This is a genomic window from Nannocystis punicea, assembly GCF_026965555.1.
GTDB classification, from domain to species: Bacteria; Myxococcota_A; Polyangia; order Nannocystales; family Nannocystaceae; genus Nannocystis; species Nannocystis punicea.
Window position 1 is genome coordinate 9,617,239 of the sequence record NZ_CP114040.1, and the last position, 57,671, is coordinate 9,674,909.

44 protein-coding genes (2 of these 44 only partly in view) are annotated in these 57,671 nt (G+C 72.3%); 22 read left to right on the forward strand and 22 right to left on the reverse strand.

The annotated features are described in order from the left end of the window. Positions 1–640 carry the 3' portion of a hypothetical protein gene (locus O0S08_RS36735; RefSeq protein ID WP_269034124.1) on the forward strand. The gene continues 5 nt to the left of window position 1, outside the view, so 640 of the gene's 645 nt are visible here — the last part of the coding sequence; its start codon lies beyond the left edge, outside the window; it ends in the stop codon at positions 638–640. 110 nt (positions 641–750) lie between these two features. Here the strand turns inward: O0S08_RS36735 and O0S08_RS36740 are convergent, their stop codons facing one another. Next, positions 751–3,297 (reverse strand): ATP-binding cassette domain-containing protein, encoded by a 2,547-nt coding sequence (locus O0S08_RS36740; RefSeq protein WP_269034125.1) that lies wholly within the window; start codon positions 3,295–3,297, stop codon positions 751–753. A gap of 178 nt (positions 3,298–3,475) precedes the next feature. On the opposite strand from O0S08_RS36740, the gene O0S08_RS36745 reads away from it, so the two are divergent. Continuing rightward, positions 3,476–4,006, forward strand: coding sequence for a hypothetical protein (locus O0S08_RS36745; protein ID WP_269034126.1), 531 nt, complete (start codon positions 3,476–3,478; stop codon positions 4,004–4,006). Positions 4,007–4,259: 253 nt separating this feature from the next. Here O0S08_RS36745 and O0S08_RS36750 read toward each other — a convergent pair whose 3' ends face one another. The 3 genes from O0S08_RS36750 to O0S08_RS36760 all read right to left on the reverse strand — a co-directional run bounded on the left by O0S08_RS36750 (position 4,260) and on the right by O0S08_RS36760 (position 11,124). Further along, a complete protein-coding gene (locus O0S08_RS36750) occupies positions 4,260–4,862 on the reverse strand; it encodes a glutathione S-transferase family protein (RefSeq protein WP_269034127.1) in 603 nt (200 codons plus the stop codon). A gap of 18 nt (positions 4,863–4,880) precedes the next feature. Beyond that, on the reverse strand, positions 4,881–9,983 hold the full coding sequence (locus tag O0S08_RS36755) for an AAA family ATPase (RefSeq protein WP_269034128.1): 5,103 nt from the start codon (positions 9,981–9,983) through the stop codon (positions 4,881–4,883). A 397-nt stretch (positions 9,984–10,380) separates the two neighbouring features. After that, entirely contained in the window at positions 10,381–11,124 is a 744-nt protein-coding gene (locus O0S08_RS36760) for an SDR family oxidoreductase (protein WP_269034129.1), read from the reverse strand. Between the two features lie 74 nt (positions 11,125–11,198). Between O0S08_RS36760 and O0S08_RS36765 the strand changes: the two genes are divergently transcribed. Together O0S08_RS36765 and O0S08_RS36770 are read left to right on the forward strand one after the other, a co-directional pair. Continuing rightward, positions 11,199–12,095, forward strand: a complete 897-nt coding sequence (locus O0S08_RS36765) for an AraC family transcriptional regulator (RefSeq protein WP_269034130.1) — start codon at positions 11,199–11,201, stop codon at positions 12,093–12,095. A 658-nt stretch (positions 12,096–12,753) separates the two neighbouring features. Then, a complete protein-coding gene (locus tag O0S08_RS36770) occupies positions 12,754–13,185 on the forward strand; it encodes a hypothetical protein (RefSeq protein ID WP_269034131.1) in 432 nt (143 codons plus the stop codon). Between the two features lie 133 nt (positions 13,186–13,318). Here the strand turns inward: O0S08_RS36770 and O0S08_RS36775 are convergent, their stop codons facing one another. The 3 genes from O0S08_RS36775 to O0S08_RS36785 all read right to left on the reverse strand — a co-directional run bounded on the left by O0S08_RS36775 (position 13,319) and on the right by O0S08_RS36785 (position 18,600). Continuing rightward, on the reverse strand, positions 13,319–14,812 hold the full coding sequence (locus O0S08_RS36775) for an FHA and sigma-54 interaction domain-containing protein (RefSeq protein WP_269034132.1): 1,494 nt from the start codon (positions 14,810–14,812) through the stop codon (positions 13,319–13,321). Between the two features lie 112 nt (positions 14,813–14,924). Continuing rightward, a complete protein-coding gene (locus O0S08_RS36780) occupies positions 14,925–17,627 on the reverse strand; it encodes a serine/threonine-protein kinase (RefSeq protein WP_269034133.1) in 2,703 nt (900 codons plus the stop codon). Between the two features lie 7 nt (positions 17,628–17,634). Continuing rightward, a complete protein-coding gene (locus tag O0S08_RS36785; protein WP_269034134.1) occupies positions 17,635–18,600 on the reverse strand; it encodes an ADYC domain-containing protein in 966 nt (321 codons plus the stop codon). Positions 18,601–19,318: 718 nt separating this feature from the next. Here O0S08_RS36785 and O0S08_RS36790 point away from each other — a divergent pair. Together O0S08_RS36790 and O0S08_RS36795 are read left to right on the forward strand one after the other, a co-directional pair. Continuing rightward, positions 19,319–20,095: a DUF4184 family protein gene (locus tag O0S08_RS36790; RefSeq protein ID WP_269034135.1), complete on the forward strand. Its 777-nt coding sequence runs from the start codon at positions 19,319–19,321 to the stop codon at positions 20,093–20,095. Positions 20,096–20,244: 149 nt separating this feature from the next. Then, the gene (locus O0S08_RS36795; RefSeq protein WP_269034136.1) at positions 20,245–20,544 is read left to right on the forward strand and encodes a hypothetical protein; all 300 of its coding nucleotides are present in this window, start codon (positions 20,245–20,247) and stop codon (positions 20,542–20,544) included. Between the two features lie 415 nt (positions 20,545–20,959). Here O0S08_RS36795 and O0S08_RS36800 read toward each other — a convergent pair whose 3' ends face one another. Further along, positions 20,960–21,643 carry a TetR/AcrR family transcriptional regulator gene (locus tag O0S08_RS36800; RefSeq protein WP_269034137.1) on the reverse strand — a complete coding sequence of 228 codons (684 nt, stop codon included), beginning with the start codon at positions 21,641–21,643 and terminating at the stop codon, positions 20,960–20,962. Between the two features lie 102 nt (positions 21,644–21,745). Between O0S08_RS36800 and O0S08_RS36805 the strand changes: the two genes are divergently transcribed. From O0S08_RS36805 to O0S08_RS36840, 8 genes are all read left to right on the forward strand, one after another. Beyond that, positions 21,746–22,594, forward strand: a complete 849-nt coding sequence (locus tag O0S08_RS36805; RefSeq protein ID WP_269034138.1) for an NAD(P)H-binding protein — start codon at positions 21,746–21,748, stop codon at positions 22,592–22,594. Positions 22,595–22,999: 405 nt separating this feature from the next. Further along, positions 23,000–23,629 (forward strand): TetR/AcrR family transcriptional regulator, encoded by a 630-nt coding sequence (locus tag O0S08_RS36810; RefSeq protein WP_269034139.1) that lies wholly within the window; start codon positions 23,000–23,002, stop codon positions 23,627–23,629. After that, a complete protein-coding gene (locus O0S08_RS36815) occupies positions 23,626–25,314 on the forward strand; it encodes a CocE/NonD family hydrolase (protein WP_269034140.1) in 1,689 nt (562 codons plus the stop codon). The genes O0S08_RS36810 and O0S08_RS36815 overlap by 4 nt, the downstream gene beginning before the upstream one ends. A gap of 365 nt (positions 25,315–25,679) precedes the next feature. After that, the gene (locus O0S08_RS36820) at positions 25,680–26,792 is read left to right on the forward strand and encodes an MYXO-CTERM sorting domain-containing protein (RefSeq protein WP_269034141.1); all 1,113 of its coding nucleotides are present in this window, start codon (positions 25,680–25,682) and stop codon (positions 26,790–26,792) included. Positions 26,793–26,868: 76 nt separating this feature from the next. Continuing rightward, on the forward strand, positions 26,869–28,395 hold the full coding sequence (locus tag O0S08_RS36825; RefSeq protein ID WP_269034142.1) for an RCC1 domain-containing protein: 1,527 nt from the start codon (positions 26,869–26,871) through the stop codon (positions 28,393–28,395). Next, positions 28,392–28,907 carry a hypothetical protein gene (locus tag O0S08_RS36830; RefSeq protein ID WP_269034143.1) on the forward strand — a complete coding sequence of 172 codons (516 nt, stop codon included), beginning with the start codon at positions 28,392–28,394 and terminating at the stop codon, positions 28,905–28,907. The genes O0S08_RS36825 and O0S08_RS36830 overlap by 4 nt, the downstream gene beginning before the upstream one ends. Positions 28,908–29,170: 263 nt before the next feature. Then, a complete protein-coding gene (locus O0S08_RS36835) occupies positions 29,171–30,169 on the forward strand; it encodes an SPM autocatalytic domain-containing protein (protein ID WP_269034144.1) in 999 nt (332 codons plus the stop codon). Between the two features lie 174 nt (positions 30,170–30,343). Beyond that, positions 30,344–30,472 (forward strand): hypothetical protein, encoded by a 129-nt coding sequence (locus tag O0S08_RS36840; protein WP_269034145.1) that lies wholly within the window; start codon positions 30,344–30,346, stop codon positions 30,470–30,472. A gap of 106 nt (positions 30,473–30,578) precedes the next feature. On the opposite strand, the gene O0S08_RS36845 is transcribed toward O0S08_RS36840, so the two are convergent. The 4 genes from O0S08_RS36845 to O0S08_RS36860 form a co-directional block, all read right to left on the reverse strand. Continuing rightward, complete coding sequence (locus O0S08_RS36845) at positions 30,579–31,325, reverse strand: hypothetical protein (protein WP_269034146.1); 747 nt, start codon at positions 31,323–31,325, stop codon at positions 30,579–30,581. 473 nt (positions 31,326–31,798) lie between these two features. Further along, a complete protein-coding gene (locus O0S08_RS36850; protein WP_269034147.1) occupies positions 31,799–32,731 on the reverse strand; it encodes a hypothetical protein in 933 nt (310 codons plus the stop codon). 5 nt (positions 32,732–32,736) lie between these two features. Beyond that, the gene (locus O0S08_RS36855) at positions 32,737–33,837 is read right to left on the reverse strand and encodes an RNA polymerase sigma factor (protein WP_269034148.1); all 1,101 of its coding nucleotides are present in this window, start codon (positions 33,835–33,837) and stop codon (positions 32,737–32,739) included. A 39-nt stretch (positions 33,838–33,876) separates the two neighbouring features. Next, complete coding sequence (locus O0S08_RS36860; protein ID WP_269034149.1) at positions 33,877–35,133, reverse strand: hypothetical protein; 1,257 nt, start codon at positions 35,131–35,133, stop codon at positions 33,877–33,879. Positions 35,134–35,454: 321 nt separating this feature from the next. Here O0S08_RS36860 and O0S08_RS36865 point away from each other — a divergent pair, with 321 nt between their 5' ends. Then, positions 35,455–37,185 carry a hypothetical protein gene (locus O0S08_RS36865; RefSeq protein WP_269034150.1) on the forward strand — a complete coding sequence of 577 codons (1,731 nt, stop codon included), beginning with the start codon at positions 35,455–35,457 and terminating at the stop codon, positions 37,183–37,185. Positions 37,186–37,244: 59 nt separating this feature from the next. On the opposite strand, the gene O0S08_RS36870 is transcribed toward O0S08_RS36865, so the two are convergent. Together O0S08_RS36870 and O0S08_RS36875 are read right to left on the reverse strand one after the other, a co-directional pair. Further along, entirely contained in the window at positions 37,245–39,173 is a 1,929-nt protein-coding gene (locus O0S08_RS36870) for an IgGFc-binding protein (protein ID WP_269034151.1), read from the reverse strand. 664 nt (positions 39,174–39,837) lie between these two features. Then, positions 39,838–40,497, reverse strand: coding sequence for an RNA polymerase sigma factor (locus tag O0S08_RS36875; RefSeq protein WP_269034152.1), 660 nt, complete (start codon positions 40,495–40,497; stop codon positions 39,838–39,840). Between the two features lie 414 nt (positions 40,498–40,911). On the opposite strand from O0S08_RS36875, the gene O0S08_RS36880 reads away from it, so the two are divergent. From O0S08_RS36880 to O0S08_RS36895, 4 genes are all read left to right on the forward strand, one after another. Continuing rightward, positions 40,912–41,628: a hypothetical protein gene (locus O0S08_RS36880; RefSeq protein ID WP_269034153.1), complete on the forward strand. Its 717-nt coding sequence runs from the start codon at positions 40,912–40,914 to the stop codon at positions 41,626–41,628. A 150-nt stretch (positions 41,629–41,778) separates the two neighbouring features. Further along, complete coding sequence (locus tag O0S08_RS36885; protein WP_269034154.1) at positions 41,779–42,753, forward strand: hypothetical protein; 975 nt, start codon at positions 41,779–41,781, stop codon at positions 42,751–42,753. A 282-nt stretch (positions 42,754–43,035) separates the two neighbouring features. Next, on the forward strand, positions 43,036–45,345 hold the full coding sequence (locus O0S08_RS36890; RefSeq protein WP_269034155.1) for a tetratricopeptide repeat protein: 2,310 nt from the start codon (positions 43,036–43,038) through the stop codon (positions 45,343–45,345). 533 nt (positions 45,346–45,878) lie between these two features. Further along, entirely contained in the window at positions 45,879–46,172 is a 294-nt protein-coding gene (locus O0S08_RS36895) for a hypothetical protein (RefSeq protein ID WP_269034156.1), read from the forward strand. Between the two features lie 194 nt (positions 46,173–46,366). On the opposite strand, the gene O0S08_RS36900 is transcribed toward O0S08_RS36895, so the two are convergent. Then, positions 46,367–47,056: a class I SAM-dependent methyltransferase gene (locus O0S08_RS36900; protein WP_269034157.1), complete on the reverse strand. Its 690-nt coding sequence runs from the start codon at positions 47,054–47,056 to the stop codon at positions 46,367–46,369. Positions 47,057–47,149: 93 nt separating this feature from the next. On the opposite strand from O0S08_RS36900, the gene O0S08_RS36905 reads away from it, so the two are divergent. Both O0S08_RS36905 and O0S08_RS36910 read left to right on the forward strand, forming a co-directional pair. Next, positions 47,150–48,058 (forward strand): LysR family transcriptional regulator, encoded by a 909-nt coding sequence (locus O0S08_RS36905; RefSeq protein ID WP_371879573.1) that lies wholly within the window; start codon positions 47,150–47,152, stop codon positions 48,056–48,058. A gap of 161 nt (positions 48,059–48,219) precedes the next feature. Continuing rightward, positions 48,220–50,229 (forward strand): hypothetical protein, encoded by a 2,010-nt coding sequence (locus tag O0S08_RS36910; protein WP_269034159.1) that lies wholly within the window; start codon positions 48,220–48,222, stop codon positions 50,227–50,229. Positions 50,230–50,403: 174 nt separating this feature from the next. Here O0S08_RS36910 and O0S08_RS36915 read toward each other — a convergent pair whose 3' ends face one another. Next, positions 50,404–51,315 (reverse strand): SEL1-like repeat protein, encoded by a 912-nt coding sequence (locus O0S08_RS36915; protein WP_269034160.1) that lies wholly within the window; start codon positions 51,313–51,315, stop codon positions 50,404–50,406. Positions 51,316–51,753: 438 nt separating this feature from the next. Beyond that, positions 51,754–52,236, reverse strand: a complete 483-nt coding sequence (locus O0S08_RS36920; protein ID WP_269034161.1) for a hypothetical protein — start codon at positions 52,234–52,236, stop codon at positions 51,754–51,756. Positions 52,237–52,671: 435 nt separating this feature from the next. Here O0S08_RS36920 and O0S08_RS36925 point away from each other — a divergent pair, with 435 nt between their 5' ends. Beyond that, positions 52,672–54,522 (forward strand): nucleotide-binding protein, encoded by a 1,851-nt coding sequence (locus O0S08_RS36925; RefSeq protein WP_269034162.1) that lies wholly within the window; start codon positions 52,672–52,674, stop codon positions 54,520–54,522. 108 nt (positions 54,523–54,630) lie between these two features. Here O0S08_RS36925 and O0S08_RS36930 read toward each other — a convergent pair whose 3' ends face one another. From O0S08_RS36930 to O0S08_RS36950, 5 genes are all read right to left on the reverse strand, one after another. Continuing rightward, a complete protein-coding gene (locus tag O0S08_RS36930) occupies positions 54,631–55,056 on the reverse strand; it encodes a VOC family protein (RefSeq protein WP_269034163.1) in 426 nt (141 codons plus the stop codon). After that, positions 55,053–55,760: a TetR/AcrR family transcriptional regulator gene (locus O0S08_RS36935; RefSeq protein ID WP_269034164.1), complete on the reverse strand. Its 708-nt coding sequence runs from the start codon at positions 55,758–55,760 to the stop codon at positions 55,053–55,055. Before O0S08_RS36935 ends, O0S08_RS36930 begins: the two co-directional genes overlap by 4 nt. Before the next feature lie 27 nt (positions 55,761–55,787). Further along, positions 55,788–56,831 carry an aldo/keto reductase gene (locus O0S08_RS36940; RefSeq protein WP_269034165.1) on the reverse strand — a complete coding sequence of 348 codons (1,044 nt, stop codon included), beginning with the start codon at positions 56,829–56,831 and terminating at the stop codon, positions 55,788–55,790. Between the two features lie 135 nt (positions 56,832–56,966). After that, complete coding sequence (locus tag O0S08_RS36945) at positions 56,967–57,149, reverse strand: hypothetical protein (protein ID WP_269034166.1); 183 nt, start codon at positions 57,147–57,149, stop codon at positions 56,967–56,969. 81 nt (positions 57,150–57,230) lie between these two features. Continuing rightward, a protein-coding gene (locus O0S08_RS36950) for a hypothetical protein (protein ID WP_269034167.1) crosses the window boundary here: on the reverse strand, positions 57,231–57,671 show its 3' portion. Its footprint extends 894 nt past the window's final position; only the last 441 of its 1,335 coding nucleotides appear in the window; its start codon lies off the right edge, out of view — the gene reads right to left on this strand; it ends in the stop codon at positions 57,231–57,233.

Genomic DNA, 57,671 nt, shown 5'->3' on the forward strand with positions numbered 1-57,671 from the left:
TACCACTTTGATCTTCGCCGGTCTCGTGGCGGTCAGCCTGAGCCCGGCGGCTTGCAAGCGGAACAGTGATTCTCGCGGCCCGGACGGATGCGGTGGCCTGTGCGGCAAGGGCACTCACTGCGAAGCCGGTGTCTGCGTGGTCGACAGCTCGCAGGAGACACCCACCACGCAAGTGGTCGAGACCAACGAGATCCCGATGCGGCCGCAGATCACGTCGTGGGGCGAGTGTACCCACGAGCGCGACGAGCTGCCGAAGAAGTTCCACGCCGTCGACGACTCGGAGATCCCGCAGTTCGACATCGAACGCCCGCGCGTGCTCGATTGGAGCGAGGGCGAGGAGCAGCTCAATGAGCAGGTGCTGAGCGCCCATATGCGGGAGGTCGAGTACGGGATCAACGAGTGTCTGGGCATCGCCGCCTGCTATAACGGCGGCAGCCTCAAGGGCGGTCGCCTCGACATGGTCGTCAGCCTGCTCGGAAAGACAGGCCGCGTCGACGCCGTGACCGTGACCGCCTCGAAGCACCTGCAGGTCTTCGGCATCGTCCCGTGCGTCCGCAAGGCCGTGTTCGACCACGAGTTCCCGCGCTACAACGGCCCGCAGATGACGGTGAAGTACAACATCGAGATCGGCGAGGAGTAGCGCCCGGCGGGCGTCGTCCCCTGTCTCGAGGGACATGGCCGTCGGGACATGCCGCGACGGACATGTCCCGAAGGGCGTTGCTCGCTCGGGACGGCCCGCGGCGCCTCGATCTACTTCTCGGCCGCGTCACGGCGGCGCAGCATCCACGCGGTCAGCAGCAGGCACACCAGCGTGTACGCGGCGAGGACCGCCCACACCAGGCCGATGTGCTCGGGCGTGGGGCTGTAGTCGACGGACGCGTAGACCTCGCAGGTCAGCGGCTCGCCGGGGAACTCGCAGCGGGTCATGTCGCGCGGCTCGAGCAGCGCCGCGATCGCTCCCATCGACTCCATGCCCCAGCGGGCGCCGGTCAAATACGACAACGGGGCCAGGATCGCCGGTAGCGGCATCAGAGCCAGCGCGAACACCAATTGGGGGATCAGCGCCAGCGGCACCGTGCTCATCGCCTTGTCGGAGCTCGACACCCACGTCGAGATCAAGAGCCCGAGGCCGACCCCCGACAGCGACGTGAGGAACACCGACAGCAACATCCCGCCCCACAGGCCGAGCGGCGGCTGGCGCGTCAGGTCGAGCAGCCCGTACTCCCTCAGCGCCACGTAGTCGGCGGAGAAGTCGACGCGCAGCAGCAGGAGCAGCATCAGCACCAGGCTCTGCACCAGGCACAGGCCGGCGAGCACGCCGAACTTCGACAGCAGGTATGCGGGGATCCGCAGGCTCGCCAGGCGCTCTCGGCGGTAGATCTCGGCCTCCTTCGTGATCTCGCGGACCGAGTTGATCACCCCGAACCACACTGCCACGACGCTGAGCAAGAACAGCAGGAGCCGCCCATTGGTCGAGGTCGACGATTGCAGCGCCGTCGGCCGCGCCGCGAGCAGCAGCACCGCCCCGATCACCGGCGCCTGCAGCAGCAAGATCAGCAGGTTCTTGCGGTCGTTCACGATCAGCTTCACGTAGCGGTCCGCCAGCACCCGCGTCTGGTACCCCCATGAAGCGTCGTCGGCCGGCGGCGGGCGGACCGGCGTGCTCGTCGCCTTCACCGGCTCTTCGCCGGCGATGCGGAAGTGGCCCGGCGCGATCGCGTGCAGCCGGACCCCCGACACCTCGCTCTCGGTCTGCCGCTCGTACACGTAGACCCGGTACTCGTCGGAGCGGCGGAACCGGATCTCCCACAGCTCGGCCATCGTCGGCGCGCGCTTGCTCTGCGCGTTGTGCTCGTGCCAGACGCGGTACTCGACGGCCAGCTCGCCGCCCCGCATCACCTCCGGCGGGCCGACCCGCCCGCCGAGCTTGGTGTAGATGTCGGCGAAGTCGCCGCTGGTGACCTCGAACATCGCCAGCGCCCCCGCGGGCGGCCCGTAGTAGACCAGCCGGCCGCCGGCCATGAAGGCGACCAGGTCGCACTGGGTGATGTTGGCGGTCGCGTGCGTCACCAGCACCACGGTGCGGCCCGAGTCGGCGATGTACCGCAGGGTGTACATCATCTTCTTCTCGAGCCCGGGGTCGAGGCCGCTGGTCGGTTCGTCGAGGAAGAACAGGTTCGGGTCGGCGAGCAGCTCCGAGGCGATCGAGATCCGCTTGCGCTGCCCGCCGGACAGCTCCGTGATCGACTGCTTGCGCGCCTCGACCATCTCGACCTCCTCGAGCACGCGGACGATCCGCGCCTCGAGCTCGGCCGGCGACGTGTCGATCGGCAGGCGCAGCCGCGCGGTGTAGCGGAGCGCGTCCTCGACGGTGAGGTTGCGGTGCAGGATGTCGTCCTGCGGCACGTAGCCGATCCCGCCGCGGTAGAAGTGATAGCTGTCGTAGAGGTCGTCCGCGCCGACCCGCACCTGCCCGGCGTCGGGCCGGCGCACGCCGGCGAGGGCCGCCATCAGCGTGCTCTTGCCGGCGCCCGAGGCACCGACCAGCGCGACGAACTCTCGCGGCTCGATCACGAGCGACACGCGGTCGAGGATCGCCTTGCCCTGCGGCGTCACGCGCACCAGCTCGCGCGCGTCGATCCGCATCGCCCCCTTCTGCTCGAACTGATCGAGCGACTTGCCGGTGTAGATCAGCTTGAACGGGCCGATCTGCAGCACGTCGCCCTGCTTGAGGTCGTGGACGTGGACCCGGAGGCCGTTGACGAAGGTCCCGTTGGCGCTGCCGTGATCGGTCAGCTCGTGGCCCTTGTCGAATGCGCGGATGGTCGCGTGCCGGCGCGACACCTGCAGGCTCGGGAGCACCAGGTCGCAGCCTTCGCGGCCGATCGTCACCGCCGGTCGCGCGAGGTCGCAGCGCTGCACCGACGCCTCGGGCTGGGCCTGGGCCCGCTTGCCGATGTCCTGATAGGTGAGGCTGACGAAGTTGCCGGTCACCGGATCGCCGATGCGGATCACGTCGCCGTCGTTGAACACGTGCGATTTGACGCGCCGCCCGCGGAACAGCAGCCCGTTGCCGCCGCCGAGATCGACGATCCGGTGGCCCTGCATGTGGGGCTCGACCCGCGCGTGATGCAGCGCGACGCAGGCCGATTGGATCACCACGTCGTTGTCCTGCCTGCGCCCGATCCGCAGCGGACCCATGCCCAGGCGCACGTCCTGGAGCTTGCGGCCCGCCAACTCGATCGTCAGGTAGGTCGTCGCCGAGCGGACGACGACCGTATCCTCGGGCCCGTGCACGCCGGCATCGTACCTGGTGAAGCCGGCCGCAGGGACTTTCGTCGCCGCTCCGACCGGCCGAGGCGGCGGATCCGAGCGCGGGCTGCGCGAACGGATGCCTGCTCAAGCGGACAGGTTGCGGTCCGCGCCCGCCGCGGGCGATCTGCGGCTGCGCCGATCGTGTTAGGCTGCCCGGGAGATGATCCTGGCCATCCCTCGCACCTCTTCTCTTGGGCCCCTGCGTCTGCTGCACCTGACCGGGGCGGTGGCGCTGACCCTCGCCGGCGCCGCCTGCGACGTCGACGAGATGGAGGTGTCGAGCGACAAGTCCGGCGCCTACAAGGTGGAGCCCGGCGGCCGCGGGACGAAGGTCCTGACCGCCTCGGACGGCTCGACGGTGACGATCCAGCGCGACGGCACGGTCACCAAGCCCGACGGCAGCAAGGTCCAGATCAAGAAGGACGGCACGATCGTCATGCCGGACGGCAAGCAGGTCCGCGTGTTCCCCGACGGCTCGCGCTCGACGCTGTCGGTCGAGCGCACCCAGTTCACCGCCGACGGGTCGATGGTCGTCGTCGCCGACGACGGCAGCCGCACGACGATCGCCCCCAACGGCACCGTCACGCGCGAGCTCCCGGGCGGCGCCCGCTCGTCGATGACGATCGAGAAGCCGACGCCCCCGCCCGCCCCGGGCGCGACCCCGGCCCCGAGCAAGGCCGCCTCGCCCTGATCGAGGGCGCGAGCGCGCGCGTGCGCGAGTTCGGCTGCGGTCGGGCCGCGCCGGAGGCCACGATGGCCGCGAGGACGGGGGCGCAGGGAGCGTGGGCCGCTCTCACCATTCCCTTTCGGACATGTCGGTACGGACATATCGATGGTATCCCCGCCCAGGGAATGATGCACGCGGCGGCGACGCGGCGATCGTCGCCCCTATCATCATTCCGAATGTCGCTCGTCCGAATGGCGAGTGATCGCCTCGTGAATCGTCAGTCGGCGGCGCGCTGGAACGCCGGCCGCTCGCGCAGGCGGGCCAGGTAGCGCTCGGGGGTGCCGGCGCCGCGGAGCAGGCCGCAGACGTCGGCCCATTCGAGCAGGCCGCCGAGGATGATGTCGGCCGTGGTGAATTGCTGCCCGAGCACCCAGCCGGCCGCGAGGCGGTCCTCGAGCAGGTGCAGGTAGCGGCGCAGGGCGGCCCGCTCGTCGTCGGTCGCCGCGGTGCTGCGCAGCTCGGGCGGCCGCGGGAACGCGCGCAGGTAGGGGCCGTGGACGATGCTGTCGATGTTCGTCATGCTGAAGAAGATCCACTGATAGTAGTGCGCGCGGGCGATCGACCCCTCCGGGGGCACGAGTCGGCGCTCGGGATCTTTCTCGGCGACGTACATGCAGATCGCCGCCGATTCGAGCACGACCGCATCGCCGTCGACGAGCGCCGGCACGCTGCCGAGCGGGTGGATCTTCAGGTACTCGGCCGACTTGTGATCGGCGCGCGCGAGGCTGAGGTGGACGACCTCATGAGCAAGACCGGTCTCCTCGAGCGCCCAGCGGCAACGGAACGCCGAGGTCATGGCGGAGTAGTAGAGCCTGAGCATGATCGCAGGATACCCGGTTCACGCGCCGATGAGCGCGCCGGGGCTCGTCGCGGGGAGCTCGATCGTGAACACCGACCCCTGACCGGGTGTGCTGACGACGGAGATTCGCCCGCCGAGCATCTCACAGAGGCGACGCGTGATCGTCAGACCGAGGCCGGTGCCGCCGGCGCGCCGCGCGGCCGAGCTGTCGGCCTGGTGGAACGCCTCGAACACCCGCTGCGTCTCCTCGGCGGTCATGCCGATGCCGGTGTCGTCGACGGCGAACGTCATTCGCTCGCCGTCGCGACGCACCCGCAACGTCACTGTGCCGGCCTGGGTGAACTTGGCGGCGTTGCTGAGCAGGTTGAGCAGCACCTGGCGCACGCGCACCGGATCGCTGCGCATGTCGCCCGGCGCGTCCGCGACCTCGACCGCGAACGCATTGCCGGCGCGCTGCATCAGCGGCCGCACCGCGTCGGCGACCTCGTCCACCAGCGGGGCGACCGCGAAGCTCTGGACCGAGATCTCGAGCTTGTCGGCCTCGATCTTCGACAGGTCGAGGATGTCGCTGATGAGCCCGAGCAGGTGCGAGCCGGCGCGGCGGATCCGCCCGGTGTCGGCCAGCAGGTCGACGTCGCCGCGCTCCTCGGCGACCTCGGACAGCAGCTCGCTGTAGCCGATGATCGCGTTGAGCGGCGTGCGCAGCTCGTGGCTCATGTTGGCGAGGAAGGTGCTCTTGGCCCGGCTCGCCGACTCGGCGGCCTCGCGCGCCTCCTGCAGCCGCGCGACCAGGCGCGCGTGCTCGATCGAGATGGCGATCTGCGAGCTCAGGAGGTTGAGCGTCTCGATGCGCGCCGGGGTGAAGGCGCCGGCGGTGACGCGGTTCTCGAGGTAGAGCGCGCCCAGCCGCTGGCCGCGGAGCGCGAGCGGCAGGCACAGCAGCGAGCGCGGGCGCAGCCTGGCGATCACCGGGTCGGACGCGAGCGCGGCCGCGGCGTCGGGGTCGTCGAGGGTGACGAGCTGGCCTGTCCGGAAGGCCAGGCGGATCGGGACCGCGGGGACGTGCGGGCAGGCCTCGAGCGGCTGGAGGGCGAGCTGGGTGCGGGCGCCGTCGTCGGCCGCGAACTCGCCGACGACCGCGAGGCCGTGGTGCTCCTGCAGCACGAGCACGCCGCGGGACGCCCCGGCGGTGAGGACGACGATCCGCATGACGGTGTGGATCAGGTCCTCGAACCGGAGCTCGGCGGCGAACGCCTGCGAGGCGCGCAGGACGCTGCGGAGGTCGAGCTCGGCCTGGGCGGCGCGGGTGACGAAGGCCGCCGTCGGCTCGACCGCGGCGACGTGCGGCAGGTCCCGGCGCAGCTGCGCGGCCTTGGGGTGGGCGCCCCAGCGGGCGTAGCGCTCGCTGGCGTCGCGCAGGAGCATCTGGCCGATCTGGACCCGGCCGCGGGCGATGAAGTGGCGCCCCGCGAGCTCGGCCGCGAGCGCGGCGTGCCACGAGAACCCGTTCTCGACGGCGAGCCGGAGCGCGTCGTCGTAGGCCGCGCTGGCGCGCTCGTCGTCGCCGCACAGCCGCGCGCGCTCGGCGGCGACGAGCCGCGCGCGGTGCTCGTAGGTCTCGGGGGCGAACTCGGACCACTCGACGAGCTGGTCGTGGAACGGATCGATCCACGCTCGCAAGGCCTCGTCGACGCTCAAGGAGCGACCCACCGCCGCGGCCGCCGCGAGCGCTCCGAACAGCGGCAGCTCGGTGGTGAAGTAGAAGCCGTAGCCGGCCTGGATCACCGGGCCGACCTCGCGCAGCAGGGCGAGCGCCTCCTCGGGGCGGCCGAGCAACACGCCGAGCTGCAGCTTGGCGATGTAGTACCAGCGCAGCGCGAAGGTCAGGCTGTCGCGGCGCAGGCGCTCGCGGAACGACTCCTCGTCGAAGCCGGCGTCCGACAGCGCGTGCGGGGCGACGGTGTCGCCGGCCAGCGCGGCGACGAACTGGCGCGCGACGGTCAGCACCGCCCGCGACGACGCCACGCGGGTCCGCTCCATCAACACCAGCGCCTCGTCGGTGGCCGTCGCGACCTCGGCCAGCGGGCGGCCGAGGCTCAGCATGGCGATGATCTGGTGGCTGCACGCGAACGACAGGTAGTTGTAGTCGCCCGACTCGAGGCCGTCGCGACGCGCGCGCTGGAGGTCGCTCACCACCTCCGCGAGCGAGCGCGAGAAGTGGGTGTACGAGGCGAACACGAAGCCGAGCCGGCAGCGCAGCTCGGCGCTGCCGCGGCCCTCGTTGAGCTCGAGCGCGAAGCGGCCGAACGCCTCCGCCTCGATGTAGCTGCGGCGCACGGTGGCGAGGAAGAAGCCGAAGATCACGTAGGTGAACGCCGACAGGTCGGTGAGCCCGTGATCCATGGTGAGCCGCACCTGCTTGGTGATCAGCAGCGCGTACAGGTCCGGCATCGTCATGTTGGCCGGCGTCAGCAGCTCTTGCAGGATCTCGAGCGCCGCGCGGAGGTCGGGCTCCTGCAGCGGCGGGGCGTCCATCAACGCGAGGAAGGGTCGGTTCGCCAGCTCGTCCTGGATCGCCGCCAGCTCGGCCGCGACCGCCGCCTTGCGCGCCTCGGCGCCCTCCGGCAGCTCGACGCCGAGGAGCTGCAGGCCCTGGCGACCGGCCTCGATCGCGGCGTGGATCCGCCCGGTCGTGACGTGGACGGTCACGCGCAGCGCCTGCACGTGGGCCCGCTCGTGCGGCGACAGCTCGCGGGCGGCGAGCGCGTCGAGGCAGGCGTCGGCGCGGTCGAAGGCGCCGCGCAGGTACTCGCAGTTGGCCTGCTCGAAGTGCAGGCCGAAGCAGAGCGCGTCGCCGGCGATCCAGCTCGTCGCCTCCCGGGCCTCGCGGCTCCGCAGCAGCAACAGGCCGCCGAGGGTGTGGGCGAGCGCGGCGTCGTAGCTGGCGCTGGTGCGGGCGCGGCGGGCGGCGTGCAAGTGCAGCTCGGCGGCGCGGCGGCGCAGCGACGGGTCGTGCAGCTCGGGCTCGGCGTGGCGGAGGTGGGCGACGAGGTCGAACAGCGCCTCGGGCGACTCGCCGGCGGCGTCGACCCGGGCGAGCAGGACGCGGGCGATGGCGAGGTGCAGCGCGGGGCGGAGCTCCTCGTCGACGAGCGCGTCGGCGGTCTGGCGCACGCGGTCGTGGAAGAAGCGCATGGCCGACGGATCGGCCTCGGCGACGAGGTCGAGGGCGAGCGCGGGTTCGAGGCGCAGGACGGCCTCGGACGGATCGCAGCCGAGGACCTCGGCCAGGAGGTCGACGTCGAAGCGAGTGCCGATGCAGGCCGCGACCTTGACCGCCTGCAGGGTGGACGGGGGCAGCTTGCGGAGGGTGGCGCCGAACAGCTCGGCGATGGTCTCGGGGACGCTGGCGGCGTCGACCCGCGCGAGCGCCCAGGTCCACGTGCCCGCGTCGGCGTCGAAGCGCAGGCGGGCCTCGCGGTGGACGAAGCGCAGGTACTCGCGGACGAACAGCGGGTTGCCGCCGGTCCGGCGCAGCATCTCCTCCGCGAGCGGCCGCAGCGAGCCGCTGCCGCCGAGCGCGTCGCGGAGCAGCTGCTCGATGTCCTCGACGTCGAGCGCCCCGAGCACGATCTCCGCCGGCGCCGGCGTCGCGCCCCGCAGCGCGGCGAGGTGGGACTGCAGCTGCGGAGTGGTCGCGACCTCGTTGTCGCGGAAGGCCTCGATCACGAGCAGGTGCCGCACCTCGACGCTCGCCGCCAGCGCCTCGCACAGGCGCAGGCTGGCCGCGTCGGCCCACTGCAGGTCGTCGAGGAACAGCACGAGCGGCCGCTCGGCCGCGGTGAAGCAGGCGATGAAGCGCTGCAGCGTCAACTGCAGCCGCTGCAGGCGCTCGTTGGCCGACAGGGGCGCCGGCGCCGGCTGCACGCCGACGATCGCCTCGACCTCCGGCAGCAGCTCGGCGATCACCGGCAGACCGGTGCCGACGCCGCGCCGCAGCCGCTCGCGCCAGGCGGCGACCTCGGACTCCCTGCTCGAAAGGGCATGTCTCAAGAGACCGCCGAGCGCCTGCGTCAGCGCCGAGAACGGCTCGCTGCTGCGCTCGGGCTCGAACTTGCCGGCCGCGAAGCGGGCGATGTCGGCGACGTCGGCCGCGAGGTCGTGCACGAGCGCCGTCTTGCCGCCGCCCGAGGGCGCCGCGAGCAGGCAGACCGCGCTGTCGCCGTCGGCCGCGCGGGCGAACGCCTGGCGCAGCCGTCGACGCGCGTCGTCGCGGCCGTAGAGGCTGTCCGGCAGGCGCAGCGGGGCCGCCGCGCCCTCGCGGCGAGGCACGAACGGCGCGTCGGCCGGATGCGCGGCGACGGCCTTGAGGTCGAGCAGGAGCGCCGCGGCCCCGGCGTAGCGGTCCTCCGGGTTCTTGGCCAGCAGCGTGTGGACGATCGTCGCCAGCGCCGGCGACACGTGCGGCGCGCGGCCGACGAGCGGCTCGGGGATCCGGGTCAGGTGGGCGTGGAGGAGCTCGAGCGGGTCCTCGCCGTGAAACAGCGGCGCGCCGCCCAGGAGGGCGTAGAGCACCGCGCCGAGGGCGTAGAGATCGGCGCGGGCGTCGGGGTTGCTGCGCGTGCGCCCGCTCTGCTCGGGGGCGATGAATTCGATCGGCCCCGACAGCGCGTCGGCCACCGCGGGCCCGGGCAGCCCGGGCACGCTGGCCCGCGCGAGCTCGGTGAGCTTGACCGTCCCGCCGGCGTCGACCCACAGCGCCGCGGGGCTCAGGCTCGAGTGAATCGCTCCGGCCGCGTGCAGGTGGACGAGCGCCTCGGTCGCGGCGATGGCGAGCTCGAGGATCGCCGCCTCGTCGCGCCAGCGCGGATCGCCGACCCGCACCGGCGCGCCGGCGAACGCGTCGTAGACCAGCACGAGCCGCGACCCGTGGCGCTCGACGCCTCGCGTCCCGAGGACGCCGGGCGCGGCGAGGGCCCGCGTCACCGCGTGCTCCCGCTCCAGCTCGGCGAGGACACCCACGGTCGCGTCGTCGCCGGCCGACATCTTCAGCAGCAGGACCTCTCCGTCCTCGCGGGCCGCACGCACGATCTGCCACTGCGCGCGCGAGACGAGCGGCTCCACGACGCGAAATCCGGACAAGCCGGGGCGCTCCTCGGATCGTCGTTCGTGCACGGGGGGGGCTTGATTGTGCCATAGAAGCCCGCGCGACACGGCGCGCTCGCGGGCGCTGCCCTCCGCTGATCGGACTACAGGCTCCCATGCGCTCGGACGCAAGACCACACTGCCCACAACGAGACCGGCGGTACCGCCGCAGGGCCGCCGCGACCGGCGCCGACCTCTCGACAGCGCTGTACGTCGCGCTCGCGTGCGCGGATCAATGGTGGCACGCATCAATCCAGCGTTTCGCGACGACGCCGCGCGCGGTGCCACCATGGATCGCCGTCTTATCAATGTCCGTGAATCATGACAGACGGAGGACCGCTCGCCGGGCCGCCGCGCCGCGGGTCACGTCGAGGTCGCGACGGATCGCTCGCCGTCACCCGCGGCCGCGGGCCAGCGCCACCGCGTCGGCGCCGGCGGGGAAGCGGAGCTGGCCGGACGTGTCGGTCGCGGCGCGGTACACCGCCTCGGCCACGTCGGCCTCGGTCGTCACCGCGGCCGGCTGGCTGAACGCAGCGAAGACGCGCTGCGCGAACGGTGCGTACGCCGCGGGGATCAGCGTCTCCGGGCGCGTGCCGTTGCTCGTGAAGCGCGTGGTCGGGCCGTAGCCCGGCTCGACCAGCTTGACCCGGACGTCGAAGGCCTCGAGCTCGTGCGCGAGCGAGGCGGTGAAGCCCTCGATGGCCGTCTTGCTCGCGGTGTACACGGCCACCAGCGGCATCGGCGTCATGGTCACGGTCGAGGTCACGTTGACCACCACGCCCGACCTGCGCGCGCGCAACTGCGGCAGCACCGCCTGCGTCATCGCCATCACGCCGAAGGTGTTGGTCTCGAACACCTGGCGCGCCAGGGCCATCGGCGTCGCCTCGAAGGCCCCGAGCGCCCCGATCCCCGCGTTGTTGACGAGGACGTCGACGGGCCCGCTCGCTGCCAGCGCGGCCGCGATGCTGTCGGGCTGCGTCACGTCGAGCGCCAGCACGCGCAGCCGCTCCGACCGCGGCAGGACGTCCTCGCGCGGCGTCCGCATGGTGGCGACCACGTTCCAGCCCTGGGCGTGGAAGTGGCGCGCGGTCTCGAGGCCATAACCAGAGGAGCAACCAGTGATGAGCACGGTCTTCATGACGTCGACTGTAGCGGCCGCGATCCGGACGATCTATCCTACGAAGTCCACATTTCGTTTGCGAGCGTCCAGACATGAACGACCCACTCTCGGAAGTCATCGCGTTGCTGCAGCCGCGCGCAGTGTTCTCGAAGCCGATCAGCGGCGCCGGTCGCTGGGCCGTCCGCTACTCGGAGTTCGGCCAGCCGAGCTTCTGCACGGTGCTGGAGGGCAGCTGTCGCCTCGCGGTCGACGGCCACCGCCCCCTCACCCTCGCGGCCGGCGACTTCGTGCTCCTGCCGGCGACGCCGGGCTTCACCATGTCGGGCTTCGAGCCGGCGAAGCCCGAGCGCATCGACCCCAAGGTGACGCCCGCGCCGACGCAGGAGGTCCGCCACGGCACGCGCGGCGGGCGGCCCGACGTGCGCCTGCTCGGCGGCTACTTCGCCTTCGGCTCGCCCGACGCGACCCTCCTGGTCTCGCTGCTGCCGGCGGTGATGCACATCCGCGGCGTGGAGCGGCTCTCGCTGCTGGTGCGGCTGGTCGGCGACGAATCGCGGGAGCGGCGGTCGGGCCGCGACCTCGTGCTCGCGCGACTCGTGGAGGTGCTCCTCATCGAAGCGCTGCGGTCGACCGCGGGTGAGGACGCGCCGCCGGGGCTGCTGCGCGGCCTGACCGACGCCCGACTGGCGCCGGCGATCCGGCAGATGCACGGCCAGCTGGCGCGACCGTGGACGGTGGCCCAGCTGGCCAAGACCGCGGCGCTGTCGCGCTCGGCGTTCTTCGAGCGCTTCACGCAGTCCGTGGGCCTGCCGCCGATGGGGTACCTGCTCGCCTGGCGCATGGCCGTGGCGAAAGACCTGCTCCGCCGCCAGGACCTCGGCCTCGCCGAGGTCGCCGAACGCGTCGGCTACGCCTCTGCGAGCACCTTCAGCACCGCCTTCAGCCGCCACGTGGGCCAGGCCCCGAGCCACTACGCGCGCGCGCAGTAGCGCCGACGGGCCGCGTCACGAAGGTCCCGCTCATGATTGCGGTGAATCACCGCCGACGAAGTGCCCGCGAATTCGCGGTCCGTGGTCCAGACCTGTCGAACTCCCGATCACGCTAGACATGGGACGCGACGAACCCGGCGCTTCACGCTCGCGTCGCCGACGGAGGTGGAGCTCGGGGGGAGATGGGAGTCGTCGGCCTCGATTCGCACGGAGGAGCGCCTCGTCCCGAGCGGTAAGCTCGGGCCTGGCCGTGAGCCGCGCCTCCAAGAGAGCGGCGTCCTCGGTTGCCCCGTAGGCAGCTTGGAGCTCGGCCATCTCGTCGAGCAATGCCGGAACGACGCAATGCATCTCCTGTCGATGGTCTCCGACCCTGGATGACGCGAGCACCGAGGCCCCCGCGTGTCGGTCGCCCTGAGTCTGCTGGTTGGCATCAACATCGGGAGCCGGCTGCCCATGCGACGCCCCATGGGACAACCCCGTGCACGTCATGAAAAGTTCACGCGTATGGGCCGAGGACCCCAAGAAAATCAAGGCGGTCCTCCCGGCCCGGCGCTTGCTCTCGATGGGCGAGTCGCTCCGGTCTTTCGCCTCGGGGGCACCGCCCCGACAGCGGCGACCGCGGCGACCAAACCCATACGTCATGAAGAAAGATTCGGCCATGAAAAGAAAAGCATTCGCTGCGCTCGCCCTCCTCTCGTTGATGCTCCCCGCCGTCGCCCTCGCGTCCGTGTACGTGCCCGGGGCCTGGGAAGGGCTCGCGGTGTACGTCGGCGGCGATCCCACGTACGACCACGAGACCCGGATCGTCATCAACTGCCTCGGCGGCACCGGCACCGCGAAGTACACCTATCCCAACCTGGGCGGGACCGTTTGCGAGAGCGAGCTGACGCTCGAGAGCATCTCGGGCAACGTGCGAATCTACCAGGACAACACCCTGACTCCCGGCTGCCTCGACGGCAAGGTGCGGTTGAGCTTCAGCTCGCAGCTGACCAGCGTGGCGCACTTCCAGTGGATGGACCTGGACGGCACGGTGGAGAACGAGGGCTTGCTGTCGAAGACCAGCTCGCTGCTTTGTCCGCTCGACCCGTGATGCTCCGTCCTTCCCCACGGAAGGCATGCGGCGGACAGCCGAGGCCGCGGCGACATGGCCGCGGCCTCCTCGTCTCCGGCGTTCGGATCGCGCTCAAGCCGAGCACGATCGCTGGACCGGAGCCTCGCCGGGCTCAGTCCTCGTCGGGGGTCAGCACGGTGAGGTTGTACATCTCGATCCAGCGGCTGATCTGCTTGCGCTCGCGGTCGAAGTGGCGGGCCGTCGCGCGGATGCTCCAGCCGTGGGCCTCGAGCGCGGCCTGCAGCTCCTCGCGGGTCGGCCGCGGCCGCGGGACCCGCTGCAGTCGGTAAGACTCCGGGGGAGCCCCGGGCGGCGTGGGCTCGCTGGAGCCCGGCCTGTCCTCGGGGACATGTCCTGGGTCCGTGCTCACCGGCCGGCCCTTTGACCTGTCCTCGAGGACAGCCCTGTCCGGAGCGGCCGCGCCGGGCCGCGAGCGGTCCTCGGGGACCGTCGAGGCGCGCAGCCAGGCCGGCAGGTCGGTCGCGGCGATCGGGCCGTCCTCGGCGCGACCGGCGAGCTCGTGCACGCAGCGCTGGAGGCCGCGCAGGTTGTCGCGCCAGGGCGCGAGCAGGAGCTGCTCGGCGGCGCCGACCTTGAACTCGAGGCGGGCCGGCTGGCCGCGGCCGCGCTGCTCGGACCAGGTGCGGTGCAGGCGGTCGATCCAGTCGAGGAGGTCGACCCGGCGGGCCGCGAGCGTCGGCACGCGCAGCTCCCACAGGGCGAAGCGGGCGTAGAGGTCGCGGCGGAACCGGCCGGCCTCGACCTCCTCGAGCAGCGAGCGGTTGGTCGCGGCGATCAGGCGCACGTCGACCTGATGGCGCTGCGTGCTGCCGACCGCGAGCACCTCGCCGAGCTCGACGGCGCGCAGCAGCTTGGGCTGCAGGTCGAGCGGGAGCTCGCCGAACTCGTCGAGGAACAGGGTGCCGCCGCTGGCCGCCCGGAACAGGCCCGCGTGCTCGCCGGTCGCCCCGGTGAAGGCGCCGCGGACGTGGCCGAACAGCTGGCTCTCGACCAGGTGGGCGGCCAGGGCCGAGCAGTTGATCGACAGCAGCGGCCCCCGGCGGCCGCTCAGGCGGTGCAGCTCGCCGGCGACGCGCTCCTTGCCGACGCCGGTCTCGCCGAGCACGAGCGCGGGCGAGGGATCGACCGCCGCGCGGGCGACCGCGGCCCGCAGGACCTGCATCGACAGCGCCTCGCCAGCCAGCTCGCTGCGCGAGACCTGCGGCGGGTCGACGACGGCGCCGTCCTGGCGCTCGTAGACCGCGAGGACATCGCCGATCCGCAGCACCGCGCCGTCGTCCATGTAGCGCGGCGGACCCTGCAAGCGCTGGCCGGCGAGCCAGGTGCCGTTGCGGCTGTCGAGGTCGCGCACTGCGTGACGGCCGGCGACGTCATCCCAGCGGATCGCGGCGTGACGCCGCGACACGGTCTGGTGCACCACGGCCAGCCCGCCGTCACCGCGGCCGAGGACAGTCTCCTGCTCGCCGAGCGCGAACGATGCCTTGAGGCCGGGCGGGAACACGATCGTGAGCCGGGCGACCCGCGGCGCGGCGCGGCGCGGCGCGCTGTGCTCCAACGACACGGTCTCCTCGGAACGCCGGTTCATCGGCGCGACATGGTGGATCAGCCGGGCGCGCGACGGCAAGCGCCGCGCAGAGCGCAGTTCGAGGCGAGCGCGCGTCGACCGCAAAGGCCTCGCGCCGTTGCTCCGGGCGACCTCAGGGGGCGACCCCCGCCTCGACGAGCAGGGCGCGGGCGTCGGCGAGCCACAGCTGCGTGAGGGTGAAGCCCTGCCCGGGGTGCGGCGCGGACAGGCCGGCGACGGCGCGCTGCAAGGCGGCGATCGCCTCGTCGCGGCGCTGCAGGGCCAGCAAGGCGCGGCCGCGCGTCAGCTCGAGCTCCGCCAGCTCGGCGGCGATCCACGGGAGGTCGCCGTAGCGACCGAACTCCGCCACGCCCGCGTCGACGGCGGCGACGGCCTTGACGTGCTCCCCCGCGAGCACGGCTGCCAGCGCCTCGGCCCCGCGCGCGAGCAGGTGGTTGTGGTGTTCGGCAGGCAGGCCGGCCGCGAAGCGCCGGGTCTCCTCGAGCGCCGCGCCGGCCTCTTCCGTCCGGCCGAGCCGCGCCTCGATGTGGCCGAGCATGTAGTTGCAACTCGCGTGACGCTCGATGTCTTCGGGGGTCCGCTCGCGCAGCGCGGCGCAGATCGCCTGCACCTCCTCACGCGCCGCCGCGAGGTCGCGCGTCCAGCGGGCGCGGAACAGCCGGCGAGACAGGACACGCGGGTGCATCGGGCCGAGCAGCGCGGTGAGCTCGGCCTCGTTCCGGGCCAGCAGCGCCTCGCGGCGCTGCGGGTCTTCGGTCACGCTCGCCAGTGACGCGAGGTAATTGGCGCGCTCGATCGGGTCGACGTCGGTGGCGCGATCGGCCTCGGCGACGGCGCGGGTGAAGGCCTCGAGCGCGCGCGGCTGGTCCGCAGCGGCTTTGTGCATGACGCCCTCGTTGTGATAGGCGCGGGCCAGCGCGGCCGCGGGATCCGGCAGGCGCTGGGCGAGCGCGCGGGCCAGCGGTACCTGGGACCGCGCGACCTCGGTGCGGCCGAGGCCGGCGACCTCGACGAAGACCTGCCGCGCGAGCGACTCGGCGGCGACGGCGTCGTGGCGCGCGGCGAGGCCCACGGCCGTCGCCTCGTCGAGGTGCTCCGCCGCCTCGGCGTCGCCTCCCGGACGGTCCATCTCGATCGCCCCCAGGGTCAGCAGGCTCGCGGCCAGCAAGGGCGGGTACTCGAGCGCCCGCGCCTCGCCGACCGCGGCCTCGGCGGTCGCCTCGGCGGCCGCGAACTCGCCCGCGTACGCCAGAGTGCGCGCGCCCGCGAGCCGCTCCTCGACCCCGGCGACCGCGGCCGCGACCGCGGGGTCCTCCGGCGGCGGCAGCTCGGCCATGACGACTCCCACGTCGCTGCAGGGCGCGACGGAGGGCAGGCGCGCGACGACCTGGGCCGCGTCGGGCGGCGACTCGCTGCGCACCGACAGCAGGCGCGCCGCGCTGGCGAGGGCGACCCGCCGCCCGTGCAGGCAGCGCATGCGGGCGTCGAGCAACCCGCTCGACTGCTCGCCGCGGCGGTGAGCCAGGCACGCCTCGCGGTGCGCCCCGGCCCATGCGGCCGCGTAGGTGTCCAGGCCAGCGACGACGCGGCCGGCGAGCTCGGGGTCGGGTCCGCCGGCGAGCACCTGCTGCACTGCGCCGTGATCGGCGTCGCTCCAGACCGCGGCGACCTCGACGGCACCGCCGCTGCACGCCTCGGCCACGCGCGCGCGCCAGTCCGCGAACGCGAGCCCGGCCCCGCCGACCAGGCCGACGAGCGCGAGCCCGGCGACGACGCGCCCGCGGCGGGACGCCGGCGCGAGGGCGGCGAGCAGCGCGTGCATGTTCGGGTAGCGCTGCGCCGGGTCGACCGCCAAACCGCGGCGGAGCACGGCGGCGAAGCGCCGCGGCGCGCGGGCGTCGGCCGGCGGGTCCCGGATCTGCCCGAGCCGCACCGCGGTGGCGAGCGCCGCGTGGTTGTCGCCGGCGAACGGCCGCGCGCCGTAGAGCGCCTCCCACAGCGCGACGCAGAAGCTGAACTGGTCCGAGCGCGCGTCGGCTACCCGCCCCTCGTGCTGCTCGGGCGACATATAGGTCGGCGTGCCGAGCAGGACGCCGGTGACGGTGAGCGACAGGTCGAGCGGCCGCGAGACGCCGGAGCCGCCCTCGACCGCCACGGCGCCGTCGTCGCGGGCGAGGCCGAAGTCGGCGACGCACACCCGCCCGTCCTCGCCGACCAGCACGTTCTCCGGCTTGAAGTCGCGGTGGACCAGGCCGGCGTCGTGGGCCGCCGCGAGGCCGCGACCGGCGGCGACGAAGTTGCGCAGGATCTCCTCGACGCTGCGCTGGCCGGCCAGCCAGGTGTGGAGGTCGACGCCGCGGACGAACTCCATGGCGATGAAGACCTGCTCCCCGAGCGCCCCGGTGTCGTAGACCTGCACGACGTTCGGATGCGACAGCCGGGCCAGCGCCTGCGCCTCGCGCAGCAGGCGGATCTGCGAGTCGCGGCCGCGGTGATCGGGGCGCAGGAGCTTGACCGCGACCCGCCGGTCGAGGTCTGGATCGTAGGCGCTGTAGACCACGCCCATGCCGCCGCTGCCGAGGCGCCCGAGCACGTGGTAGCGGCCGAGCTGCTGCGGCAGCGCGTCCGCCCGCGCGTCGCCGGCCGCCTCGCTCATGCTCTCGCGGTCGAAGGTGCCCCGGCGGCGGGCGTCGACCGAGCCCTGCGAGCTCACGGTGTCGGCGGCCCCGCTCACGCTCTCGCGGTCGAGGGTGTCCCGACCGCGGGCGTCGACCGAGCCCTGCGAGCTCGCAGCGCGTGGATCTTGCGGGAGCATCGCCGTCTCAAATGTAAGTGGACCACACGATCGCGTACTTGTCGGGATCGATCTCGTCGCACGTCGGGAGGTCGCACTCCTCCTCGACCTCGGTTCGGGTCACCAGGCGCGGCGTGTCGAGGCACACCGCGCCGGTGTCCGTCCAGAGGGCCTCGAGCAGGGCACCGGTCGGCGGGACGCTCGGCAGGATGGTGCCGCCGACGTCGAACCAATCGACCTCGGTGCCCTGCGCGGTGTAGCTCGTGCCGGCGCCGCAGTAGTCGGCGGTGATCATCTTCAGGGTCGCCGTTCGCTCCGCCGGCGTCGCGGGGTCGGTGCCGGCGCGGAAGTCCTGGTTGGGGCCGTAGTTCAGGCGCTTCATCTTGTACGCGGCCTGGCCCTCGCAGGCGAGGGTGAACCAGTCGTCGTCGCCCTGGATCGCGATCACCTTGTGCTCGCGGTCGTAGGTCTCGCCGCCGATCACCGTGACGACCGCGGCGTCGTCCGGGTAGCCGGGGCACACGCTCCCCCCGTCGCCCGTCGGGTACTCGGCGCTGGCGTAGCGCAGGCCGTAGGCGGAGATGTCCGCCTCGCCGTCGGCCCAGGACTCGTAGTGTTCGTAGGCGGTGATCAGCAGGTCGAAGAGGCCGTTCGGCGTGTTCACGCGGAGCTTGTAGCCGATCAGCTCGAGGCCCATCACGTCGCTGCCGGCCGTGTGGGCCACGAGCTCGTCGCCGATCGCCTCGAGCGGGACCAGGACGTTGCCGGGGGTGATCGCGCCGACCAGCGAGACGCTGTCGCCGTTCGCGTCGCCGTCTTCGTTGAGCTCGGGGACCTCGAAGTCGTCGACCTGGGGCGAGTTGCTGTCACTGCATTGGCCGCAGCCGATGGTGGTAGTGCGGAAGGTCTGGTCGGGGTCGGTCTCCTCGGTGGTGCAGCCGATGGCGAGGAGCGAGAGGGACAGGGCGAAGAGGGGGAAGATCGAGTGCGACATGATCGAACCTTTTGGAGAGGAGCGGCGCGGGCCGCCGATGCCCCCGATTCAGCAAGCGGCGGGCCTCGCGAGAAATGCAAGGATATCAACGTTCCAGCCCCGCGAGGCGCGCGTCTTGGCCTGGGCCGTCCCCTGCGACGACCCCTGTGACACCCCGGCGTCGACCGCCCCGGATCGTCACGGACGCGGGCACACCCGCGCTGGCTGGAACACCCCATGGGACGACCCACGCCTTCGCGCGTCCGCGCCACGCCTCTCGGATGCCACATGCGTGCGTCGCCATTCTGCACGCGCGCCCGGATCGAGGCGCGTCGCGCTCGCGGCGTATCGGTACCGTTCATGAAAAAATCCACCCTGCCCGAGCACGTGGTAGCGGCCGAGCTGCTGCGGCAGCGCGTCCGCCCGCGCCTCGCCGGTCGCCTTGCGGGTGTCCCGACGACGGGCGTCGACCAATGGGTCGTCTCTCGCGGCTTCACGGGCCGGATAGGACATGCACGAATCGCTAGAGCCCGAAGGAGCGACAAGGCCTTGGAAGGGCCTTGCTTGTATCGTCGATCCACATCTCGTGACCGACGACAGGCAACAGCCGCCCGAGCGCTCGCGCTCCTGGATTCGCTCGATTCGTCGCGTGCCGTCCACGCCCCTCGCGTAGCCGCGTAAACGTGGTGTCCTCGCGCGCCCGGCCGTGCGAGACTCCGCGAGCGTCGACCGAACCGGCATGCCCCTGACCTTTCCCTCGCACGCCGCCGCGGTCCTTCCCTTGCTGCATTTGCCCGGCGCCCGCCGCTTGCCCGCCAGCGCGCTGGTCCTGGGCAGCACCGCGCCGGATCTCGTGTACCTCGTCGGCACGCTCGGCGCGGCCGCGCATCATCCCCGCGGGCTGATCAGCTCGTGCCTGCCGGCCGGCCTCCTCGCGTTCCTCTACGTCGAGGCGCTGCTGCTGCCGATCGTCGGCCCGTGGCTCGTCGCGACCTCGCCGGCGCGCGCCCGTCCGATCGTCGCCCGCCTCCTCGGCCCGCGCCCGCTTCCCCGCACTCTCGGCGCCTGGCTGCTCGTCTTGCTCGCGCTGCTCGTCGGCGCCGCGACGCACCAGCTGTGGGACGGCTTCACCCACGCGTGGATGTGGCCCGCGCGGGCGCTGTATCCGGCGACGACCGTCTCTCTGCTCGGTCACCCGGTCCTGCTGTCGCGGGTGCTGCAGCACCTCTCGAGCGTGCTCGGCCTGGTCGTCGTGCTCGCATACCTCCGCCGGACCACGGCGCCCGCGCCCGCGACGAGCGAGCCCGGCGAGCGCAGCGACGCCGCGCGGCGGCTGCTGGTCCTGCTCGCGGCCCCGCTCCTCGCGGCCTGCGTCGCCGCGTGCATGCAGCTCCGCGACCCGCATCCGCGGCTCACCCGCGCGCTGTGGGACGCCGCGTGGTCGGCGACTGCATGGTTCGCGCTGCTGCTCGGCCTCGAGTGCCTGGGTCTGCGGCTGCGCCGCGGATCGCGGTAGGACGGTCCTCTCCATTGTCTCGGCGAGCCTCGGCGCCTACCATCCGGCCATGCGCGTCGAGCTCGCTCCCGCCAAGATCGCCGCCCCGATCCCCCCGGCGATGCGAACTGCCGGCCTCACCGCGCTGATCCTCGGTCCCTGTTCGCGTCGTGCGGGGGATTCGGATTGCTCAATACGGCGTCGGGTGGGCCAGCGACGCGCGGATCCTGATGTTCGCGGTCGGCACACCGATCGCCATCCTCGGCGCCCTGACCCGCGGCGGTCGCGGCTGGGCCGCCTTCACACAGATGGTCCTGTTCGGGCTGCTCGGCCTCCTGATCATCCTCTCCGGCGGTTTCACCTCGTACCTCTACCAGCTCCCGCTGCTGCTCGCGTACCTGTCGCTGCGCGGATGGATGGCCGTCCGCGAGGCTCGGGCGGCCGCATCCCTGCCCGCTCGAATCTCGTGACATGTCCCATGGGCCATAAAATTTCCGACCCGACCAATCACGTGCCCGCCCCTCCCTCCGCCTCGAGCTCGAGGCGCGTCTCCTGACTCGTGCGACGATCTCGCCTGAATCGATCGAATGACCGGATCGCCGCCTGTTGCGCGATCCGGTGCCCCGCCGAGTCCGGCGAATCGCGAGACGAGCATCAAGCACATGCCCGATTTCGTCGAGGCGCGCCTCGGTCCATCTCGAGCCCCTGAGCGGCCCGGGAAGTGCTCCGCGTCGATCGTCCGCTCGCCGGCACGTATGCTGCGCGGCCGATGTCCGCGGCTCTCGCCGACCTGTTCGGGACCTGGATCGAGGACGCGCCCGGCCCGAACGAGGACGCAGCGAGGCAAGGTCGTGCTGACGCGCGGGTGAGCGTTCGTGCGGCCGGTCAGCGCGGCGCGGCGAGGCGGCCGAGCCACTCGCCGAGCAGCGCGCGCTCGGCCTGCGAGAGGGGCGCCGCGTCGTCCAGCACGGCGCGCAGGGCGATGGCCGCGGCTGCGGGTGTCGGGGCCTGGACGACTGGGGTGCCGGTCGTGATCGCCGCGATCACGGCCTCGCGCGCCGACGCGGACAGATCGAGGTCGCGGTCCTCGGGGCGGCGCTCGAGCAGCGCCAGCACGGTGCCGAGGCCGGCGGCGTGGACGAGCTCCGCGGCGTGCGGCTCGCGGACGCGGAGCCGGCCCGCGGCGGCGATCCGGCGGATGCTCTGGGCAAGGACCTGGCGGCCCTCGTCGCCCGCGGTCAGGCGCAGCGCCGGGTCGGCCATCAGCGTGTAGATCGCCGGGTTGGCCAGGCCGAAGGCGATGTGCAGGTCCCAGCCGGCGCGGAGGTCCTCGACGGGGTCGGCGATCGGGACCCGGGCCTGCTTCTCGCGCAGGTAGCTGGCGTAGCCGTGGGCCGCGACAGCGTCGAGCAGGCCGCGCTTGTCGCCGAACAGGCGATACAGCGTCGGGGCCTGGACCCCGGCGGCGGCTGCCACTGCCCGGGTGGTCACCGCGTCGCGTCCGCCGGTCGCGAGGAGCTGCAGCGTCGCCGCGAGGATGCGGGTGCGCGGATCTTCGCCTTCGTCCATGCCCATGATGTTACATGTTTTTCCGTCGATATAGTTTTTTTGTTACCGGCGATATATCCGTGCTAAGGTGATGGTGTTAGCGGCGCTAACAAAGGATCACGCATGTTCATCGTCACTGGCGCTTCTGGAACCCTCGGGTCGCTCGTCGTCGACCAATTGCTCGCGCGTGTGCCCGCCGAACGGATCGGCGTGAGCGTGCGGGACCCGGACAAGGTGCGGGCGCTCGCCCATCGCGGCGTGCGCGTGCGGCACGGCGACTTCGACGAGCCGTCGACGCTGGCGGACGCGTTCGCGGGCGCGACCGACGTCCTCATCATCTCTGCGGCGGCGGTCGGCGAGCTCGCGGTGCGTCGCCACGCGACCGCGATCGAGGCGGCGAAGACGGCGGGCGCGCGGCGCATCGTCTACACCAGCCACATGGGCGCCGGCCTCGACTCGGCGTTCGCGCCGATGCCGGCGCACGCGCGGACCGAGGCGCTGCTGGGGGCGAGCGGGGTGCCGTTCGTCGCGCTGCGTAATGGCTTCTACGCGGCGAGCGGGCGGATGGTGGTCGGCAGCGCGGCGGAGACCAGCGAGCTGGCGGCGCCCGCGGACGGGCCGGTGTCGTGGACAGCGCACGCCGACCTCGCGGAGGCCGCGGCGATCGTGCTCACCGAGCCGGAGCGGCTGACCGGCGTCACGCCGCCGTTGACGGCCGGGGCCGCCCTCGACCTCGCGGACCTCGCCCGCATCGCCTCGGAGCGCACGGGTCGGCCGATCCGGCGGGTCGTCGTCGACGACGTCACGTATCGCGAGCGCATGCTGGCCCTACAGCTGCCGGCGCCGCGCGTCGAGCTGCTGCTCGGGATGTTCCGGGCCAGCCGCGCCGGCGAGTTTGCGGCGGTCGACCCGACGCTCGCGCGGCTGCTCGGGCGGGCGCCGCGGACGATGCACGACCTCGCGTGGGCGTGACGAACGCCGACCGCCGGGGCATCGGTCGCGCGCGGCCGTCGAGGCGTTACGGCCCGGAGCCGCGCCGACGAAGCGCCATGCGCGGAGTAGAGGCACCGGTCGAATTCGACGTGACTGTCGCCGAGCCGTCGGAGCGCCCCGCGGTCATGGACAGGCTCCGCCCTCGAGCCCGGTCCGTCGAGGCCGTCGAGCGTCGCAGCCGGGCAGGCCCGGGGCGAACGCGGCCTCCGAACACTGGGCCGAGCGCGCGTGCCGTTCGCCTCGGTTCATGGTCTGCGCCCCCCGCCGTCACCCGGCTCCGCCGCCCGCTCCTCCCCGATGCCCCCACCCGGGCATCGAGGGCTTGTGTAAGTTCGGCTTACTTGCTAAGTAAGCTGAACTTACTTCGTGCAGGTGCGCGCAGTCATGCCGGTGAGGAGACGGCTCAACAAGAAATCCGCGGACGCCTATCACCACGGCGATCTGCGGCGCGCCCTCATCGACGCCGCGGCCGCGGCCGTGGCCCGGGACGGCGTCGACGCCGTGAAGGTGTCCTCGCTGGCCCAGCGCCTGGGCGTGACCGGGGGCGCGCCGTTCCGCCACTTCGAGAGCCGCCTCGCGCTCCTCGTCGCGGTCGCCGAGGACGGAGCGCGGCGCCTGCTCGAGCGCATGGAGGCCGCGGCGGGCCGCGTCGCCGATCCGCTGGAGAAGCAGCGCGCGCGCGGCGTCGCCTACGTGCGGTTCGCAGTGGAGGAGCCCGGCTACTTCCGCGCGCTCACCCGGGCCGAGGTCGTCGCCGCGTCGCCGCTCCTGCAGCAGCTCGCCGCCGTCTCGCAGAGGACCATGGACGACGTGCTCGGGCGCGACCACCAGGGCGTGTCGAGCCCCGCGCTCGCCGCTCGCAGCGCGGGGATGCTGGCCGCGCAAGCCCTCACGTACGGGCTCGCGCGCATGATCACCGACGGGCTGCTCGGCGACCTCAGCCCCGAGGAGGCCGAGCGTCTGACGTACGAGATCACCGGCGTCCTCGGCGTCGGGCTGGGAGCTTCGTCATGAGACGCGTCCTCAAGATCGTCGGGCTCGTCCTCGGCGTGCTCGTGGCGCTCCTCGCCATCGCCGCGGGCGTGCTCGTGGCCATGCAGCCCGAGCGGCCTGGAGCTCGCGTCAGTCGCCCGCAGGTCGCCATGCGCGACGGCGTGCGGCTCGCCGTCGACGTCATCCTCCCCGAGCCCATGCCAGCCGAGCGCGTCCCCGTGGTCCTGTTTCAGACGCGCTACTGGCGGAGCTTCGCCACGCTCTTCCCCGATCAGCCCGGCGTGCCGCCGATCGGCCCGCGCGACGCCTCGGTCGACAAGCTCGTCGCCGCGGGGTACGGCGTCGTCGTCGCCGACGTCCGGGGCACGGGCGCGTCGGCGGGGACCTGGCCGCGCCCGTGGTCCGACGACGAGGTGGCCGATGCGAGCGATCTGATCGCGTGGGTCGCGGCGCAGTCGTTCTGCGACGGGCGCGTCGGCGTCACCGGCGTCTCGTACGAAGGCACGACCGCGCTGCTGTCGGCGACGACGACGAACCCCGCGCTCCGGGCAGTGCTCGCGCGCGAGGTCGAGTGGGATCTGCTCGACGAGCTCCTCGCGCCCGGCGGCGTGCGCAACACGTCCTTCATCACCGCGTGGGGCCAGGACGTGGCCAGCCTCGACCGGAACCAGGTGCCGGCGTTCTTCCCCGCGCCGGCGAAGTACATCGTGACCGGCGTGCATCCCATCGATGGCGACGAGGACGGCCAGGGCCTCGCCGAGATCCTCGGCGCTCGACGCGTCGCCGACGTCGCGGGCGCGGTCGTCGGCGTGCGCGGTTCGACGGATCTGTTCGCGGGCGTGCCGATCGCGGAGGTCGGCCCTGCTGCGCACGCGGAGAGGCTGGCGAACACGACGGCCGCAGTGGCGCTGTGGGGCAGCTTCTGGGACGGCGCCACGGCCGACGCGGTCTTGCGAGCCGATCGCGCGATGCCCCTGGCGGAGGCGGTGATCGGCCCGTGGACGCACGAGGGAGACGAATCCGCGAGCCCGTTCGGCGCGCGCGAGGGCGCCGCAGTGGACCTCGACGCCGTCGTCGCGTTCTTCGACCGCCACTTGAAAGGGACGGCGCCGCCTGCCCCGAAGCGTCGCTACTGGGTCGCCGGCGCGGAGGTGTGGCGCGAGGCAGACGCGTGGCCCACGACGCGCCCCGCGGCCTATTCGCTGGCCACGGGCGGGGAGCTGGTACGCGGGGAGGCCCCGCTCGCGGCGCGGCTCGACGTCGACTTCCAGGCGACCACGGGGACGAAGAACCGCTGGGTGACCGGCCTCTTGCGCCCGGTCGACACAGGCGACCGCGCGAAGGCCCGGGGGCTCCTGTCCTTCGACCACGCGCCGCTCGCGGATGCGCTGTCGGTCTTCGGCGCGCCGGTGCTGCGCTGCCGGGTCACGCCGGACGGCGAGGAGTCCGCGCTCTTCGTCTACCTCGAGGCGAAGCTCGCGGAGGGGCCGATGCGGCTGCTCACCGAGGGGGTCGCGCGCATTCGTGGCGGCGACGTCGAGGTGCGTCTGCGGGCCATCGCATTCGAGCTGCCGCCCGGCGCGACGCTGCGGGTCTCGCTCGCCGGCGCCGACGCCGACACCTTCGAGCGCGTCCCCGCCGAGGGGCCGCGCTCGCTGAGTTTCTCCGCCCCCTGCGCGATCGAGCTCCCCGTCGTCGCTCCTTGAGGGCGAGGCCTGACATGGCCTTCGAGACATGTTTCGGCCGCGAGCTCACGCTGGGAGCTGCGAGCCAGCGTCCACAGTCGCGGCTGGCGCGGTCGCGGAGGTCGCCGAGGCCGGTCCGCGAACTGGCGCTCGCCGAAGACCGTGTGCGGGCCGACGCCGACCTGCCAGGTCGCACGTGGGGATGTCGACCGCATTGCCGTACGAGAGGGGCGGACGGCAGCGACAGCTCCTGCGAGGACGACGGCGCCGCGACCGGGACAGCCGTGCCATGGGGGAGCGCACAAGCGGGCCCTCGGCAGGCGTGCAACTCCCCGTAACGGCGAGACAACCTCACCATGGCCCGGGCGCTGCAATCTGCGCCGGGCATGCGCAAGACCCCTCTCCTTCGTCGCTTCATCCAGGGCACCGCGGTCGTCGGCGCGTGTGTCCTTTCGCTTGTCGCCCCGCGCGTGTCGGAGGCGTGCTCGCCGGCCGACCCGGCGGTCCAAGGCACCTTGCCGGTCGAGGGCGGCACCCATCCGGGCAACGCCGCGCTGCTGTTCGACGGCTTCAGCATCATCATCACCGACGACGTCACGGTCACGGTCGACGGCGAACCCGCGACGCTGGTCACGGCCCCGTGGAACAACGACGTCCCCGGGCTGGCCGCGTTCGTCGAGCCGGCGCCGATGGAAGGCCAGACCGTGGTGGTCTCCGGCAGCTTCTGCCCCGACTGCGAGATCACCACGCTCACCTATACCGCCGGGCCGCACGACCTCGCCGCCCCGGTGCCGGTCGTCGACCAGGCGCTGGTCGGCATCTACGATCACCGCGACTTCGTGTCGGGCGGCGGTGATTGCCAGAGCGACAGCGACCTGACGTTCTACGTCCACCTCGATCAGGTCGGGCCCGGCCCCGGCGAGGTCCCCACGCTGTTCACGGTCGCCTGGGACCCCGACGGCGAGGGCGACGCCGGCTTCCGCAGGACCGTACGCGCCGACAGCGAGTCGCTGGTGGTCAGCCTGTCGGTGACCGCCGCGCAGCTCGCGGGCAACGATCCGCTCGAGGACGTGTGCCTCGAGGTCCGCGCGATCGACCTCGCCAACAACGCCGCCGAGCCGTTCACGCTGTGCCAGCCGTGCTTCTTCCGCAAGGACGACATCGAACAGACCGTCGACACCCCGGCCGAGCCGGACTGGACCGAGGCCGAGGGCGTGCCGGGGAGCGCCTGCGCCAGCGACGAGGCGACGACGGGCGACGAGGAGACCGGCGGCGCGGAGACGACCGGCGATCCGACCGAGGGCCCGACGACCAGCGCCGGCAGCGACACCACCGGCGACACCACCGGCGATACCACCGGCGACAGCGCCACCGGCGGTGAGGACGACGGCGACAAGGGCTGCGCGTGCAGCAGCAACGGCGGCGAGCCCGGCGACGCGGGCCGCTTCCTCCTGTTCGTGCTCGGCCTCGGCCTCGCGCTGGTCAAGCGCCGCGGGTGAGCGAGCCCCGCGTCGACCTGCGGTCGTCCGTGCGACGTCCGACGCCGCCGCCTGCGACCTCGGCCTAAGGTGGGCTGTGCACCGGCGCCGCGGCGGCTCATGTCTCTGTCTCCTGCTCCTCGGCTGCGCTCGCGTCGACCTGTCCGCCCCCGAGATGCAGTGCGCCCGCAGTCACGACCTCCAGGCCTGGGCGGACGCGGTCGACCGCGCGCGCGAGGCCGCCGGCGGGCTCGTCGAGCTGCGCGCCATCGGGCTCGCGGCCGCCCGCGCCTCGACCTGCGCGATCGACCAGGAAGGAGCCCTATGGTGTTGGGGACAGGTCGATGAGGACATGTTCACGGTGCCGCGTCGCATCGACGTCGACCAGCCGGCGCGCGCCATCGACGGCACCGCAGCGTTCGACGCCGGCTACGCCGCGCTCCTCGCCGACGGCTCGGTCTTCCGGTTCGGCCGGGAAGTCCGCGACGATGACCGCCTCACCTTCCCGCGCCCGCCCACCACGCTCGCCATGTCGCAGAGCGTCGTCCTCGTCCGCCTCGAGGACGGGAGCTACGCCTGCGACGACGGCGGCGAGCCGTGCCGGCATCACGACGAGCGAATCGGCGACGGCACTCGCCTGTGCCTCGCCAACCTCCACGACTCCGCGTTGTCGGCGCCCGAGAATTGCTCCGGCAGGCACGACCACGTCGCCCGCATCGTCGAGCTCGGGCCGCGGATCCGCGTGTGCGGCGACACCCGGCCGTGGCCCGACGACTGCGGCGACGACCTCGTCCAGCGCGTCACCACCGAGCTCGACGTCTGTGAGCTCCGCATCGACGGCGCGGTGCACTGCGCCGGCGTGCACACGGACTGGCTGAGCGGGACTCTCGGGATCCCACGGCCCGTCGGCGACGATCCGCGCGTGCGCATCCCGCTCCCCGAACCCGCCACCGCGATCGCTGCGGGCTCGCACCATCTGTGCGCGCTCGGCCGCAGCGGGCGCGTCCTGTGTTGGGGCCACAACGAGCGCGGTCAAGTCGGCATCGGGCCGATCGGCGTCGACGTCGCCCCGGGCCCCGTCGCGGGGCTCCGCGATGTCATCAAGATCGGCGTCTTCGACACGACGGTGTGCGCGCTCGATCGCCGCGGCGATGTGTGGTGCTGGGGCGCCGCGCCCGACCGCGCGCGCTACCCGGTGAACGCGTGCATGCCTCACGTCGCGACTCCGACGCGCTTCGGCCACACGCGACGGCCGTCGCGCGTGGAACACCTGATCGCCGATCGCCACGACGTCTGCCTCGGCTTCGAGGGCGGGCGCACGCGCTGCTTCGGCGCCAGGCGACGCGAGTTCGACGTCGACCCCGACGAGTTCTTCCTGCGCGAGCGGCCGCACTGCGCCGTGTGGAACGAAAGAGGCGTCGTATGCGGCCACACCGACCCTGCGCCGGTCCCTGGCGCCGAGTCGGCCAGGGACGTCGACACCGGCTCGCGCGTCGCCTGTGCCCTCCTGTACGACGGCACGGTCACGTGCTGGGGCGGCGAGCGGCGCGGCGAGCTCGGCCGCGGATACCTCGCCGAGGTGCTCACTCCGCAGGTCGTGGCGATCCCGGAGCGCGCGCCGTGAGGCTGCTGCTCGCCCTCGTGCTGCTGACCGGCTGCGCGAGCGCAGCGACCCTCGAGCAGCGGAGCGCCCGCGGCGAGCTCGCCGAGGGTTGTCTCGGCAAGATGCGCGAGCGGCCCCTCGTCCCCGCCGCAGACACCCACGTCATCCGCATGCTCGTCGAGCCGGGGTGGAAGCGACCGACCGCGCATCGCGTGGTCGTGCATCCGCGCGGCAGCGGCACTCTGGTCTTTCGCAAGCTGAACTGGTGCGACAGCGAACGGCCCTGGCTGATGGCGGCGCGGCGCGTGCACCTCACGCGCCGCCAGGTCGCACGCCTGCTCGCCCTGCTCGACGAGATGCACTTCTGGTTCGTCGGTCCGGACATGACCCGGTCCGGCGCCTACCATCCGACCTTCCTGTCCCTCGAGGTGACCCGGGACGGGCGCCACCGCGAGCTCTGGGGTCACGCCGTCGATCGCCAGCTCTGGGCCGTCGCGCAGCTCCTGGCCCGCTACGCTCGCCTCGCCCGCTGAGCCCGCGGCTCCACCCGCGGTCCCTGATAATTTCAGAAACAGACCAGGAGGGTCCTGCCGGCAGGCGATGCGCTCCCTCGCGGTCTCGCCGAGGCGCAGGTCCGCTCCGTGAGCGAGCCCCGAGTGACCGCCGCGTCGCCCCCGGCGGCCCGCCCGTGACACGCCCGTCAGAGGCCCGCCACGGGTACCGGCGAGGCCGTCGGACCAATTTCGGAATTATTCAACGATCTCGGCGTGGCACGCTCCTCGCTTTGAGCGCCGGCATGCCCGCCACCTTCCGCGCTGCCTTCACCTTCGCCGCTCTCGCTCTCCCCCTCGTCGCGTGCGACGCCAAGCCCGAGCCTGGTGACTCCGCGGCCGACTCCCAGACCACCGCGCCCGAGGACACCACCGGCGAGACCACCCAAGGCGCGGAAGATCCGACCGAGTCGACCACCTCGACCACGGGCAACGAGGACAGCGCCACCGAGGGCAGCGCCACCGCGGGCGCCACCTCGACCACCTCCTCCCAGCCGAACGACGGCTCCTGCAACGAGGAGGCCTACGGCGACTCGCGCGCCTGTGACGGCGGCATCCAGTACTGCGCCATCGACTGGGCCGAGCCCGAGTACCATTACTTCTGGGGCCCCTGTCGCGCCGACTTCCAGTGCGTCCCGGGTCAGCAGGACGACGGCTGCACCTCGTGCCAGCTCAACGAGCAGGGCGTGCCCGTCCTGATCGACGAGTGCGGCGGCGACTCCGAGACGAGCACCCCGCTGGTGCTGAGCTTCGGCGGCGGACCTGTCCGTTACGACAGCTCGGCCGCCGCCTTCGACCTCGGGCCGCAGTGCGGCGCCACCGACTGGCCGACCGCCGAGACCCCGTGGCTCGCCCTCGACCGCGACGGCTCCGGCGCGATCGAGACCGGCCGCGAGCTGTTCGGCAGCGCCGTCCGCCTGCGCCGCGGCGTGCTGGCCGACAACGGCTTCCAGGCGCTCGCCGAGCTCGACCAAAACCGCGACGGCAAGCTCACCGCCGCCGACCCCGACTTCGCCCGCCTCGTCCTGTGGGCCGACGGCGACGCCGACCGCCGCTCCACCGCCTTCGAGCTCACCCCGATGAGCGCCGCCGGCATCGTCGAGATCAGCCTGACCTACCGCGAGGACAGCCGCTGCGACGGCCGCGCCAACTGCGAGATCGAGCGCGCCGCCTTCACCTTCCGCGACGACCTCGGCCGCGAGCGAGTCGGCGACATCGTCGACGTCCACCTCGCCTGCCAGTGACGCGCCCGCTCCGTCGCGCCCCGGGCCGGGCTCTCCGCCCCGGCCCGGGTGCGCGCGATGGGCCACGGCTGCACCATTCACAGGAGTGCGCCGAGCCTGTCCTTCGGGACATCCGCTTCGTGACTGCAGCTACGCGCACGGTCCTGCTCCATCACTCGTGGCATTCCTGTCGCAGTGGAGGCCACGACCGACACGACTGCGATCGGCGCTCCCGGGGAGCCGCCCCCGACGGCCCCCGACGCCCTCCCTGGCAACATCACCGCCGAGGCGCGGACGACCCGCCACGGCGACTCGTCGACGTGAAGATGCGTTCGCGCCGTGCTCTGGTGATACCGGCGCTCGCGGCTCGTGCGGGCACGGCGGCCGTATCGCGGTCACCGCGGGACGCCCGTCGCCGGGACCCGCGAATTCACACGCTGAACCCGCAGCACTCGCTCGCCTTGTCGGGCAACGCCTCGTGCGTCGCGCACACCCCCATCGCCGGGCACGTCACGCCGGTCGGCACGCCGTCGATCGAGCATACGCACTCGTCTTGGTCGCACTCCATCGTCTTCGTCGGCTCGTCCGGGCAGAGGATCTCGGCCGAGCACACGGTCCCCTCCACGTCGCCGCCGAACGCCGCCCCGCACGTCCCGGGGAAGCAGAGCGACTCGAACACGTCGTTCAAGTCGTCGCATGGCCAGGGTAGATCGGGGTCGATCAGTCCCATCAAGTCCTCGCACGTCGATCCCGCGAGGCACTGCAGGTACGCCTGCGTCGCGTCCAGGCACTCCCCCTCGTCGAAGCCGAGCTCCGCCGCGCAGGCCGACGCACAGCCCGGATCGGGCCGCCGGGCCATGCACGCCTGGGTCTTGTCGCAGTACGCCGCGCAGTCCTCCTCGATCGTCGAGCCGCCGGTCGTCTCCCCCGTCGTCTCGTTCGTCGCAGAGGTCGTCTCGCCGGCCGTCGCCGTCGTCGTCGCTTCGCTCGTCACCGTCGCCGCCGTCGTCGGCTCCGTCGTCGCTTCGCTCGTCTCCTCCGTGATCGTCGAGCCGGCGGTCGTCGGCTCCGTCGTCGCGTCCCCGCTCCCCCCGCTCTCCCCGCACGCGGGAGCCAGAAGGAGCGCGAAGAGCGTCGATGCCAGGGTCGATGAGGGTTTGCCGGGGATGGGTCGCATGCCCATCACTTGCCCGGCACCGCGGCGGTCCGTCAGCCGTGACGCGATCATTTCTCTTCGTGCAGCGAACGGCCCGATTCTCGCTCGCACACCGCGCGTCGCTCGCGGCGAAGCGCCCCGTGAACCGCTTCCTCTACCCATTGGCGACGCCTGCGTCGCCCATCCCAGTGGCTCCCGCGACCCGCGCGGCCCCGATCGCCACGGACGGCCGTCACTTACCTGTCCTTCGAGACATCTTTCGTTCCTCGCGCCCGTACGCGCCCGCAGAAGCGCCTGCGCGAGCTCGTCCCCGCGCGGGCGAGGGCCTCGCGCGGCGCTCTCTCCCGCGTGAATCCCACGCGCGGCTCGCAGCTTTGTCCCGGAGCGCCGAGCCCGCGGAGTCTGGAAGGCGCCGTTGAAAATGTTGCCCCATCGGGTCCGACGGCGCCGGGCGCGGCCGGCTGGCAGGAGCCGGCCCCGCTTCGCCGATATCGCTACTCCTGGTCGGCCTGGCGGACGATCCAGCGATACCTCGGGCCGCAATTGATGCAGGTCCAGATCTCGGCCTGGCCGACGACGATGTCGTAGCGCTCTCCGCCGGCGAGCAGCTGGCCGCGGTTCTCGTCGAGGAGTTCGAAGCTGGGGCCGCCTTCGTGGGTGAACACGAGCCCCAGGCGCTCGACCAGATCCGCGTTGGGGTTGGCGCAATCAGGCTCGCAGAGCGGCTCGCAGATGTTGTCGTCGACTTCGATCGTCAGCGGGGCGAGGTTGGCCTGCGGACGATCGGCGACGTCGAGGTCGAGACCGGCGAGCAGCAGCGACTTGTTCGCGCCGCGCAGGGTGAACCAGCTGCCGCCGACGATGTCGATGCCGTCCCCCTTCCAGAACGCGGCGAGCTCGACGGCGTCGCCGACGACGACCTCGACGATGAAGTCGGCCGGGCCCGTGACGCGCAGGGCGATCGGCATGTCGACGAGCTCGCCCTCGCTGCAGCGGAGGGCAATGTCGATAGTGCCGCCCCCGTCGGCCACGGACTGCACGGCGCAGTCGCCGGCGCTGATGTGCTTCTCCTCGGGGTACGTGTCGACGTCGATCGGCCAGTCGCCGAAGTCGATCGTCACCGAGGCCTGGGCCGCGGGATCGGGGGCCTCGCAGGCGGAGGGCGAGAAGCCGGTGGTCGCGGAGTCAGTGGGGGCGGGCCCGCCGGTCTCCGTCTCGCCGGCGCTGGTCTCCGTCTCGCTGGCGCCGGTCTCCGTCTCGCCGGCGCCGGTCTCCGTCTCGCCGGGGTCCGACGACGACGAGCCATCGGTGTCCGAGCCGTCGACGGGGTTGGCGCCGACCTTGGTGTGGAGCACGCACCCGGGAGCCACGAGCGCGACGAGGACGATTGCGGGGATCGATAAGGAAATGCGGGTGAAGAAGTTCATGCTCATCACTTGCCCGGCACCCGCGGCGGCCCGTCATCGGTGCAGCGATAATTTTCGTGACGACGGGCGATCGCTGAACCGGGGTGCCCCACGAGCAGCCCGCGCGCCGCCGACTCCGCGGCCTCGACCTGGCCCTGATGACAGAGCGCCTCGACCCGCGCAGCCTCGCGGGCGTCCGCCAGGGCGCCGCGCGGGAACTCGCGGGCGTGCCGGGCCAGGAGCTCGAGCGCGCGTGCCGGCGCGTCGGCGGCGAGTCGGGCCTGATCGAGCAGCTCGACCTCGCGGGCGAGAGCGTCGGACTCCGGCGCGGCCGCGTCCGCGGCATGGGTGGCGACGACCGCCGGGATGGACGGAGCTTCGGCCGACGGCTCGGGCTCGGGTCCGCCGCGGGCGAGCGCCACGACGAGCGCGCCTCCGGCGGCCGTGACGAGCGTGGTGGCGAACCACGCGCGCGCCGTGAACCACGCGCCGAGACCGACGCTCGCGGCCGGCTCGCCGAGCAGCGGCAGCACCAGCGCCCAGTTGCGCTGCGCGGCCTCCGGCGGCGGCGTGTGGCGCTCGCGCTCGGCGGCCACGCGGGCCTCCAGCTCCTGCGGACTCACCAGCGCCTGCAGCTGGGCCCGCGCGAGGCGTAGCCGCGAGTACACGGTGTTGAGCGGCTGCCCGAGCTCGGCCGCGACTTCGGGCCCGCTCATGCCGAGCAGCTCGACCATCTCGAACACGGTCCGGTTACCGGGGCCGAGCCGGCCGAGCAGGTGGTCGAGCTGCTGCGCGGCGTCGACGCGCTGCTGCGGCGACTCGGACGGCGGCGGCAGGAGGCGCAGCGCCTCCGCCCGACGGGCCCGCCGCGACGCGCTGCGCCGGTAGTGAGAGGCGACCCTGCGGGTCACGCCGTACAGCCAGGCCCGCGGCGAGACCTCGTAATCGAGGTGGTCCAGCCGGCGGTACGCGGTGAGGAACACCTCCTGGACCGCGTCGTCGACCGCCTCCGGCGGGACGCCGAAGCGCCGCGCCGACGCCCACACGAACTCGAACTCGCGGCGGTAGATCGCGTGGAACTCGCGCGCGCGCTCGACGTGCGGATCGGTGGGAGAGGACGCTTGCATGCTGCTCCGAATCGATTGCCCGGCACGCGCGGCCATCCGTCACCGCGGATCGCGGAGCCGTACTTCGACCCCGAAGAGCAGCCGGCCGGACGCCGGCGCGGGCGTGAACAGCGGCACCGGGGGGCCCGGATCGCGCACCTCGAAGCCCGGCCGGACGAGCCCTGCGACCAGCTGCAGCGCTCCCCACAGGCTGAAGCGCTCGCCCAGCCGCACTGCGACGCCGGCCCCGGCGACCGCCGCGAGCCACGGGACGGTCGTCGTGCGCGCGTCGGGGAGGTCGCGCGCAGCTCCGCGCATGCCGCCGAGCTCGAGGCCGCCGCACAGCGGGACCTCGACGCGCCCGCGGCCCGGTCGCGCGCAGCCGAGCACGGACGCGGCGGCGAGCGAGGCCCGCAGCTCGCCGAGGGGGGTCGTGGCGGTGCTCGGCGCGAGGTAGACGCCGTGCAGCTCCAGCCGGGCCCACCGCCACAGCAGCCCGACCGCCAGGCCGACCGCGCCGGTGACCCCGGGCAGCGCGCCGATCTCGGGACCGCCCTGGACCCGCACGAAGCCCCCGATCGCGCGCCGCGGCCTCGACTTCGGCGGCTCGGCAAGAACCGCCTCGAGCTGCCGCTGCTCCGCGGTCCAGGGCGCCGACACGGGCACGTCCGTGGCCGCGGGGCCCTCCGCCGACGCGCTCTCCGGCGCCTCCACCACTTGGACCTCCGCCGCGCCCTCCACTTCGCTCGGCGGCGCGTCCCCGGCATCGCCCGGCGGCGCGTCCCCGGCCGGCGGCGCGCCCTCCACTTCGCTCGGCGGCGCGTCCCCTGCCCCGCTCGCGCCCGCCTCGGCCTGCGGCGCGCCTGCGGCCTCTCCCGCCGGTCCCGCGCCAGGAGACTCGCGTCGAGGCGCTCGAGCGGCGCGCGACGGCGCGGTCGGCACGGGCGCGCGCGACGGCGCGGCCGGCTCGACCGAGGACGCGCGGATCGCCGTCACCGCCAGGACTGCGGTCGCGTCCGTGAGCGCCGCACAGGTCGTCGCGGTCAGCGTGCGCGACTCCTCGGGCCCACCGGCGCGCAGGCGCAGGCGCAGGCGATACGGCGGCGGATTCGCGTGGGTCGTGACCGCGCCGTCGATCGCCAGCTCGCCGGCCCGCAACGGCCGCCCGAGCCGGGTCTCGATCGCCTGCAGCAGCGCGCTGCGAGCGGGACAGGACGCCGGTGCCCGCCAGGTGATCGCGGCATGGTCCGCCGGCGGCGACGACTCGGGCACCTGGGCGACGGCCAGCAGGCCCGCGAAGGTCGATCGCAGCAGCATGAAGCGACGCCCGACGGTAGCACATCCGGTGGCGTGCCTCGCGGGTGTGAGCATGGACGACCTCGGCTTCGCGCTGCCGATGCCAATGCCGTTCACCGCGATGGCACGACCACCGCCCTGGCCACTTCGCCGGCTCGCGTGCACGCTTCGCTCGATCTCTGGTATGGAGGCACAATGGCTCGATGCGCTCTCGCGGCCCGCGTCCTTTGTTTCAACGAAAAGGGCCGCGCATCAGTGATGATACTCCGGAGGATGATCCCCGCATGAAAGCATTCCTGCTGTGCGCGGAATCCTGTGACTTCGACGATCCGAGCTCGTCCCATGATTGAGTCGCCCCCAAACACCCGGCGCGGCGGACAGGCGCTACTTTGGCTGGCGGCCTGGTCGCTGGGGTGCGGCGCGACGACGGACGACCCGCGGCCGCCGCTCGAGTGGCACGGGGAGCGGGTCTCGCTCGGGACGGACCTCGTCGACGAGGTCTGTCCCGGCACGCTCGCCGCCCTCGATCGCGGCATCCTGCAGATCGAGGCCGAGCTGGGGCTGGCGGCCAGCTCGGAGCGGATCTCGTTCTGGGCGCTGACGTCCGACCTCCTCGAGCAGATCGGCGTCTGCCCTTCGGGGCGGGGTTGCGCGCTGCGCAGCATCGTGTACTTGAGCGGCGGGGGATTTCAGCGGTCCTACCTCCACGAGCTCGTCCACGCCCGACAGCGGCAATTGGTGAGCTCCAACAAGCGGCTCTTCGAGGAGGGGCTGGCGACCGCGCTCGGCGGCGGCGGCGGTTGTCTGGCGTACGAGGACTGCGCCCGCGCCGAGCTCGACGACCTGTTGTCGATCTCGACGTCCGGGGAGCTCGGCCTGCCCGGGTATACCGCCGGCGCGGACCTCGTGCACGGCATGCTCGCGGAGCATGGGCCGGCGGAGGTGCTCGCCTTCCTGGCCGAACTCGAGCGCGACACGCCGCCGGCCGAGGTCCGGAAGCGGTATCAATCGCGGTTCGGCCGCTCGCTGACCGACGATTATTCGGCGTACTTGCGCGGCCCGCTGTCGACGTACACGCCTGCGCAGCTCGAGTGCGACGCGCCGGCGGCCCCCGTCGCCGGGCCGGCGGGCGGGATCCTGCTGCAGGCCGACATGGATTGCGGCGATCCGCAGGTCGTCGACGACTTCGCGCGCGCGAGCGAGGGCGATCCGCCCGGCGGGCTGGTCGAGTGGACCTTCGTCGTCGAGCCCCGCCACGCCGGGGTGTACACGCTCTCGGGGTCGACGCCGGCCGCGAACACTCTGAGCCTGCGTCGGTGCGCGCCTCACGGTTTTGTCTGGGAGCACCTGGCCGACGAGGGGCCGTGGACCCTGGCGACGAATCTGCCGCCGAACCCGCCGCGAACGATCGTCCTCGGTCCGGGCCTGCACCAGATCGTCTGGCGTGATTCCCTCGACCAGGGGGCGCGCCTCGACCTCCGACTCGTCCCGGCTTGCACCTTCGAAGCCCAGGATTGTCCCTTGGGCCAGCAGTGCACGATCTGGAACGCTTGCGAGCCGCAGGTCGAGCAGCCGGCGCCGCTCGGCGCGACGTGCTCGGACGACGGCCCGACGCGCGCCTGCGAGGCCGGGGCGCGGTGCGTCGGCGGCGTCTGCACCGCGGAGTGTGACGCCACCCGGGAGTGCGCCCCGGGCTCGGGCTGCGCGCGCATCCGCGTGTGCGGTGGCGACTGCGACCTCGTCGCGCAGGACTGCCCCACGGGGTCGACGTGCTTGCCGGCCGCAGATCCGGCCCGGACGGCCGCGGGCAAGGGGCAGTGCGTGGCCGCGGGCGCGGGCGAATTCCTGGCCGGCTGCGATCGACGCGAGGGCGGCTGCGCGGAGGGGCTCAGCTGCGAATTCGTGCGGGTCTCCGGGCTCCCCGACGAGGCCGGGTGCGCGGACGACGACCGCGAGGGCTGCTGCGTGCCGCTGTGCGATCCGTCCGCGGCCGACCCCGGCTGCCCCGAGTCCGTGCCGTTCTGCGATCCGATCGCGGACGGGCCGGCCGGGGTCTGTCGCACGCAGTATTGACGGCCAAGTCAATGGCCCAAGGGACATGTTCTCATGAACATGTCCAAAGGACCATTGGGTCACTGCGGGATGACGTCGAGGTCGAGGCCGCCCGGGTACCAGTAGCTGCCGAAGTCGATCACGCCGTACACGCTGATGCCGACCTTGGTGTCGGAGGTGACGGTGTGGCTGCCGTTGCCGGCGTTGCTGAGCTTGACGTGGGCGAGCGAGTAGCCGCTGGCGCCGATGGCGGTGAAGTTGTTGACCGCGGCGCCGTCGACCTGGACCGTCGAGTTGTTGGGGGCGATGATGTCGACGAAGTTGGCCTGCCAGCCGGTCTGGGCGTAGAAGAGGTAGCTCGAGCGGAACTGCTCGCTCGGCACCGCGACCAGCATCGCCGGGTCGGAGGTGCCGTAGCCGGCGCTCTGGCCGACCATGTACTCGGTGACGAGGATCTTCTTGTCGGCCTCGACCACGTACTTGTTGGTGCTCTGGCCGATCTCGACGAAGTCGCCGGCCTTGGCCAGGACCTTGTTGACCGGCTGGTCGGGCGTGAAGGTGAGCGTGGTGTTGTCCTCGCTGGCGACGATGCGGACGATGACGGCCTTCTCGAGCGCGTTGTTGGGTTGCTGCACCGGCGGGGCGACGATGTACTTCTTGGCCAGCGCCTCGATCGGGAACATCGACTCCTCGAGGTGATCGCAGGCGGTGATGCCGATCGGGACCTGCGTGCAGTCGTGGCCGCCGATCACCTGGACCGGCTTGTTGGCGGTGACGATCGACCCGGTCGGGTCGCCGCCGTTGGCCGTGGTGATCTGCAGGACGTCGCCGTCGTTGAGCGTGATGTTGTTGCCGTTGCCCTGGGCGTCGACGCCGCCGCCGGCCTGGGTCGGCACGCCGTTCTTGGGCGCCTTGACGTTGACGACGGTGCCGTCCTCGTGCGCGGTGATCGAGATGAAGCCCGGGTAGGGGTTCCAGTGGTTCCAGGCGGCGACGAGGTAGTTGCCGGTCCAGGTGTTGACCGGCAGCAGGAGCGAGGCGTCGTTGGTGACGTCGGCGTTGAGCGGGTTGAACTGGTAGACGGTGACCGGCTGGGTCGAGCGCAGGCGGTAGGCGCCGTCGGTGATCTTCACCGTCGGGCCTGTCCCGTTGGTCAGCTCGGTGACCCACGGCAGGTTGATCACCGCGACGCTGTTGGCGGCGACCATCTGCTGCACGACCTGGTTGGCGCCGCGGTGGACGGTCACGGTCGCCGAATTGCCGGTGGTGTTGGCGACCGCGACCGCGTAGGGGTTGGCGGGGCCGACGAAGACGTCGAGCTGCTGGGTGACGACGGGGTAGTACTCGCAGCCGATGTACGAGGTGCCGATGTTGGCGCAGGCGCCGACGCACTGGCCGAAGTTGGCGTCGCACGACAGGCCGAGCAGCGGGTCGCAGCTGTCGCCGGCGACGAAGCCGTCGCCCTGGTCGTTGCAGACCAGGACCTGGTTGCCGTCGCACTTGGTGGCGCCGGGGTCGCAGGCGACGCAGCCGAGCGGCTCGACGCACAGCTCGGGGCACGGCGTCTCCGACTTGAACCCGCCCATGCCGTCGCAGACCTGCGCGACGTTGCCGCTACACTGCACCTGGTCCTCCGCGCACGGCTGGGGACCGGTGGTGCTGGTGGTGTCGTCGGTGGTCCCGTCGGTGCTGGGCTCGGTGGTGCCGGTCGAGGTGCCGCTGGGATCGGTGGTGCCGGTCGAGGTGCCGGGCTCGTCGGTGGTGCTGCTGGTGACCGGGCTGGTCGTCGAGGTCGTCGGGCCGCTCGTGTCGCTGCCGGCCGAGTTGTCGGTGGTGCTGCTGGTCGGCGAAGAGGTCGAGCCGGTCGGGTCCTGCGTGTCGACCCCGCTCGAACCCTGGCTGGTGCTCGTGGTCGTGCTGACGCCGGCGGTGATCGAGACGACGCCGGTGCCGTCGTCGCCGCAGCCGGCGAGGGAGGTGATCAGGGCGGTGGCACAGAGATGGCGCATTCCAGGGCGGAGCATGTAGTTGTCGGTATCACGACCCGACCTGCGACTCCATCCCATGCGGATGCGTACTGCGCTCGAAATTGTCCGCTCGCCGTCCGCGCGTTCGCCACGGCGGGGCCCGTCCGGGCCTCCGAGGGGCGTGGCGTTCGCCTGAACGAGGCGGAATCCTTCGCGCGACGAGTGGCGCTCGCGCGCTCGCGGCTCGTCCTGCCGCACGTGCAGGGGTCGCCGAATGCTCCTCCGAAGGACCCCGACTCGGCGGTGCCGTCCGACTCGCTGGACCCGCCCGGTGGGTGTTCACGCGCGCGTCCTCACCGGCCGTGCAGGGCCGCTCCTCGCGGGACCCAACGACAGCGGAGCAAGCATGAGACGTCGTGAGCTCCGGGCCCGGCTGGCTGGGCATGCTCCTGCTGGGGCACGGCCGGCGCCGCGCTCGACGAGCGCGACATGTCCATGAGGACATGTGTCGTGAATTCGTCGGTGTGATGATTCCGTTCGGACAGCGGGCGGCGCACGACCTGGCCGGATCGGCAGGCTCGGCCTCGATGGTCCGTGAACGAGCGAGGCCGAGGCACGCCCCGCGAGGCTCAACGGCGCCGGATGGGCGGTGCGCGGGCGTCGTTCGCCATCGACCCCAGGCCGCATCCTGGGGGCGCCACGTGATTCAGGGGTCGTCTTCGAGCGGCGCGTCGGACGTCCAGCCATGCTGCGCGCGGACCTCGGCGGCCCATGCGTCGAGGTCCGCGACGGTCGGGGCCGCGGGCGGCGAGGCGGCCAGGCGGGCCGCGATGGCGGCGCGCAGGCGGTCCTTGCCGCGGGCGAGCTGGCTGCGCAGCGTCGGCTCGGCGATGTCGAGCAGCAGCGCCGATTCGCGGCTCGTGAGGCCGCTGAAGTACCGCAGCTCGAGCACGACCTGGTCGTGGAGGGGCAGCTGGCGCAGGGCGTCGACGAACACCTGGGCCTGGCGCCGCGCCATGACGATCGAGCTCGGCGAGGCCGGAGCGAGGTCGTCGACGCACAGCTCGGTGAAGTCGAGGAGCTCGCGCTGCCGCTTGTATCGCTTGCGGATGTAGGCGTGCAGCACGTTGTGGGCGACGGCGTAGAGGTAGCGCCGGAAGCTCGTCTCGCCGCGGAACTGCGGCAGCGACTCGAGCGCGCCGAGGAAGGTCTGATGCACGAGGTCGGCCGGGTCGTCGCCGCCGGCGACCTTGTTGCAGAAGAACCGCGACATCTCGCGGTAGTGCCGGGAGACCAGCACGTCGCCGGCGCCCGCCTCCTTGTCGCGCCAGGCCCGCGCGAGCTCCCAGTCACCGGGCTCGGACATCCGCGCGAGTATACCCTCGCCCGGTCGACCGCTCGCCCGCGCCTCGAGCGCGTCGACCCGCCACGCCGCCACGCCGGAAGAACGCAGCAGCTCGCCCGAGCAGCGCCGCGTCGGCTCGCCGATCGGCTGCGAGCGCGCGCGGGCTCGCTCGAGCGGCCGGCGGCGACCGCCTCGACAGCGGCGCCTCTCGCGCGGCATCGCGCCGAAAAAAAGTTGCCCGGGCCCGCCGATCAAAGTCCGGGACGTCGACACTCGTCGATCCGCCGCGACGAGACCCGCCGGACGAGCGGAGCCGTCGCACCACGTCCATCCATTGAAACGACCATGCCTGGCGCGGGAACCCGGCCGACGACGCCGCGGCCGCGACGTCTGCCGTCAATTCATGTTTCGTCACCTTCGATCGATCGGGTCATCATGCGAGTCTCATTAAATCTCCGGAGCGCAACCGTTAAGACAGTTTCCCTCGGGTTCGCCGCCATCCTCGCGGCGACGGCCTGCGGCGACAGCGGCAGCAACAGCAGCGCGCCGGGCACGGACACGGCCGCGGCGACCAACCCGGGCCCGGGCCCGGGCAGCGGCAGCGACGGCGGGACCGTCCCGCAAGCCGATTGCGAGTCGCGCTGCGAGGCGCACGCGACCGGGTGCGACGTGCCCGAGGCCAACGTGTCGCAGATCTGCGGGGGCATCTGCGGCGATTCGCTCACCGAGGCCGCGCTCCAGTGCATCGAGGCGCTGCCCTGCTCGGCCGGCGAGGACGAGCTCGACGCGTGCGTGAACGACAACCCGGGCGGTTCCAGCGAGTCGGAGGGCACCTCCGATTCGGGGAGCCCCTCGGCGGGAGAATTCGGCGACCCCTGCACGTGCGGCATGACGAGCGGCGAGTGGGAGTGCTCCGGCTCGAACATCTGCGCCACGGGGCTCATCTGCGTCGGCGTCGGCAGCGACGCCGGCACCTGCCGCGGCCCGGTTTGCTGCGACAGCGAGAGCGACTGCGCGGACAAGCTCGGCAAGCAGGCGAACTGCGCCAGCGGGCAGAAGTGCACCTGCCGCGGCGAACTGGAGTGCGTCGGCGAGGCGTGCACCTGCGAGGGCGGCGCTCTGACGAACCGGGGTCTCTGCTATCCGGAGTGATCGAGGCGGACGATCGTCACGAGTGCGGCGAAAATCCGCGTCCAATGGGCGCTGCTGCAGATCCGGCATTCGTAGCAGCCCCGTGCCTGGGTTCCATCGGAGGCGCCTCGGAGGCGATCCTTCTCCGGCGACCTGCCAGACTCGAGCGCCATGATTGAACTGTTCCGCGGCGGCGCTGCTCGCCATCTCTTCCTCGGCGCGGTGCTCACATCGGCCTGTGCCCCGGCGATCGCGGAGCAGGTGGCGCAGGGCCGCTGGTACCCGGCCTGTCGTCGGGCCCGCGACGGCGAGACGCGGGCCGAGTTCGAGCGGGCGGTCCTCCGCGAGCTGGCGACGGCGCTGACGCTCGACGTACAGGTGCTCGACCGAGGCGCGCTGGGGCGCGAGCTCGGCGTCCCGATCGAGGGCGAGCTCGCCGACCAGGTCCTGCTGATGCGTTTCGTCGGCCACGTCGAGTCGACCCGAATCGAGGATGCACAGGTGCGGCTCGCGTATGTCAGCGACGGAGACCGATGGTTCGGGCACCCGCACTGGCGGAATGACCTCAAGGTCTGGGACGGCGGCGAGGCGGAGCTGTTCGCCGGGGACCACCAGGAGTTGCTGAGCGACCTCGGCATGGCCGAGCTGCTGCTCGCGCCGCTCGACGAACCGGCACCTCGCGGGCCCTTGAGCTCGCGCTTGATCGACAGCGTGCCGATCCCGTGGAGCGGAGGCGGCAATATCGGCGAGCTGCGCAAGCAACTCCACGGCAAGGCCGACGCCGAAGCGACGCGGGAGCACCGTGCGCAGCAACACGCGCGTGCGAAGGTCATGCGCAGCGACCCGGTCCACGGACCGGCCGCCACGCGCCTCGAGAAGCGGCTGGCGAGCGGCGAGTGGCTGCTCCTCCGGTGGGCCCACGGACGGACCTACCCGCGGTCGCCGGCGAGGATCGACGTGGAAGTGTCGGGAGTCGTCGTCGGCGCGGACGGGCAACAATGGGAGCAGTGCTACCTCCTGGCGACGCTGTCCATCGCGCTCGCAGGTCCGGGCGAGTTCGCCGCTCGCGCCGGGGCGTTGTTCGGCGGCGCTCCCCGTCTGCTCGCCGACCTTCCCTGGGATATCGAGCCATGGCGCCCGCTGTGAATCTCCGCGGCCGGACGGGCCTCCGTCGCTGCGACGCGGCCGAACACGGCCCAGTGGATCGCGCCGCCGTGTTCAGCCACCTGCTACGAGGACCACCGCCGCGTTCATCCTGAACGCGGCTTCGCGGCCCGTGAAGAGCGACGAATGCGAGGAGTGGGCGCTCACGGCCCTCCTCGCGGAGATGCCCCAATGACCACGATCCTCGGCCGCCCGATTCGGCGGCCACTCTGCGCGGCGCCTCTCGGGCGCCGCGCCCTCCCACGCACCACCGGCATGCCGACAATGCAGCGACTCTTCCTCGCCCTGGCCCTCGCGGCCGCGTGCAAGCCCATCCCCGTCGAATCGACGACTCCTGCAGGAGCGGCGGCGAGCCCCGACGCGGCCGCCGATTCGCAGCTCGCCGAGTTGGCGCGCCGGATCGATCCCGGACCCCAGCCGCCGCTGGGCGAGCTCTTCCCGGGCTGGCTCAAGGACCAGTTCGGCGTCGCGTCGACCGGCGAAGCCGCGTCCGACGCCGTGGTCGCCGAGGCGCGCGAGGCCGTCGCGGCGCTGGACTCGCTCGACCCCGACGACGGCGAGGGGCGGCTGCGCGGCGCGGTGAGGCTCGGACGCGGGATCGTCCTGGCCGAACAGGCGGTGGCGGCGGGTCGTTCGGACCCCGAGCTGCTGGCGGCGCTGGCGAAGGGCTATCGCGTGCTCCATGCGCTGCGGATGTTCGACCGCGACAGCGTCTTCGGCCAGGACTTCGCGCGGGCCTTCGAGGTCGTGCGCGCACAGGGTGTTTTCACGGGCGCGCAGCTCGCCGAGGGCCTCGACGCGCTACAAAAGGCGGCCGCGCTCGCGCCGGCGTTGCAGCTGCACGCGACCGCGCAGCTGCTGCGCGCGCACCCCGATCACCCGACAGTGCCGAACACTCTGGGGCGCGCCGCGCAGACGCAATTCGAGCGCCAGGACTTCGCCGCGTCGATCGAGCTGCGCCGGCGCTCCATCGCGCGCCTCGGACAGGCGAGCGCCACGGACCACGCGTCGCTGGCCCTGGCGTGTTACGCGGCCCTCGATCTTCATTGCGGTGACATGGCCCGGAAGACAGCCCATCAGCGCGGGGCCGAGGCCCCCGGCGAGGGCGGGGCCGCGCTGCTGCAGTGGACGCTGAAGCAGGTCGACGCGAGCGCCGAGGCGGCCCGCAGAGCGCTCGCGCTGGCGGAGGCGACGGGCGCGGCCGAGCTGAACGAGCGTGGCCACCTGCTCATCGCGCTCGGCCGCCTCGACGAGGCCGAGCGGCTGTTCAAGCGCCTGATCGAGGCCGACCCGCAGGACGCGCGACCGCGGACCGGGCTGGCGGTGCTCGCGTTGCGCCGCGGCTACGACGTCGAGGAGGCGGTCGCGCAGATCCGGGCCGGCCGCGAATTGCTGCACCGCGACCGCAGCTATTACGAGGTGGCGCTCGGCCTCATCCCCACGATCGAGGCCGGAGCGCTGATGGCGGAGATCGCTCGCACCGGCGCCGCGCCGAAGGACCTCGACCGCCGCTTCGACGAGGTGATGGCGCTGGCGACCGAGTTCCGCGCGTTCGACCCGGCGCGCGCGGCGGTGCTCGAGCTGATCTTCGCGGCGACACGCGAGGGCCTGGCGAAATTCATGACCGGCGACTTCGCTGCCGGCCTGGCGGTGACTCGCAAGCTGCCGGCGCAGGCCCTGGCGCTGACCCGCAAGTTCCCCGAGGTGAAGGACGTCTGGCGATTGCTGTTCGCGCTGGTCCCCGTGGTCCCCGACGGCGACAAGGCGCGGGCCCTGGCGCTGACGCCGGTGCCCGAGGCTCTGCGGACGGATCCCGACATTCGCCTGCGCCAGGTGCAGACGCTGCTGGACATCGCCGTGCGCTGGGAAGACGGGGTGGCGCTCGCGGCCGCGGTGCAGGCGGCAGCGAGCCTGCCGGCGGAGCTCGACGCCGACACGACCCCGACGATCCGCGCGACCCTCGACGCGGTGCTCGGCCTCCGCGGCGACACCGCGGCCCGGCAGCGTGCGCTGGCAGGATTCACTGCGCTGGCCGAGCGACAGCGCGGCAAGGCGCGGGCCCTGGCCCTCAACAACGCGGCGGTCCTGCGCGCGGCCGCGGGCGACGCGGGGGCGGCGATCAAGGACATCGAGCGGGCGCTGGAGGCCGCTCCCGGCGCCCTGGCGGCGCGTGTGAACCTGGCCGCGTTCATGTTCGCGGCGAACGACCGCGAACGCCTGCCCGAGGTGCTCGCGGAGGTCGCGTCCGCGACGCGGATCGCGGGGCTGCGGCTCCACGCGCTCGCGTGGCGGGCCGCGCTCGGGGACACCGGCCACGGCGATCCAAAAGCCACGCGCGCCGACTTCAAGAAAGCGCTGGCCGAAGAGACAGGCCGTGAATTCTTCGGGCGGCTGCTGCTCGGCCGCTGGGGCGCGATCGACGACGGCAACCTGCAGGTCGCGCTCAGCCACGCGCCGGACACGGGACTGCTCATTCGCTTCGACGTGACCCCGGCGTGGTGGCTGGTCGTGCCGGCCCCGACGTTCGCGGCGCTGGTGCCGGCGAAGCCGCCGAAGTCCGCGAAGCCGCATTGATGCGCTCCTCGGCCCGACAATCCTGCAGAGAACAAACCAGACACTTCGCTTTCGCCAGGTCGCCGGCGAGGGGCCGATGGGCGCGTCGCTCCACGGCTCGCGGTCCGCGACCGTCATGAGCCGGCGCATTGGCCCCCGACCGACGGGCGTCACCCTGTCACGCTCCGGCCCCGCCGGAGGCGCGCGACCGCGACGAAGCGGCCCAGATCCCGGCCGCGCATACGACCAGACTGCTCGGGCCGTCACCGGTCATCGCCCTGCGCAGCCACCAACACCCGGGGATCCCCGCCCATTCGCCCGTTTTCGCCGCGAGTTCGCCGCGATTCACAGCGGACGCGCGGCCGCGTCGGCGTTCTTTTTACCACGACTCAATTGTTTCCGACCCGGCCGCCACTGTTCTGACGAGAGCCGAGCCGCCGGCCGCGCGCCGAGCTGGCCCGTCTCCCTGGTTCGATCATTCCTGCGTTTGTCGTCGAATCAGCCAACCTCGCGCGGCTCATCCGCGCTCCTTGAGCATTCAGGAGGTCATCATCATGCGCTTCGCTCCCATGTTCTCTCTCGCGGCCGTCGTCCTGTCGTTCGGCGCCGTCACCCTCGGTGGAGCCCGCGACGCCCTCGCGGTCCCCTGCTGCGGCTCCTCGATTTGCCAGCAGGAGGTGCCGCCGCCGATCTGCTTCAATTGTACCCCCACCTGCGCCGATGAAGAGGAGAACTTCTCCTCGGAGGAGGTCGTCTACGACGAGGTCGACGCGGTGTGCCTCGTCCCTGCCGACGTCGAGTCGTCGCCCTGCGATGCTCCGCAGGAGTCGACCGACGACCACGCGTGAGCGGTCCGCGAACCGCGTGCGAGCCAACGAGCGGCTGCTCCCGTGACCGGTGTGTCGCGGGCAGCCGCCCGGCCCGTGGGTCAACCGCGGGCAGGCGCAGCCAGGGCCATCGTCGCTGCGATCACCGCGATTTGCATGACCTCGATGCCGAGGTCGAATGCGAGGAGGCCGGCGACCGGAGTGGCACCGATCGCTCAGCCGCTCGCAGGGCCGCGCTTGCGCGCCACGATGAACGGGCGGCGGTCCTTGCCCCTGGTGCCGTGATACTCGACCGCGAGGATCTCCAGGTCGTGTCGCGTCAGGGCGGCTTGCAGCTCGGATGCCCGAAAGGACAGCACGGGCGGCGCCTTGCCGAGCAGGCGCATCACCGGCAAGAGCACCTTGCCGAGGAGCGGGTTCATGTCGGCGATACAGGGCGTCTTGGAGATGAAGAGCCCGCCGGGCGCGAGGGCGTTCAGCGCCGCGGTCAGGGCCGCGTCGAGGTCCGAGACCAGGTGCAGGACGTTGAACGCCAGCACCGCGTCGTGGCGGGCCTGACCGAACTCGGGGGCATCGGCGTCGGCGACCTGGAACTCGAGGTTGGGCTGCGGCGCGGCGGCGAGCCTCTCGCGGGCGATGGCGATCATCTCCGCGGACACGTCGGTGCCCACGAGGCGCCCGCAAGAGGGCCCCAGGCGCAGGGCGGTGGTGCCCGTGCCGCAGCCGATCTCGAGCACCCGGTGCGCAGGGCCGAGCAGCGCCCGCGTGCGCGCGAGCGTCGCCTCGTAGGCCGCCATGTCCGCGACCGGATCGGCGGCGTACTTGCGGGCGATCTTGTCCCAGAAGCGGGCCTTGGCCGCCGTGGGGGAGGAAGGAGCACGGGTGTGGAGCGTCCCTGAGGTCATGTTGGAGGCGCCTCGCGGCGAGGTGCCGGAATCCTACTCATACAGGGCACGAGAGGAAGTGCGGTATTTTGCAGCCCGCTCATGCATCCGCGTATGGATCACCTCGACTGGAACCAGCTTCGCGCCTTCCTCGAGACGGCCGAGACGGGGTCGCTCTCGGCCGCCGCGCGCAAGCTGGGCCTGACGCAGCCGACCCTGAGCCGCCAGGTGGCCGCCATCGAGCAGCGGTTGGGGGTGACCCTGTTCGAGCGCGTCGGCAAGGCCATGCGGCTCACCTCCACGGGCCTCGACCTGCTCGAGCACGCACGCACCATGGGCAGCGCGGCCGAGGAGCTGGCGCTGATCGCCACCGGCCGCTCGCAGGCGGTCGAGGGCGTGGTCTCGATCTCGGCGAGCGACGCCGTGGCGGCCTACCTCCTGCCGCGCGCCATCCACCGCATTCGTCAGGTCGCCCCCCGCATCGTCGTCGAGGTCGTCTCGTCGAACGCCCTCAGCGATCTTCGCCGCCGCGAGTCCGACATCGCGGTTCGCCACGTGAACCCCGACCAGCCCGATCTGATCGCGCGGCTGCTCCGCGAGGCCACGGCCAGCTTCTATGCCTCCGAGGCCTGGGTGGCGGCGCACGGTCACCCTCGCACCGCCGACGAGGCCGCGGCGCACGACTTCATCAGCGCCGACCGAGCTGGCCGCTACCTCGAGCACCTCCGCGCTCTCGGCCTCCCGCTGACGACCACCAACTTCCCGCTGTACTCGGAGAACTCTGTGACCGCGTGGGAGCTGGTGCGCCAGGGCCTCGGCATCGGCGCGATGATGGACGACGTCGCTCGCCTGACGCCGGGCGTGGTGCGGGTGCTCGAGACGCTGGCCCCCGTGCGGTTCCCGATCTGGCTGGTCACCCACCGCGAGCTGCGGACCGCCCGCCGAATCCGCGTGGTGTTCGACGTGCTCGCCGAATACCTGTCCGCGCCTCGACCCGAAGCAGCCCATACCACCCCCGCATGAATGCTTCGTGCACGGCTCCCGGGATGTCATGCCACCAGCGAATCCCATGAACGTGTCCCTGGGCATGGCCTTCGTCGATCGTCTTCGGACCTGAGCCGTCGCGCGTCTCCCGAGACGCTCGTCGCCTCGACAGGAGCCCCTGGCCCGGCTACGCTCGTGGCGTGCCTCAGTACCGTCGGTGGGCGGTCTCGCTGCTGGTCGCCGGGTGCACCACCTCCGCGCCGGGTCCGTCCCAGCAAGCGCTGCCGCAACCCGCGGCGACGCCTGCCGCGTCGTTCACCGCCGCGGCGCTGCCCCGGAGCGCCGGGGTCCCCGCCGATCCCCACGCTCCGCTCGTGCAGGTGCGCCCCGTCGACGGCCAGCGCGCGCTGCTCCTGCAGCGGCGCGGCGAGCTCATCACCGACCTCTCGCTGTGGCGGTGGCCCTCGCAACGCCTCTGGACCTACACGTTCGGGCCCGACGAGCCGCTGCCGCGCTGGCTCGCGGACCGAGAGCGCGACGCGGTGGTGATCGCCGGTGACACCGTCGTCGCGGCGCTCCTGGACGGGCGGCGTCACGGCGCCGTCGGGCTCGCGCTGGCGAGCGGCGCCCGGCGGTGGCTCGCGCGGCCCGAGGCCAGCGTCGACCACGAGGGGCCCCGGCATCTCGCCAGCGTGTTCGGCGATCGGGTCGTGCACGCGGTCGTCGGCGAGTCGACGACGCTCGTCGTCGCTCGCGCGGCCGCGACCGGAGCTGTCACCGAGAGCGTCACGAACGCGTGGTCCGACCAGCCCCACGATTGGCCTCAATTCGGCGCGACCACCCTGGTCCACATGGACTCCGCCCCCGCCGAACCGCCCGACGACCCCGATCTCGCCGGCGCTCGCTGGGTCGCGCGTCGCAGCGCCGACCTCACGCCCCTGATCGAGCTCGACACCGTCGTCGACGCCACTCCATGCCTGGTGGGCGATCGCCTGTACGCAGCCGGCCCGGACGGTCTGCTGCGCGTCGCGCTCGACCGTCCCGATCCCGCACTGACGATCCTCCACCCGGAACCTCGCGCCCCGCTCGCGTGCGATCGCCACCGCGACGTCGACGTCGTCTGGCTTCAAGGACATGTCCTCGGGGTCCAGGACGACGGCGCGCCGGCCTGGTTCGTCGACCTCGACGGCTGGTCACTCGCGGCTCATGAGCGCGGGAGCAGCGTCCTGCCCGACCGCCCGCTGGTCTTCGTCGAACGCCCGGCCCGCGAGCAGCGGCTGCTCGTGCTCGACCTGAACGAGCCCCGCGTGGTGGGGTCGGTGGACATCGCGGACTTCATCGCCCGCGTGCATCACGACGAGCGCCGCTCGTTCGTCGGGCTCGCCGCCAGGCGACCCGGTCAAGCATGGCTGCTGTTCACCGCCGACGGCGCCACGGGCACGCCGGGCGGGGCCGTGTTCGTCGACGCCGACCCGCCGCTCTCGTTCGATGTCCACGGCGACACGCTGTGGCTCACGCGCGACGGTCCCGACGCAGCGCGTCTCGACCCGTCGACCTTGCAACCCCGCGACGTTCCGCCCGCGCTCGGGCTGCGCGACGCCTCCGAGTGGCTCGGTGCGCGCTGGCCCGCCGCGCCTGCTCCGCCCCGCGCAGGGCCTCCGGTCGATTTGGATCCCCCGCCGCGCCTCGTTCGGCCGCTTCCCGACCGCGACCCCGGGCCCGGGCCGCGATGGGACCGCGGGCCCCTCGACGCGGCGACCCGGGCGCTGGCACGTGCCGACGCGACGCGACCCGTATGGCTGCTCGCGTGGGACATCCAGGAGAGCAGCGAAGGCGAGCGGTCGCATCACGCCCTCGTCGCGCTCGAGCTCGCGGACCCACGCGGCGGCCCGCGGTGGCTGGTCGCCCTGATGCAGCGCCGATTCGCAGACGAGCTCGCCGAGCGCGAGCCCGAGGGCGCCGTGCCCTGGAGAGTGCTCGAGACGTCGCGCTGGCCCCGGCGACTCATCGTGGCGCGTCGCCCGACCGGCGCAGACCTCGAGCGCCTCCTCGTCGGCAGCTCGCCATGGACCGACGCCAGCTACGCAGGCCAGCGCTTGCTGCTCGACGGCTGGTTCGTCGACGGCAACGTCATCGACTCCGCGTGGCACGAGCTCACGGGCGAGGCCCCGCGATGGTCCTACCCCGAGCCGCTCGAGCGTCCCGAGTGAATCGGCCGGCCGAGCCCCCGACCTGCACGTCGCCCGCGGTGGACAGTACCACCGCCGGTCACCGGCTCCGGCGACGTGCATCCTGCGATCCGGACCGAGAGGGGCGCTCGCCGAATGTCACGACATGTCCCAAAGCGCATATCACGGCCGAATGAACCACATGCCCTGCTCCGTTCACTTCGCGGCGCCGCTGCGCACCGCCTCGACCGTCGCCTCGGCGCCCGCGAGCTTGCCGACCAGGACGATCGCACCACAGCGGCCGTCGAGCGTCGCCACCGCGCGCGCGAGCGCCTTCTCGACGCAGGCGTTGGCGGCTGGCGAGCCGCCGCTGGCCGCCACGTCGCGCGTCTTGCCGTCGGCGAAGGTCCAGGTCGCCGCGAACGCTTGACCGGCTGGCGCGCACTTGTCGAGCGCGCGCCGCTGCTTCGCCAGCGACCCGGCGATGACGAGCGCCCCGAGCATCGGCATACCACCCGTCACGTCGCACATCAGGTCGCGCAGCTCGAGCCCGTCGGCGGCGATCGATCCGACCGTGAGATTGGCCTCGGCGATGAACGCGGGGCTCCTCGGCGCGCGCGCGGCCTTGGCCTGGCAGCCCTGCGCATCCCCGAGCGCGCACGCCTTGTCGATGAACGCAGTCGCCGCCGCGGGATCGACGGCGACGCCCAGCCCCTTGTCGTGGACGACCGCGGCGATCAGACAGCCGACCGAGTTGCCGCGCTCGCACGCGCCGGCCGCCACGGCCAGCGCGCGCGCGGGATCCTGCGCCGCGCCGCCGCTGCCGTTGAGCATGATCGTCGCCGCGCCGATGCACGCCTCGGGATCACCCTGCTCGCACCGGGGCACCAGCCGCTCGACGCAGGCCGCACCGTCGCGCCATCCTTCGGCCCCACGGTCGATGGTAGCCGGGCTGCAGTCGGGCTCCTTCGTTGCGACCGGCTCGGCCTGCATCGGCGACGCCACGGGCGCGCTCGCCTCGGTCGTCGCGGCCTCGCTCGCAGGAACCGGCGCGACCACCTCGGATCGACGGCAAGCGAGTGAGACGAGCAGCAACGACGCGGTGAACAACAGGACCGACTTCGGCATGGGCCAGCGAGGTTACGCCACACGCACGCGCTGGTGAAGGGCACACCGGCGATCCATGCCAGTCGCACGCCGTCGCGCGCGGAAGATCTTCTGGTCGGTGCCGGGGGCCACGAGCGCGGATGGCCGGCCTCGGCGAAGACATCGATCGTCGCCGAGTTCGCGTGGTCGGGTACCGCGTCCAGTACTGGCCGAGCGATGTGGCCCAACAAACGCACCGAGGCGCTCGTAATTCGGCGCGGTGCCGCTCCAGGCGCGCCGACCCGCACGAGCCAGAGATCGGGGCCGTACTGCGGAGTCGTCGAGCCCATGCCCCCCAGGTGATTGAAGAAGCTCACGCCGACAATCGCCAGACTCGCGGCGAGGCGCCGCTTGCTCTGGTCCGCAGCCACGTCGAGGCGGCCCCAGGACGCACTCCTTGAAGCACCGCCATCGTATCCCTCACGCAGCCGCGCTCGTCGTGGCCGGCCTCGGCATCCTCTCGCTCCCCGCCTGCGGGGACGACGACAATCCGCTGCTGACGGCGACCGCGACCATGACCGCGGGCGGGTCGATCTCTACAAGGACCTGAAGACCACGGGCGAGCTCACCGGCGTCACCGTGCAGCCGGTCGGCCACCTGCGGCTCGTCACCAGCTCGACGGAGTTCCACACGTTCCAGGGCTGCGCCCCCGGCGAGGCGGCGTGCAACGACGCCTGCATCGACGTGCAGGACGATCCCCTCAATTGCGGCGACCGCGGCGACGCCTGCGTCGGCGACGACGATTGCAGCGGGGGCACCTGCACGGGCACCAACGCCTGCGACGCGTGCAAGGAGGACGCCGAGGCCGGGTCCTGCAAGCAGGACCACGACGCCTGCGCGGAAGCTCCTGGCTGCATCTCGTACGGAGCGTGCGTCGAGGGCTGCCAGACCCAGCAATGCCATGACATGTGCCTCGCGGACGCCGATATCTCGGCGTCCTCCTCCACGACCAGTATCACAGCGGCCTCTGCAACAATGCCTGCTTCGGCGAGTGCATCGGCGTGTGCGACTGAGCTTCCCGCGCGGGCGTCACCTCCGTCGCGCACACGTCGAGAAGTGCGGGCAGCACGACGGGGCCGGGCGGTTTGGCACGCTGGCCGCTCGGGTCCTGTGGCGTCCGAGCGCGGCATCGGGACGACCCGGCCGGGTCACGATATTGCGCGTCGGTCGTCGACGCCCCATGAATGAGGGGATGTTCTCGTATTGCTGCCAGTCGACGCGGCGGATGAATAGCGGCCCTCGATCGTGCGCTGCGTCTCTCGCCGGGCGCCTCGCGGTCGGCGCGCGCGCGCGGAGACGGCGATTGCGAGGAGTGATTCGACAGGCTATACGGCGGGCATGAGTAGATTTCGCTACGTCCTCCTTCCAGCGCTCGTCGCCGCCTGCCAGAGCGAGCCTGGCACGACCTCCGCGACCTCCGGCATCGAATCGACGACCGCGACCACCAGCGACTCGACCACCGCGACCACCAGCGACTCGACGAACGAGACGACCCTCGACACGCCGACGACGGGCGGGCCGGGCACCATGAGCATCGGGTCCGAGAGCCAGGGCAGCGCGAGCGAGACGACCACCGTCGATCCGACCACCGTCGGGCCGACGACGAGCGACCCGACCGATACGACCACCGACGCCACGACGGGCGAGACCACGGCCGTCGACCCGAGCAACGGGCCCGACAGCACCGACACCGGGGAGCCGGGCGAATGCAGCCCGGGCGACACGCAGGACTGCTACTCCGGCCCGCCCGACACTCTCGGCGTCGGCCTGTGCGCGGCCGGGCAACGGACGTGCGGCCCGGACGAGACGTGGGGCCCGTGCGACGGCGAGGTCCTGCCGGCCGCGGAGAGCTGCGAGACCGAGGGCGACGAGGACTGCGACGGCGTCGACTCGTGCGACAGCGACGGCGCGCAGGCGTGGAGCCTGGTCGCGGGCGGCGAGAAAGACGACGAGGGCGTGCGCGTCGCTTACGACGGCGCCGGCAACCTGGTGCTGGCGGCCAAGAGCGCCAGCACCATCGACCTCGGCGGCGGCCCGCTGGCGCCCAAGGGCGGGTCGGACGTGCTCCTCGCCAAGTTCTCGCCCACCGGCCAGCACCTGTGGAGCAAGCGCTTCGGCGACGCGAACCTCCAGGACGTGTGGCAAGTCGTCGTGGGCCCCGCCGGCGAGATCGTGCTGACCGGCGACTTCAACGGGAGCATCGACTTCGGCGGCGGCCCGCTGACGAATCCTCAGAACACCGAGGACACGTACCTGGTCAAGCTCACCGGCGACGGCGAGCACGTGTGGAGCAAGTCGTTCAACTCGTCCCCCGGGTCCGTCCATGCGGGCGGGGTCGACGTCGACGCCAGCGGCAACGTCCTGTTCGGCGGACGATTCATCGGCCCGCTCGACCTCGGCGGCGGCGTGATGAACTCGTCGGGCCTGTCCGACGCATTCGTCGGCAAGTTCACGTCGTCGGGGGCCCACGTGTGGAGCCTGCGCTTCGGCGACGGCATGCAACAGTACGTCACCGCGCTCGCCGCCGACGCGACCGGCAACCTGGTCGTCACGGGCGGATTCCAGGGTGTCATCAATCCGGGCAACGGTCAGCTCTCCAGCGCGGGCGCCGAGGACGTGTTCCTCGCGCGGTTCGACGCCAACGGCAACGCGGTGTGGGCCAAGCGCTTCGGCAACGGCGCGTCGCAGATCAGCCGCGGCCTGGCGATCGACGGCGGGGGTCGAGTGACGATCGTCGGCGAGATGGGCGGCAGCGCCGACTTCGGCGGCGGGCCGCTGATGACGGCGCAGACGTTCGGGTTCGCCGCCCAGTTCGAGAGCAACGGCTCGCACCGGTGGAGCAAGATGCTCGGTCAGGCCGGCGGGGCCCTGCCGCTCGACGTCGCCAACGACGGCGCCGGCAACGTGCTCGTCACCGGCAACTTCACCAACCTCTGCGACTTCGGCGGCGGCCCGCTGGTCTCCGACGGGGGCAGCGACGCGTTCCTGCTCAAGCTGGCGCCGTCCGGCGACCACGTGTGGAGCAAGCACTTCGGCGACGACGCGAACCAGGACGGCCTCGGGGTCGCCGGATCGGCGGCCGGCGACGTCGCGTTCTCGGGCCGGTTCCAGGGCGGCATCAACCTCGGCGACGGGCCCAAGACGAGCAAGGGCGGCTGGGACCTGTTCGTCGCCGCCTTCGAACCGTGATCCGACGCCCATCGCACCCGCCGCCCTGGCTGTCGGCGGCGGGCTGCGTCCATTCGACGTACGAGACGACGGAGCGCGTCGTGGAGCCACGGCACGTGGCCACATGAATCACTGCGCGTGGTACTCGACCGCGACGTCGAGGACCCACGTGATGCCGAACCGGTCCTTGAGCATCCCGTAGAGCGGCGACCACCCCGACTTTGCGAGGGGCTGCACGACCATCGCGCCCGAGGAGAGCTTCTCCCAGAGCGCGGCGATCTCGTCGGCCGAGTCGCCGCGCACCGACACGAAGAACGCGTTCGCGCCAGGCTCCCACGCCAGCTTCGAGGGCACGTCGTACGCCATCACGCGGAAACCGTTCTTGGCCGAGACCTGGCCCCACATCACCTGATCGGCCTCCGCCGGAGCCTGGACGCTGTGGGCGTCTTTATAGGTGACGATGGCGATGTCACCATCGAATACGGACTTGTAGAACTCGAGGGCCGCTCGGGCCTCGCCCCGGAAGTTGAGATGATTGGTAACGGCGACGGTCATGATTTTCTCCTCGCTGGTTCAGGGTTTGGGCGCCTGCGACGCCCGGCTCGTCGAGGCGACGAGGATTCGTTGTCCGGTGAGGGCTCGATCCCGAGGGCCGGCAGGATGACGCCGTCCACCATCGAGACGAGGAAGGCCAGGTCGAACGACTTGCGCTGGACCAGGCTGCGGTAGGCGGCCATCGACGGGATGACCTGCGACAGCGTGGCGATGTCGGCGGAGGCCGCGATCTCGCCTCGCGCGACGGCTCGCTCCATCAAGGCGCGGTGGGCCGCCGCCCACGGCTCGACGACCGCGTCGTTTGCGGCCCCCGCGAGCGCCAGGTCTTGCGAGATCAGCGAGGCGAGCGCCGTCATGATCTTGAGTCGACGTTCGCGCTCCTCGTTCGACAGCGGCTTGAACAAGCCGAGCAAGTCGCCGCGGAGCGTGCCCGTGTCGGGGAGGCGCTCGAGATCGACCTGATTGCGCTTCATCTGCGCGACTGCATCGATGATCAGCTCGGATTTCGACGTCCACCGGCGGTAGATGGTCGCCTTGCCCACCCCGGCGCGCGCGGCCACCAGGTCCATCGTCAAGCCCGCGGCGCCCACTTCGGCGAGGACGTCGAGCGTGGCGTCGAGGAGCCTGGGATCGAGCGAAGAGTCTCTCTTGCGCCCTCGCTTCATCGGCCCGGCCTCGTCATGTTGCTCGGTCTTGTCGCGCATCTCTGTGCTCGCGGGATGGTGGGTCATTCAACGCTGGGTGGGAAGCTCGCCGGTCTTCAGCAACGTCGCGCGCGCGGCGTCGGCCGCCTGGAACATCCACGCGGGGTACTCGACGGACAGAGCGCTCGCCGCGTCGAGCGTCTCGAGGTCGTCGTCCGACAGCCGAACCTCCGTGGCCTTCAGGTTCTCCTCGAGCTGATCGACCCGCTTGACGCCGAGGATCACGCTGGTGACCGCTCGCCGGTGGAGGAGCCACGCGAGCGCGATCGCCGGCAGGGACGCGCCATGCCTCGCGGCGACGCCGTCCATTGCCGTGAGCACCGACGCGCTCTTCGCTTCGTCCACCGGAGGGAATGGAATGATCGAGCGTCGTCCCTTCGAGCCGTCCCGATACTTGCCGGACAGGTAGCCACCAGCGAGCGGGCTATACACGAGCAAGCCGAGTCGCTCGGCTCGGAGCATGGGCACGATCTCGCGCTCGAGCTCGCGGCCGGCCAGCGAATAGTAGGCCTGCACCGACTGGAACGGCACGGCATCGAGTCGCCCCGCGATGCCCAGCGCCTTCGAGATCTGCCACGCTGCCCAATTGGACACACCCACGTAGCGGACGTGTCCCTGCCGAACGAGGTCGTCGAGCGCGCGGATCGTCTCCTCGAGCGGCGTCGCCGGGTCCCAGCCATGAAGCTGGTAAAGATCGATGTGATCGGTGCCGAGCCGCCTCAGGCTCGTCTTGAGCTGGCCCATGATGTGGTAGCGCGACGCGCCGCCGTCGTTCGGCCCCGAGCCCGTGGCGTGCTCGACCTTGGTCGCGATCACCACCTGGTGCCGGGCGATGCCGAGGTTCTTCAGCGAGCGGCCGAGGATCTCTTCGGACTGTCCACCCGAGTAGACATTGGCGGTATCGACGAAGTTGATCCCCGCGTCGAACGCCCGCCGGACGATCCGGTCGACCTCGTCCTGTCGGACGTCCCCTGCCCCGGCGTAGCGTCCGGTGCTGGGGCCGAAGACCATCGTGCCCAGGCACATCTCCGACACGAACAGCCCGCTGTTTCCGAGGACGTTGTAGCGCATTCGCGTGAGGCTCCTTCCGCTGTCCGAGGCGCAGCGGGAAAATCGATACCGTTAAGTTTCGAAACCGTCAAGTTCCGAAACTTCCTGGTCTCGCTGTCGAGCGCTCAGGGCTTCCAGTCGGGCATTTCTCGGTCCTCATCCGCCGACCCCGTCGACTCTTGCCTCGCGATCGATCGCTGCCGCGACGCCACGGGCGGGCGCGTCGCATTCCACACCCGCAAGAATCAATCCGGCTCCGACACCGTGTGGCCCAGATTCATCGATCGCGCCTTCCATGCAACCCGCACCCAGCACACGACGCCACAGCTCCACGCCCATGGCCTCATTATCATCATTACGGAATGATAGGGCCTCGCTTCGAGAAGGTGAACGCGCCCCGCGGGACCCCCGGGGACAGGACTACGGAGACAACCGCCGAAGCCATCCGTCCTGGGTCGCGGCGGTGGCGGCCTCGCGACCGGCGAGGAAGATGCTGTCGTCGACGCCGATCTGCAGGGCGTCGATGGTGGTGGCGACGTAGCCGGGCCCCGGATCGACGATTGTCTGCCACTTTTGCGCGCCGGTGAGGCCATCGAGCTTGAGGACCGTCGCCCCGGCCGTGGTCGTGCCATCGGCCGAGAGGACCTGCCCGGCGATCAGGACGTCGCCGGCGTGATCGACTGCGAGGAGGCCGAGCTGGATCCGTCCGAGGGCCGCGAGCGCGTCGCCCTCGCAGTCCTTCGCGGTCCACAGCGGCGCTCCGCCGGCCGACCAGCGCCACACGCGGGCGGCGTGCCAGGGGCTGCAGGTGTTGGCGACGTCGGTGGCTCCGCGCGCGCCGACGAACGCGTCGTTCGGCGC

Excerpts from the sequence above, each read along its gene's own strand:
- O0S08_RS36885 (WP_269034154.1), top strand. The coding sequence starts at position 41,779 with ATGATTGAACTGTTCCGCGGCGGCGCTGCTCGCCATCTCTTCCTCGGC.
- O0S08_RS36900 (WP_269034157.1), bottom strand. The coding sequence starts at position 47,056 with ATGACCTCAGGGACGCTCCACACCCGTGCTCCTTCCTCCCCCACGGCG.
- O0S08_RS36745 (WP_269034126.1), top strand. The coding sequence starts at position 3,476 with ATGATCCTGGCCATCCCTCGCACCTCTTCTCTTGGGCCCCTGCGTCTG.
- O0S08_RS36820 (WP_269034141.1), top strand. The coding sequence starts at position 25,680 with ATGCGCAAGACCCCTCTCCTTCGTCGCTTCATCCAGGGCACCGCGGTC.
- O0S08_RS36935 (WP_269034164.1), bottom strand. The coding sequence starts at position 55,760 with ATGCGCGACAAGACCGAGCAACATGACGAGGCCGGGCCGATGAAGCGA.
- O0S08_RS36875 (WP_269034152.1), bottom strand. The coding sequence starts at position 40,497 with ATGTCCGAGCCCGGTGACTGGGAGCTCGCGCGGGCCTGGCGCGACAAG.
- O0S08_RS36805 (WP_269034138.1), top strand. The coding sequence starts at position 21,746 with ATGTTCATCGTCACTGGCGCTTCTGGAACCCTCGGGTCGCTCGTCGTC.
- O0S08_RS36865 (WP_269034150.1), top strand. The coding sequence starts at position 35,455 with ATGATTGAGTCGCCCCCAAACACCCGGCGCGGCGGACAGGCGCTACTT.
- O0S08_RS36915 (WP_269034160.1), bottom strand. The coding sequence starts at position 51,315 with ATGCCGAAGTCGGTCCTGTTGTTCACCGCGTCGTTGCTGCTCGTCTCA.
- O0S08_RS36870 (WP_269034151.1), bottom strand. The coding sequence starts at position 39,173 with ATGCGCCATCTCTGTGCCACCGCCCTGATCACCTCCCTCGCCGGCTGC.
- O0S08_RS36930 (WP_269034163.1), bottom strand. The coding sequence starts at position 55,056 with ATGACCGTCGCCGTTACCAATCATCTCAACTTCCGGGGCGAGGCCCGA.
- O0S08_RS36800 (WP_269034137.1), bottom strand. The coding sequence starts at position 21,643 with ATGGACGAAGGCGAAGATCCGCGCACCCGCATCCTCGCGGCGACGCTG.
- O0S08_RS36770 (WP_269034131.1), top strand. The coding sequence starts at position 12,754 with ATGAAAAGAAAAGCATTCGCTGCGCTCGCCCTCCTCTCGTTGATGCTC.
- O0S08_RS36940 (WP_269034165.1), bottom strand. The coding sequence starts at position 56,831 with ATGCGCTACAACGTCCTCGGAAACAGCGGGCTGTTCGTGTCGGAGATG.
- O0S08_RS36945 (WP_269034166.1), bottom strand. The coding sequence starts at position 57,149 with ATGGGCGTGGAGCTGTGGCGTCGTGTGCTGGGTGCGGGTTGCATGGAA.
- O0S08_RS36835 (WP_269034144.1), top strand. The coding sequence starts at position 29,171 with ATGCCCGCCACCTTCCGCGCTGCCTTCACCTTCGCCGCTCTCGCTCTC.
- O0S08_RS36880 (WP_269034153.1), top strand. The coding sequence starts at position 40,912 with ATGCGAGTCTCATTAAATCTCCGGAGCGCAACCGTTAAGACAGTTTCC.
- O0S08_RS36890 (WP_269034155.1), top strand. The coding sequence starts at position 43,036 with ATGCAGCGACTCTTCCTCGCCCTGGCCCTCGCGGCCGCGTGCAAGCCC.
- O0S08_RS36925 (WP_269034162.1), top strand. The coding sequence starts at position 52,672 with ATGAGTAGATTTCGCTACGTCCTCCTTCCAGCGCTCGTCGCCGCCTGC.
- O0S08_RS36780 (WP_269034133.1), bottom strand. The coding sequence starts at position 17,627 with ATGCTCCCGCAAGATCCACGCGCTGCGAGCTCGCAGGGCTCGGTCGAC.
- O0S08_RS36845 (WP_269034146.1), bottom strand. The coding sequence starts at position 31,325 with ATGCGACCCATCCCCGGCAAACCCTCATCGACCCTGGCATCGACGCTC.
- O0S08_RS36765 (WP_269034130.1), top strand. The coding sequence starts at position 11,199 with ATGAACGACCCACTCTCGGAAGTCATCGCGTTGCTGCAGCCGCGCGCA.
- O0S08_RS36790 (WP_269034135.1), top strand. The coding sequence starts at position 19,319 with ATGCCCCTGACCTTTCCCTCGCACGCCGCCGCGGTCCTTCCCTTGCTG.
- O0S08_RS36850 (WP_269034147.1), bottom strand. The coding sequence starts at position 32,731 with ATGAACTTCTTCACCCGCATTTCCTTATCGATCCCCGCAATCGTCCTC.
- O0S08_RS36855 (WP_269034148.1), bottom strand. The coding sequence starts at position 33,837 with ATGCAAGCGTCCTCTCCCACCGATCCGCACGTCGAGCGCGCGCGCGAG.
- O0S08_RS36810 (WP_269034139.1), top strand. The coding sequence starts at position 23,000 with ATGCCGGTGAGGAGACGGCTCAACAAGAAATCCGCGGACGCCTATCAC.
- O0S08_RS36785 (WP_269034134.1), bottom strand. The coding sequence starts at position 18,600 with ATGTCGCACTCGATCTTCCCCCTCTTCGCCCTGTCCCTCTCGCTCCTC.
- O0S08_RS36860 (WP_269034149.1), bottom strand. The coding sequence starts at position 35,133 with ATGCTGCTGCGATCGACCTTCGCGGGCCTGCTGGCCGTCGCCCAGGTG.
- O0S08_RS36760 (WP_269034129.1), bottom strand. The coding sequence starts at position 11,124 with ATGAAGACCGTGCTCATCACTGGTTGCTCCTCTGGTTATGGCCTCGAG.
- O0S08_RS36750 (WP_269034127.1), bottom strand. The coding sequence starts at position 4,862 with ATGCTCAGGCTCTACTACTCCGCCATGACCTCGGCGTTCCGTTGCCGC.
- O0S08_RS36920 (WP_269034161.1), bottom strand. The coding sequence starts at position 52,236 with ATGGCATTGCTGGGTCTGGCAGCCCTCGACGCACGCTCCGTACGAGAT.
- O0S08_RS36815 (WP_269034140.1), top strand. The coding sequence starts at position 23,626 with ATGAGACGCGTCCTCAAGATCGTCGGGCTCGTCCTCGGCGTGCTCGTG.
- O0S08_RS36905 (WP_371879573.1), top strand. The coding sequence starts at position 47,150 with ATGGATCACCTCGACTGGAACCAGCTTCGCGCCTTCCTCGAGACGGCC.
- O0S08_RS36775 (WP_269034132.1), bottom strand. The coding sequence starts at position 14,812 with ATGAACCGGCGTTCCGAGGAGACCGTGTCGTTGGAGCACAGCGCGCCG.
- O0S08_RS36895 (WP_269034156.1), top strand. The coding sequence starts at position 45,879 with ATGCGCTTCGCTCCCATGTTCTCTCTCGCGGCCGTCGTCCTGTCGTTC.